General features: G+C 70.4%; 61 protein-coding genes and 1 pseudogene (1 of these 62 only partly in view). 36 read left to right on the plus strand and 26 right to left on the minus strand.

Translation table 11 applies throughout. The annotated features are described in order from the left end of the window. The 5 genes from mmsA to Q0Q23_RS09160 form a co-directional block, all read left to right on the plus strand. Window positions 1-1118: CoA-acylating methylmalonate-semialdehyde dehydrogenase (gene mmsA, locus Q0Q23_RS09140; protein ID WP_295122276.1), on the plus strand; the 1118-nt coding region annotated here is incomplete at its 5' end. 22 nt (window positions 1119-1140) lie between these two features. After that, entirely contained in the window at window positions 1141-2565 is a 1425-nt protein-coding gene (locus Q0Q23_RS09145; RefSeq protein ID WP_295122278.1) for an aspartate aminotransferase family protein, read from the plus strand. Window positions 2566-2735: 170 nt separating this feature from the next. After that, on the plus strand, window positions 2736-3827 hold the full coding sequence (locus Q0Q23_RS09150) for an NYN domain-containing protein (protein ID WP_295122280.1): 1092 nt from the start codon (window positions 2736-2738) through the stop codon (window positions 3825-3827). Continuing rightward, the gene (locus Q0Q23_RS09155) at window positions 3824-4270 is read left to right on the plus strand and encodes a hypothetical protein (RefSeq protein WP_295122282.1); all 447 of its coding nucleotides are present in this window, start codon (window positions 3824-3826) and stop codon (window positions 4268-4270) included. Before Q0Q23_RS09150 ends, Q0Q23_RS09155 begins: the two co-directional genes overlap by 4 nt. Before the next feature lie 61 nt (window positions 4271-4331). Continuing rightward, the gene (locus Q0Q23_RS09160) at window positions 4332-5267 is read left to right on the plus strand and encodes an NADP-dependent oxidoreductase (protein ID WP_295122284.1); all 936 of its coding nucleotides are present in this window, start codon (window positions 4332-4334) and stop codon (window positions 5265-5267) included. A gap of 44 nt (window positions 5268-5311) precedes the next feature. Here the strand turns inward: Q0Q23_RS09160 and Q0Q23_RS09165 are convergent, their stop codons facing one another. Continuing rightward, window positions 5312-6697 carry a glutamate decarboxylase gene (locus Q0Q23_RS09165; RefSeq protein WP_295122286.1) on the minus strand — a complete coding sequence of 462 codons (1386 nt, stop codon included), beginning with the start codon at window positions 6695-6697 and terminating at the stop codon, window positions 5312-5314. 132 nt (window positions 6698-6829) lie between these two features. Further along, complete coding sequence (locus Q0Q23_RS09170; RefSeq protein WP_295122288.1) at window positions 6830-7075, minus strand: hypothetical protein; 246 nt, start codon at window positions 7073-7075, stop codon at window positions 6830-6832. A 41-nt stretch (window positions 7076-7116) separates the two neighbouring features. Between Q0Q23_RS09170 and Q0Q23_RS09175 the strand changes: the two genes are divergently transcribed. Further along, window positions 7117-7905, plus strand: coding sequence for a nucleotidyltransferase domain-containing protein (locus Q0Q23_RS09175; protein WP_295122290.1), 789 nt, complete (start codon window positions 7117-7119; stop codon window positions 7903-7905). Window positions 7906-7931: 26 nt separating this feature from the next. On the opposite strand, the gene Q0Q23_RS09180 is transcribed toward Q0Q23_RS09175, so the two are convergent. Together Q0Q23_RS09180 and Q0Q23_RS09185 are read right to left on the minus strand one after the other, a co-directional pair. Further along, window positions 7932-8255 (minus strand): hypothetical protein, encoded by a 324-nt coding sequence (locus Q0Q23_RS09180; RefSeq protein ID WP_295122292.1) that lies wholly within the window; start codon window positions 8253-8255, stop codon window positions 7932-7934. A gap of 1 nt (window position 8256) precedes the next feature. Beyond that, a complete protein-coding gene (locus Q0Q23_RS09185; RefSeq protein ID WP_295122294.1) occupies window positions 8257-8622 on the minus strand; it encodes a hypothetical protein in 366 nt (121 codons plus the stop codon). An 80-nt stretch (window positions 8623-8702) separates the two neighbouring features. Here Q0Q23_RS09185 and Q0Q23_RS09190 point away from each other — a divergent pair, with 80 nt between their 5' ends. Genes Q0Q23_RS09190 through Q0Q23_RS09200 form a run of 3 tightly spaced genes read left to right on the plus strand, consistent with a single transcriptional unit; the run spans window position 8703 to window position 11072 of the window. After that, the gene (locus tag Q0Q23_RS09190) at window positions 8703-8948 is read left to right on the plus strand and encodes a hypothetical protein (RefSeq protein ID WP_241702309.1); all 246 of its coding nucleotides are present in this window, start codon (window positions 8703-8705) and stop codon (window positions 8946-8948) included. 30 nt (window positions 8949-8978) lie between these two features. Continuing rightward, window positions 8979-10379: an MFS transporter gene (locus tag Q0Q23_RS09195; RefSeq protein WP_295122299.1), complete on the plus strand. Its 1401-nt coding sequence runs from the start codon at window positions 8979-8981 to the stop codon at window positions 10377-10379. A gap of 9 nt (window positions 10380-10388) precedes the next feature. Beyond that, the gene (locus Q0Q23_RS09200) at window positions 10389-11072 is read left to right on the plus strand and encodes an MgtC/SapB family protein (protein ID WP_295122301.1); all 684 of its coding nucleotides are present in this window, start codon (window positions 10389-10391) and stop codon (window positions 11070-11072) included. Between the two features lie 24 nt (window positions 11073-11096). On the opposite strand, the gene Q0Q23_RS09205 is transcribed toward Q0Q23_RS09200, so the two are convergent. After that, window positions 11097-11375 (minus strand): hypothetical protein, encoded by a 279-nt coding sequence (locus Q0Q23_RS09205; protein WP_295122304.1) that lies wholly within the window; start codon window positions 11373-11375, stop codon window positions 11097-11099. A 145-nt stretch (window positions 11376-11520) separates the two neighbouring features. Between Q0Q23_RS09205 and Q0Q23_RS09210 the strand changes: the two genes are divergently transcribed. Then, window positions 11521-12012 (plus strand): MarR family transcriptional regulator, encoded by a 492-nt coding sequence (locus tag Q0Q23_RS09210; RefSeq protein ID WP_295122306.1) that lies wholly within the window; start codon window positions 11521-11523, stop codon window positions 12010-12012. Between the two features lie 60 nt (window positions 12013-12072). Here the strand turns inward: Q0Q23_RS09210 and Q0Q23_RS09215 are convergent, their stop codons facing one another. Further along, a complete protein-coding gene (locus Q0Q23_RS09215) occupies window positions 12073-13137 on the minus strand; it encodes a nitronate monooxygenase family protein (protein ID WP_295122308.1) in 1065 nt (354 codons plus the stop codon). 168 nt (window positions 13138-13305) lie between these two features. On the opposite strand from Q0Q23_RS09215, the gene Q0Q23_RS09220 reads away from it, so the two are divergent. The 5 genes from Q0Q23_RS09220 (at window position 13306) to Q0Q23_RS09240 (ending at window position 16435) form a co-directional block, all read left to right on the plus strand. Next, a complete protein-coding gene (locus tag Q0Q23_RS09220; protein ID WP_295122310.1) occupies window positions 13306-13995 on the plus strand; it encodes an alpha/beta family hydrolase in 690 nt (229 codons plus the stop codon). 152 nt (window positions 13996-14147) lie between these two features. Beyond that, a complete protein-coding gene (locus tag Q0Q23_RS09225) occupies window positions 14148-14477 on the plus strand; it encodes a PadR family transcriptional regulator (RefSeq protein ID WP_295122314.1) in 330 nt (109 codons plus the stop codon). A gap of 1 nt (window position 14478) precedes the next feature. After that, entirely contained in the window at window positions 14479-14853 is a 375-nt protein-coding gene (locus tag Q0Q23_RS09230) for a DUF1048 domain-containing protein (RefSeq protein ID WP_295122316.1), read from the plus strand. An 11-nt stretch (window positions 14854-14864) separates the two neighbouring features. Next, the gene (locus Q0Q23_RS09235; RefSeq protein ID WP_295122427.1) at window positions 14865-15659 is read left to right on the plus strand and encodes an ABC transporter ATP-binding protein; all 795 of its coding nucleotides are present in this window, start codon (window positions 14865-14867) and stop codon (window positions 15657-15659) included. Beyond that, window positions 15659-16435 carry an ABC transporter permease gene (locus tag Q0Q23_RS09240; RefSeq protein WP_295122318.1) on the plus strand — a complete coding sequence of 259 codons (777 nt, stop codon included), beginning with the start codon at window positions 15659-15661 and terminating at the stop codon, window positions 16433-16435. The genes Q0Q23_RS09235 and Q0Q23_RS09240 overlap by 1 nt, the downstream gene beginning before the upstream one ends. 77 nt (window positions 16436-16512) lie before the next feature. Here Q0Q23_RS09240 and Q0Q23_RS09245 read toward each other — a convergent pair whose 3' ends face one another. Beyond that, on the minus strand, window positions 16513-17079 hold the full coding sequence (locus Q0Q23_RS09245; RefSeq protein ID WP_295122320.1) for a GNAT family N-acetyltransferase: 567 nt from the start codon (window positions 17077-17079) through the stop codon (window positions 16513-16515). An 85-nt stretch (window positions 17080-17164) separates the two neighbouring features. Between Q0Q23_RS09245 and Q0Q23_RS09250 the strand changes: the two genes are divergently transcribed. The 3 genes from Q0Q23_RS09250 (at window position 17165) to Q0Q23_RS09260 (ending at window position 19692) form a co-directional block, all read left to right on the plus strand. Beyond that, window positions 17165-17707 carry a DapH/DapD/GlmU-related protein gene (locus Q0Q23_RS09250; RefSeq protein WP_295122323.1) on the plus strand — a complete coding sequence of 181 codons (543 nt, stop codon included), beginning with the start codon at window positions 17165-17167 and terminating at the stop codon, window positions 17705-17707. A gap of 131 nt (window positions 17708-17838) precedes the next feature. After that, window positions 17839-18438, plus strand: coding sequence for a hypothetical protein (locus Q0Q23_RS09255; RefSeq protein WP_295122325.1), 600 nt, complete (start codon window positions 17839-17841; stop codon window positions 18436-18438). A 60-nt stretch (window positions 18439-18498) separates the two neighbouring features. Then, window positions 18499-19692, plus strand: a complete 1194-nt coding sequence (locus tag Q0Q23_RS09260) for an MFS transporter (protein WP_295122327.1) — start codon at window positions 18499-18501, stop codon at window positions 19690-19692. An 11-nt stretch (window positions 19693-19703) separates the two neighbouring features. Here the strand turns inward: Q0Q23_RS09260 and Q0Q23_RS09265 are convergent, their stop codons facing one another. After that, entirely contained in the window at window positions 19704-20315 is a 612-nt protein-coding gene (locus Q0Q23_RS09265) for an LON peptidase substrate-binding domain-containing protein (protein WP_295122329.1), read from the minus strand. A gap of 35 nt (window positions 20316-20350) precedes the next feature. On the opposite strand from Q0Q23_RS09265, the gene Q0Q23_RS09270 reads away from it, so the two are divergent. After that, window positions 20351-20848 carry a DUF427 domain-containing protein gene (locus Q0Q23_RS09270; RefSeq protein ID WP_295122331.1) on the plus strand — a complete coding sequence of 166 codons (498 nt, stop codon included), beginning with the start codon at window positions 20351-20353 and terminating at the stop codon, window positions 20846-20848. A 30-nt stretch (window positions 20849-20878) separates the two neighbouring features. On the opposite strand, the gene Q0Q23_RS09275 is transcribed toward Q0Q23_RS09270, so the two are convergent. The 3 genes from Q0Q23_RS09275 to Q0Q23_RS09285 all read right to left on the minus strand — a co-directional run bounded on the left by Q0Q23_RS09275 (window position 20879) and on the right by Q0Q23_RS09285 (window position 24341). Further along, window positions 20879-21130, minus strand: a complete 252-nt coding sequence (locus tag Q0Q23_RS09275; RefSeq protein ID WP_295122333.1) for a hypothetical protein — start codon at window positions 21128-21130, stop codon at window positions 20879-20881. 1179 nt (window positions 21131-22309) lie between these two features. After that, a complete protein-coding gene (gene ychF / locus Q0Q23_RS09280; RefSeq protein ID WP_295122336.1) occupies window positions 22310-23383 on the minus strand; it encodes a redox-regulated ATPase YchF in 1074 nt (357 codons plus the stop codon). 211 nt (window positions 23384-23594) lie between these two features. Next, window positions 23595-24341, minus strand: a complete 747-nt coding sequence (locus Q0Q23_RS09285) for a class I SAM-dependent methyltransferase (protein WP_295122338.1) — start codon at window positions 24339-24341, stop codon at window positions 23595-23597. A gap of 102 nt (window positions 24342-24443) precedes the next feature. Between Q0Q23_RS09285 and Q0Q23_RS09290 the strand changes: the two genes are divergently transcribed. From Q0Q23_RS09290 to rmuC, 3 genes are all read left to right on the plus strand, one after another. Then, the gene (locus tag Q0Q23_RS09290) at window positions 24444-25025 is read left to right on the plus strand and encodes an exonuclease domain-containing protein (protein ID WP_295122340.1); all 582 of its coding nucleotides are present in this window, start codon (window positions 24444-24446) and stop codon (window positions 25023-25025) included. Between the two features lie 184 nt (window positions 25026-25209). Then, on the plus strand, window positions 25210-26691 hold the full coding sequence (locus Q0Q23_RS09295; protein WP_295122342.1) for a sugar porter family MFS transporter: 1482 nt from the start codon (window positions 25210-25212) through the stop codon (window positions 26689-26691). Between the two features lie 91 nt (window positions 26692-26782). Next, entirely contained in the window at window positions 26783-28216 is a 1434-nt protein-coding gene (gene rmuC / locus Q0Q23_RS09300) for a DNA recombination protein RmuC (protein WP_295122344.1), read from the plus strand. A gap of 24 nt (window positions 28217-28240) precedes the next feature. Here rmuC and glpX read toward each other — a convergent pair whose 3' ends face one another. Beyond that, complete coding sequence (gene glpX / locus Q0Q23_RS09305) at window positions 28241-29242, minus strand: class II fructose-bisphosphatase (RefSeq protein ID WP_295122346.1); 1002 nt, start codon at window positions 29240-29242, stop codon at window positions 28241-28243. 209 nt (window positions 29243-29451) lie between these two features. On the opposite strand from glpX, the gene fbaA reads away from it, so the two are divergent. Both fbaA and Q0Q23_RS09315 read left to right on the plus strand, forming a co-directional pair. Continuing rightward, complete coding sequence (gene fbaA / locus Q0Q23_RS09310) at window positions 29452-30480, plus strand: class II fructose-bisphosphate aldolase (RefSeq protein ID WP_295122348.1); 1029 nt, start codon at window positions 29452-29454, stop codon at window positions 30478-30480. Window positions 30481-30498: 18 nt separating this feature from the next. After that, complete coding sequence (locus tag Q0Q23_RS09315; protein ID WP_295122351.1) at window positions 30499-31164, plus strand: DUF6264 family protein; 666 nt, start codon at window positions 30499-30501, stop codon at window positions 31162-31164. A gap of 4 nt (window positions 31165-31168) precedes the next feature. Here Q0Q23_RS09315 and Q0Q23_RS09320 read toward each other — a convergent pair whose 3' ends face one another. After that, a complete protein-coding gene (locus Q0Q23_RS09320) occupies window positions 31169-32041 on the minus strand; it encodes an SDR family oxidoreductase (RefSeq protein ID WP_295122353.1) in 873 nt (290 codons plus the stop codon). Between the two features lie 94 nt (window positions 32042-32135). Here Q0Q23_RS09320 and Q0Q23_RS09325 point away from each other — a divergent pair. Next, window positions 32136-32498, plus strand: a pseudogene (locus Q0Q23_RS09325) (helix-turn-helix domain-containing protein); the annotation flags it as partial. Between the two features lie 27 nt (window positions 32499-32525). After that, window positions 32526-33329: a PP2C family serine/threonine-protein phosphatase gene (locus Q0Q23_RS09330; protein ID WP_363316250.1), complete on the plus strand. Its 804-nt coding sequence runs from the start codon at window positions 32526-32528 to the stop codon at window positions 33327-33329. A 48-nt stretch (window positions 33330-33377) separates the two neighbouring features. On the opposite strand, the gene Q0Q23_RS09335 is transcribed toward Q0Q23_RS09330, so the two are convergent. After that, a complete protein-coding gene (locus Q0Q23_RS09335; RefSeq protein WP_295122431.1) occupies window positions 33378-34424 on the minus strand; it encodes a 4-hydroxy-3-methylbut-2-enyl diphosphate reductase in 1047 nt (348 codons plus the stop codon). A gap of 118 nt (window positions 34425-34542) precedes the next feature. Here Q0Q23_RS09335 and xseA point away from each other — a divergent pair, with 118 nt between their 5' ends. Genes xseA through Q0Q23_RS09360 form a run of 5 tightly spaced genes read left to right on the plus strand, consistent with a single transcriptional unit; the run spans window position 34543 to window position 38863 of the window. Next, window positions 34543-35844, plus strand: coding sequence for an exodeoxyribonuclease VII large subunit (xseA, locus tag Q0Q23_RS09340; protein WP_295122433.1), 1302 nt, complete (start codon window positions 34543-34545; stop codon window positions 35842-35844). A 10-nt stretch (window positions 35845-35854) separates the two neighbouring features. Continuing rightward, complete coding sequence (locus tag Q0Q23_RS09345; protein WP_295122355.1) at window positions 35855-36088, plus strand: exodeoxyribonuclease VII small subunit; 234 nt, start codon at window positions 35855-35857, stop codon at window positions 36086-36088. After that, window positions 36085-36756, plus strand: coding sequence for a DUF4245 domain-containing protein (locus Q0Q23_RS09350; protein WP_295122357.1), 672 nt, complete (start codon window positions 36085-36087; stop codon window positions 36754-36756). Before Q0Q23_RS09345 ends, Q0Q23_RS09350 begins: the two co-directional genes overlap by 4 nt. Then, window positions 36757-37425 carry a carbonic anhydrase gene (locus tag Q0Q23_RS09355; protein ID WP_295122359.1) on the plus strand — a complete coding sequence of 223 codons (669 nt, stop codon included), beginning with the start codon at window positions 36757-36759 and terminating at the stop codon, window positions 37423-37425. Between the two features lie 31 nt (window positions 37426-37456). Further along, the gene (locus Q0Q23_RS09360) at window positions 37457-38863 is read left to right on the plus strand and encodes a class II fumarate hydratase (protein ID WP_295122361.1); all 1407 of its coding nucleotides are present in this window, start codon (window positions 37457-37459) and stop codon (window positions 38861-38863) included. Window positions 38864-38945: 82 nt separating this feature from the next. On the opposite strand, the gene Q0Q23_RS09365 is transcribed toward Q0Q23_RS09360, so the two are convergent. From Q0Q23_RS09365 to Q0Q23_RS09380, 4 genes are all read right to left on the minus strand, one after another. After that, complete coding sequence (locus Q0Q23_RS09365; protein WP_295122363.1) at window positions 38946-39545, minus strand: prepilin peptidase; 600 nt, start codon at window positions 39543-39545, stop codon at window positions 38946-38948. A gap of 126 nt (window positions 39546-39671) precedes the next feature. Further along, window positions 39672-41015 (minus strand): PhoH family protein, encoded by a 1344-nt coding sequence (locus Q0Q23_RS09370; RefSeq protein WP_295122365.1) that lies wholly within the window; start codon window positions 41013-41015, stop codon window positions 39672-39674. A gap of 217 nt (window positions 41016-41232) precedes the next feature. After that, window positions 41233-42351, minus strand: coding sequence for an aminotransferase class V-fold PLP-dependent enzyme (locus tag Q0Q23_RS09375; protein ID WP_295122367.1), 1119 nt, complete (start codon window positions 42349-42351; stop codon window positions 41233-41235). Window positions 42352-42457: 106 nt separating this feature from the next. Further along, complete coding sequence (locus tag Q0Q23_RS09380; protein ID WP_295122369.1) at window positions 42458-43252, minus strand: isoprenyl transferase; 795 nt, start codon at window positions 43250-43252, stop codon at window positions 42458-42460. A 72-nt stretch (window positions 43253-43324) separates the two neighbouring features. Here Q0Q23_RS09380 and Q0Q23_RS09385 point away from each other — a divergent pair, with 72 nt between their 5' ends. Then, on the plus strand, window positions 43325-44128 hold the full coding sequence (locus tag Q0Q23_RS09385; protein WP_295122371.1) for a hemolysin III family protein: 804 nt from the start codon (window positions 43325-43327) through the stop codon (window positions 44126-44128). 74 nt (window positions 44129-44202) lie between these two features. Here Q0Q23_RS09385 and Q0Q23_RS09390 read toward each other — a convergent pair whose 3' ends face one another. Further along, on the minus strand, window positions 44203-44454 hold the full coding sequence (locus Q0Q23_RS09390) for a hypothetical protein (protein WP_295122373.1): 252 nt from the start codon (window positions 44452-44454) through the stop codon (window positions 44203-44205). Between the two features lie 138 nt (window positions 44455-44592). Between Q0Q23_RS09390 and Q0Q23_RS09395 the strand changes: the two genes are divergently transcribed. Both Q0Q23_RS09395 and greA read left to right on the plus strand, forming a co-directional pair. Next, the gene (locus Q0Q23_RS09395) at window positions 44593-45039 is read left to right on the plus strand and encodes a DUF4307 domain-containing protein (protein WP_295122375.1); all 447 of its coding nucleotides are present in this window, start codon (window positions 44593-44595) and stop codon (window positions 45037-45039) included. Between the two features lie 121 nt (window positions 45040-45160). Further along, window positions 45161-45652: a transcription elongation factor GreA gene (gene greA / locus Q0Q23_RS09400; RefSeq protein WP_295122377.1), complete on the plus strand. Its 492-nt coding sequence runs from the start codon at window positions 45161-45163 to the stop codon at window positions 45650-45652. 83 nt (window positions 45653-45735) lie between these two features. Here the strand turns inward: greA and ilvA are convergent, their stop codons facing one another. The 7 genes from ilvA to Q0Q23_RS09435 form a co-directional block, all read right to left on the minus strand. Further along, window positions 45736-47001 (minus strand): threonine ammonia-lyase, encoded by a 1266-nt coding sequence (gene ilvA / locus Q0Q23_RS09405; protein ID WP_295122380.1) that lies wholly within the window; start codon window positions 46999-47001, stop codon window positions 45736-45738. A gap of 55 nt (window positions 47002-47056) precedes the next feature. Beyond that, window positions 47057-48298 (minus strand): AI-2E family transporter, encoded by a 1242-nt coding sequence (locus Q0Q23_RS09410; protein WP_295122382.1) that lies wholly within the window; start codon window positions 48296-48298, stop codon window positions 47057-47059. Between the two features lie 45 nt (window positions 48299-48343). Beyond that, a complete protein-coding gene (locus Q0Q23_RS09415) occupies window positions 48344-48931 on the minus strand; it encodes a hypothetical protein (protein WP_295122384.1) in 588 nt (195 codons plus the stop codon). 127 nt (window positions 48932-49058) lie between these two features. Then, window positions 49059-50123: an ABC transporter ATP-binding protein gene (locus Q0Q23_RS09420; protein ID WP_295122436.1), complete on the minus strand. Its 1065-nt coding sequence runs from the start codon at window positions 50121-50123 to the stop codon at window positions 49059-49061. Further along, entirely contained in the window at window positions 50123-50950 is an 828-nt protein-coding gene (locus tag Q0Q23_RS09425; RefSeq protein ID WP_295122386.1) for an ABC transporter permease, read from the minus strand. Before Q0Q23_RS09425 ends, Q0Q23_RS09420 begins: the two co-directional genes overlap by 1 nt. Continuing rightward, on the minus strand, window positions 50947-51924 hold the full coding sequence (locus Q0Q23_RS09430) for an ABC transporter permease subunit (RefSeq protein ID WP_295122388.1): 978 nt from the start codon (window positions 51922-51924) through the stop codon (window positions 50947-50949). Before Q0Q23_RS09430 ends, Q0Q23_RS09425 begins: the two co-directional genes overlap by 4 nt. Next, complete coding sequence (locus Q0Q23_RS09435; RefSeq protein WP_295122390.1) at window positions 51903-53042, minus strand: ABC transporter substrate-binding protein; 1140 nt, start codon at window positions 53040-53042, stop codon at window positions 51903-51905. Before Q0Q23_RS09435 ends, Q0Q23_RS09430 begins: the two co-directional genes overlap by 22 nt. A 144-nt stretch (window positions 53043-53186) precedes the next feature. Here Q0Q23_RS09435 and Q0Q23_RS09440 point away from each other — a divergent pair, with 144 nt between their 5' ends. Together Q0Q23_RS09440 and Q0Q23_RS09445 are read left to right on the plus strand one after the other, a co-directional pair. Continuing rightward, window positions 53187-54395: a winged helix-turn-helix domain-containing protein gene (locus Q0Q23_RS09440; protein WP_295122392.1), complete on the plus strand. Its 1209-nt coding sequence runs from the start codon at window positions 53187-53189 to the stop codon at window positions 54393-54395. A gap of 72 nt (window positions 54396-54467) precedes the next feature. Beyond that, on the plus strand, window positions 54468-54483 hold the 5' portion of the coding sequence (locus tag Q0Q23_RS09445) for a hypothetical protein (RefSeq protein WP_295122393.1). Its footprint extends 413 nt past the window's final position; 16 of the gene's 429 nt are visible here — the first part of the coding sequence; the start codon lies at window positions 54468-54470; its stop codon lies beyond the right edge, outside the window.

Genomic DNA, 54483 nt, shown 5'->3' on the forward strand with positions numbered 1-54483 from the left:
GCGAGCAGGTCTCCACCGGCATCGACGTGCACAGCGTCAAGCAGCCCGTCGGCGTGGTCGCGTGCATCACCCCGTTCAACTTCCCGGTGATGGTCCCGCTGTGGATGGTCGCGAGCGCCATCGCGTGCGGGAACACCGTCGTGCTCAAGCCGAGCGAGAAGGACCCGTCCGCGTCCGTCTACCTCGCGAAGCTCTTCGCCGAAGCGGGCTTGCCCGCCGGCGTCCTCAACGTGGTCCACGGCGACAAGGAGGCCGTCGACACCCTGCTCGACTCTCCCGACGTCTCCGCCGTCTCGTTCGTCGGATCCACGCCGATCGCGCGGTCGATCTACCAGCGCGCCAGCGCCAACGGCAAGCGTGTGCAGGCGCTCGGCGGAGCGAAGAACCACATGGTGGTGCTCGAAGACGCCGACATCGAAGCCGCGGCCGACGCCGCGGTCTCGGCGGCGTACGGCTCAGCGGGCGAGCGGTGCATGGCGGTCAGCGTGCTCGTCGCGGTCGGCACCGCAGGCGATGCGCTCGTCCCGGCCATCCAGCGGCGCCTCGGCGCGCTCGCGATCGGTCCCGGCACCGACCCGGCCAGCGAGATGGGGCCGCTCATCACGCGCGAGCACCGCGACAAGGTCGCATCGTACGTCGCGAAGGCCGAGGCAGAGGGCGCCACGGTCGTGGTCGACGGCACCGCCCAGCAGTTCGACGGCGACGGCTTCTTCGTCGGCGTCAGCCTGATCGACGACGTCACGCCCGGCACGGCCGTCTACGACGACGAGATCTTCGGTCCGGTGCTCTCGGTGGTGCGTGTCGACACCTTCGACGACGCGGTCGCCCTCATCAACGCGAATCAGTACGGCAACGGCGTCGCGCTGTTCACGCGCGACGGCGGCGCGGCACGCCAGTTCGAGTTCGAGGTCGAGGTGGGGATGGTCGGCATCAACGTCCCGATCCCCGTCCCGGTCGGCGCATACTCGTTCGGAGGATGGAAGAACTCGCTGTTCGGCGACTCCCACATCTACGGGCCCGAGTCGTTCCACTTCTACACGCGCAGCAAGGTCGTGACCACGCGCTGGCCCGACCCGGTGCACTCGAAGATCGAACTCGCCTTCCCCGGCAACTCCTGATCCACCGGAAGGGACCACTCGCATGACCGACACCATCCCCACCGCCGCCGGCTCGGCCGCCCGCACGGGGTTCACCGACCGCCGCGGCATCGAGCACGCCTTCGGCGACTCCGACGCCGAGACCCAGGTGCGCAGCGACGACCGCAGTCACGTCTTCCACTCGTGGAGCGCGCAAGCGCAGATCGACCCGCTGCCGATCGCCGCCGGCGAGGGCTCGACGTTCTGGGACTACCAGGGCAACGCGTACCTCGACTTCAGCTCGCAGCTGGTCAACCTCAATCTGGGGCATCAGCATCCCGACCTGGTCGCCGCCATCCAGCAGCAGGCCGGTCGACTCGCGACCATCCAGCCCTCGATGGCGAACGATGTGCGCGGCGAGCTCGCCCGGCGCATCGCACGCGTGGCCCCGGGCACCCTCAACCGGGTGTTCTTCACGAACGGCGGAGCGGACGCGAACGAGTACGCCGTGCGCCTGGCGCGGCGGGTCACCGGCCGTCGCAAGGTGCTCTCGATGTACCGCTCCTATCACGGCGGCACGGCCACGGCCATCTCGCTGACGGGCGACCCCCGGCGCTGGGCCAATGAGCCGAGCGATCCATCGGTCGCGCACTTCTTCGGGCCGTACCTCTACCGCTCGGCGTTCCACGCGACCACGGCCGAGGAGGAAACGCGGCGGGCGCTCGAGCACCTCGAGAACGTCATCGTGCTCGAGGGCGCGGCCACCGTCGCCGCGATCATCATCGAGACGCTCGTCGGCACCAACGGCGTGCTCGTGCCGCCGCCCGGCTACCTCGCCGGTGTGCGCGCCCTCTGCGACAAGTACGGGATCGTCTACATCGCCGACGAGGTGATGGTCGGCTTCGGACGCGTCGGCGAATGGTTCGCGGTCGACGCCTTCGACGTCGTGCCCGACCTCATCACCTTCGCCAAGGGCGTCAACTCCGGCTACGTCCCGCTCGGCGGTGTCGTGATCGCCGACGCGATCGCGTCGTTCTTCGATGACGTGTCGTTCCAGGGCGGCCTGACCTACTCCGGCCACCCTCTGGCGTGCGCCGCCGGCGTCGCGACGTTCGACGTGTTCGAGCGCGACGGCGTCCTCGAGCGCGTGCGCGACCTCGGCGAGCGCGTCGTCGAGCCCGAGATCACCGCGTGGCTGGAGCGACACCCGTCCCTGGGAGAGGTACGCGGACGCGGGCTGTTCTGGGCGCTCGAGCTCGTGCGCGACCGCGAGACCAGAGAGCCCCTGGTCCCGTTCAACGCCGCAGGTGCCGACGCCGCCCCGATGGGCGCGGTCGCGGCGGCGTGCAAGGCCGCCGGCGTCTGGCCGTTCACGCACTTCAACCGCGTCCACATCGCCCCGCCGCTCGTCATCGACGAAAGCGAACTGCGCCGCGGGCTGGCCGCGATCGACGCGGCCCTCACCGTCGCCGACGGTTACGTCGCCTGACCGCCGGCCGGTCATCGACGCGACACAGGGACGCGGCTCGACACAGGGACGCGACTCCACACAGGGACGCGACTCGACACAGGGGACGCGACTCGCCGCTCCGCCCCGCGAGCAGCGGCGAGTCGCGTCCCCTGTGCGTGCGTTCGCCCGTGCCGGGATATCGTGACTGCATGAGCGAACCCGGGGACGGCCGCGTCGCGGTCTATATCGACTTCGACAACATCGTCATCTCGCGCTACGACCAAGTGCACGGCCGCGGTCAGTTCATGCGCGACCGTCAGAAGTCGGGAACGCAGCCGAAGCCGGCGTTCGTGGCGAAACTGGCCGAGGCGCGGGTCGACCTCGGCGCCGTCATCGACTTCGCGTCCTCCTTCGGCACGCTCGTGCTCACCCGGGCGTATGCGGACTGGTCCGCGGCGGTCAATGCCGAATACCGCGGGCAGCTCGTCGGCCGGGCCGTCGATCTGGTGCAGCTGTTCCCCGCGGCGGCGTACGCCAAGAACGGCGCCGATATCCGGCTCGCGGTCGATGCCGTCGAGGATCTCTTCCGTCTCCCCGAGCTCACCCACGTGGTGATCGTCGCGGGCGACTCCGACTACATCCCGCTGGCCCAGCGCATCAAACGTCTCGGACGGTACGTGATCGGCATCGGCGTCGCCGGTTCGACGGCCCGCTCGCTCGCCGCGGCGTGCGACGAGTTCGTCAGCTACGACGACCTTCCCGGCATCGCCCGAGACGAGGCGGCCACCGACGTCGCCGAGGCGGCGGCCCCGTCCGGCCCGGAAGCAGCCCTGGCGGAGGCTGCCACGGCGTCCGCAACCGCGCCCACGTCGGCGTCCCCGGCCGGCGACGCGGGCGCTCCCGCCGAAGCCGACGAGAGCGCCCCGGACGCCGCGCAGCCCAAACGCCCCGCACGCAAACGCAAGGCGGCGGCGCCCGAACCCGAATCCGAAGACGAGCCCGCCGAGGACCCGCAGATCGTCGCCACCCGCCTGCTGGCCCGCGCGATGCAGCTGGGCCATGAGAAAGACGACTCCGAGTGGCTGCACAGCTCGTCGGTGAAAGGGCAGATGAAGCGGATGGACCCGTCGTTCAGCGAGAAGGCGCTCGGTTTCCGCTCGTTCAGCGACTTCATCAAGTCCCGCAGCTCCCTCGTCGAGCTCGATGACAGTTCGACGGCCCAGATGCTGCGGCTGGTGCCGGCCCGATCTCGTCGGGTCCGCCACAGCGGCAAGGCTTCCGACGCGGTGTCGGCGTCGTGAGTGACCCCACCGCCGCGCCGCAGCCGTCCGCCCGCCCGGCGTCCGGCCGTCGACCCGGCGTGGTCACCGCAGTCGCGGTGCTCTGCTGGGTCGTCGGAGGTCTGGAGCTGGTGCTGAGCATCCTGGTCCTGGTGCTCGCGGCGGTCCCCGGTGCGCTCCCGTCGACGCTGGCCGGGAGTCTGTTCGCCTCGTCGATCGGCTACCTCGTCGTGGCGCTCGCCTACCTGGCGGTGGGCTTCGGCGTCTTCCGCGGTGTCGATGTCGCGCGTGTGATCGTGCTGCTCGCGAGCCTGATCCACCTGGCCGTCGGGCTCTACACCGCACTCACGAGCGAACCGATCGCCGGCATCCTGTCGATGGGGCTCGCCATCGCGATCGCCCTCCCGCTGTGGATCGGTCGCGGAGCGGCCTGGTTCGAGATCCGACGTCGCCCGCGCACCTGACGCGCCGCGCCGATCGCCGGATGCTGAGGCGTCGCTCAGGATGCGCGCGTTGACTGTCGGCATGGCACGTGTGTGGATGGCAGAGCAGTGGGGCACCCCCGACACCTGGACGTTCGTGGAGCGGGAGGTCCCTCGCCCCGGACGCGGGGAGGCGACCATCCGGGTCCGCGCCGCCGGCGTCAACCCGGCCGACTACAAGCACGTCGCCGGCCCACGCCCCCGGGTCGAGCTGCCGGTGCCGATCGGCTACGAGGTCGCCGGTGAGCTCGTCGCACTCGGACCGGACACCGAGATCGCCTCGGGCGGCGGTGCGCCGGGCGATCCCGTCGTCGCCTTCCGGATCCGGGGCGGCTACGCCACCGAGGTGACCGTTCCCGCGTCGGATGTCTTCGCCAAGCCCGCGGTACTCTCCGACGAGGAAGCCGCGAACCTCCTGCTCGCCGGATCCACTGCAGCGCAGATGCTCGACGTCACCAACGTGGGGCCCGGCGACACCGTCCTCGTGCACGGAGCGTCGGGCGCGGTCGGTGTGAGCATCCTGCAGCAGGCTGCAGAGATCGGGGCGCACGTCATCGGCACGGCGAGCGAAAGCAGTTTCGCGCGCGTCCGCCGCTTCGGCGGTCATCCCGTCGCGTACGGGCCCGGGCTCGCCGACCGCGTCCGCGATGCCGCCCGGGGTCCCGTTGCTGCTGCGCTCGACACGGTGGGCACGGCGGAGGCCGTGGACGTGTCGCTCGAGCTGGTGCCCGACCGCGACCGCATCGTCACGATCGTGGCCGCCGACCGGGCGAAGGCCGGCGGCTTCCACGCGGTCGCCGGTGCGCAGCCGGAGAGCGCCGCGTTCCGCGACGCGGTTCGACCCAAGCTGCTGCAACTCGCCGCCGAGGGCCGGCTGCAGGTGCCGATCGCGCGCACCTATCCGCTCGCCGACGCCCCGGAGGCGTTGCGCTTCCTCGCCGAGGGCCATCCCGGCGGCAAGATCGCGCTGCTGCCGTAGCGCCGGAGCCCGGTGGCGCCACAGCACCGGAGCGCGGCGACCCGCTAGTGATGGAACGGCACCCGCGTCGGTCCCGGCATCGGTGCCCGGAGCTCGTCCAGTTCGTGAACCGCGGTCGTGATCGCGTCGACCAGCCCTCCCGCGAGATCGCGACTGAGCCCGTTGCGGATGACCGCGCGCTGCACCGTCACCTCGGTCAACGCCTCCGGCATCGGGTACGCCGGCACGAGCCAGCCGCGGGCGCGAAGCCGGGCGGAGAGATCGTAGAGCGTCCACGGCGCCCCGTGATCGGCGTTCAACTGCCAGGCGGTCACCGGGATGTCGGAACCGTCGGTCCAGATCTGGAAGTGCGGGAGCGTGGCAACCTGGTCGGCGAGGTAGCGCGCGACGTCGCGGGAGGCCGCCTGCACGCGGCGATACCCGTCGAAACCGAGCCGCAGGAACTGGTAGTACTGCAGCAGCACCTGTGCTCCGGGGCGGGAGAAGTTGAGCGCGAACGTCGGCATCTCGCCGCCCAGGTAGCTGACGCGGAAGACGAGGTCGTCCGGCAGAAGCTCCGCCTCACGCCAGACCACCCAGCCGATGCCCGGATAGACGAGCCCGTACTTGTGACCGGAGGTGTTGATGGAGGCCACCCGCTCCAGCCGGAAGTCCCACTCGATCTCCGGCTGCAGGAACGGCGCGACCATCGCGCCGGACGCGCCGTCCACGTGGATGGGCACGTCGATGCCCGAGTGCGCCTGGATGGCGTCGAGGGCGTCGCTGATCGCCTTCACGGGCTCGTAACGGCCGGTGTACGTCACCCCCATGATCGCGACGACGCCGATGGTGTTCTCGTCCACGTACCGTTCGAGCTCGGTGCCGTCGAGGGTCGGATGCTCCAGCGAGATCGGCACGAACCGCGGCTCCACCTCGAAGTAGTTGCAGAACTTCTCCCAGCAGACCTGAACGGCGGCGCTCATCACCAGGTTGGGCTTCTCGGTGGAGAGCCCCGCCGCCCGCCGCCGGTGCTGCCAGCGCCGCTTGAGCGCCAGTCCGCCGAGCATGCAGGCCTCCGACGACCCGATGGTGGAGGTCCCGATGGACCGCTCGGGGTGCGGCGCGTTCCAGAGCCCGGCGAGCATCCGCCAGCATCTCTCCTCGATCGCGGCCGTCTGCGGATACTCGTCTTTGTCGACGATGTTCTTGTCCACGGCCTCGGCGTACAGCCGGCCGGCCGGATCCTCCATCCAGGTGCCGACGAACGTGGCGAGGTTCAGCCGCGCATTGCCGTCGAGCATCGCCTCGTCGTGGACCACCTGGAACGCCGTCTCCGGCAGGGACTCCCCGCTCGGAAGCTCGAACCGCGGGAACTCCGTCGCCTCCCCCGGCCGCGAGAACACCGGATTGAGGCCCACGGCCTCGTCGGGAGACTCAAAGCCCTGTCGCATGAGGCGAGCTAATCATGGACGGACCAGGAACACGAGTATCGTCTGAGAACGCTCATCCCCGGCACCCGGCCGCAGCGCGCACAACTCCCCCTGACGCTCACGGCCGTGCCGCGAGCGCTCACACCCGGTCGCTCATTCGACCTGCAGCTGCGTCCGCGCGGGCGACGGGCAGACGAGGAAGACGTGGCCGTGGTCGCGCTCCGTCGTGTGCTCGTCGATCCGGCGGGTGCAGAGCGGGCACGTCGCGGCTTCCGTCCTCGGTGCCTCCGGGCCGTACGGGCCGAGGGGAGGCGGGCCGAGGACCGGGAGCAGCTTGGCGTCCAGCCATTCGGCCGCACGCTCGGCGCGAGTGCCGAGCCGGCTCTCCACCTTGTCCATGCTTCGATGGTAGGCCGGTCGCGTCCCGATAGCATCGGGGGATGCGCGCCGTCCCCGATTCCCTCGACGCCGCCGTCGTCGCGGCGATCGACGGCCGGCTCGCACGGGTGTGCGCCGAGCACGGCGTCACCATTCCGCTGGCCGTGGAGAGCGGGAGCCGGGCCTGGGGCTTCCCGTCGCCGGACAGCGACTACGACGCCCGCTTCCTCTTCCTGCGGCCGGTCGAGGACTACCTCCGGCTGACCCCGCTGCGCGACGTCGTGGAGACCCCGCTGGACGCCGTCTTCGACGTGAACGGCTGGGATGTGCGGAAGGCGCTCGCCCTCCTGGTGCGCGGCAACGCCACCGTGACCGAGTGGCTGCGCTCACCGATCGTCTACAGCGCCGATCCCGGATTCACCGGCGGCATGCTGGAACTGGCCGACCGCATCCTCGACCGGGAACGCGTGCTCGACCACTACCTGCACATCGGACGGCGGCACGCGGCCGACCCCGGCGGCAAGCTCAAGCGGTTCTTCTACGCGCTGCGACCCGCCGCCACCCTCCGCTGGCTGCGGGTGCACGCAGACCGTGCCGTCGCGCCGATGGACCTGCCGACGCTGATGGCCGAGAACGACGCGGCCGCCGATGTCGCGGACGCGGTGGACGAGCTCATCGCGCTGAAATCGGTCACCCGCGAACTCGGCGCCGCCGAGCCCCCGCTCCTGCTGCGCCGATTCGTCGAGCAGGAGTTCACGGCGGCGGAGGAACGTCCGGCCGGCGCGCGTTCGGAGCCCACCACAGGCATGCGGCAGGCCGACGCGTACTTCCGGGAGCTCGTGCTCCCCTGACGGGTCCCGATCGCGCTCGCGCGGGGTCAGCGCTCGACGACCTCGCCGCGCTCGGCCTCCTCCTCCGGCATCACCACCATGCCGCCTGTGCGCTGGCTGGTCTGCAGCAGCGCTTCCATCCAGCGCTCGTTGAGCGCGGGAGGACGGCTGCCGGTGAACACGAAGGCCAGCGGGATCTCGCGGCTGATCCACAAGCTCATGCGGCCTCCGCCCTGTTCGACCGGGATCTCCCAGTTGAGCAGGAAGCTCTCGTGACGGCGCAGCTTCGTCACCAGCGCGATCTTGACGTGTGCAAGGGTGCGGTCGTCGAACTCGTACTCGCGGCCGCCGCCGTAGACCAGCTTGCCCACCTCAGTCTCGCTGACGCTTCGTGCGGGCTTCGCGGAAGCTGCCCTCCGGCACTTCCTCACGGATCTCGGCGAGCAACTCGTCCTCCAGCATCAGGCCGCCGTTGCCGTTGGCCTTCTCGGTGAGGATCGCCAGCCACTCCCGGTTGAGTTCGGGCAGGTGCGGACGCGCGAACACGAACTGGAGGCTGATCGACGGGTCGAGCCAGATCGACCGCAGGGTCGGCTCCGCCCCTCCCGTGCGGTCCGGCCAGAGGAGCAGGAATCCCTCGCGGCGGCGCAGCTTGGTGGCGATCACCGCCTGCAGATGAGCGAGCACCCGGTCGTCGAACGTGAAGCCGTCGGCCCCGTCGTAGATCAGCGTTCCCATCGCGTCCCCTCCAGCACACACTTTCGCCGTCCGCCCGCGCGCCGTCAAGTCGTCGCGCCGCAGCGGCGTAAAGTCCGGCCATGGACGCTCTCACGCGAACCATCAAAGCGGCACTTCTGTACGAGGACGGCCGCACCCTGGACAGTGTCGTGGTCGTGCCGCTGATCGGTGGCTGTCCACCGGGCGAGATCCGGGTCGCCACCACCTTCGCCGGCGCTCTCGCCTACGACGTGTACGAGCTGGACGATGACGAGGAGTTCTCCTCGATGCCGGCCTACCCGTACCGGTCGACGATCCCGCTCACCACGGACGATCTCGACGACTGAGCCCCTCCCCCGCCCGCGTAAGGTGGTCGGGTGACCGACTCGACCGCCCCCGCCCGCGCCGGCTGGGCGGTTGCGGCACTCAGCCTCGGAACGCTGCTGAACCCGCTCAACTCGTCGATGATCGCGGTCGCCCTGGTGCCGTTGCAGCGCGACTTCCAGGTCAGTGTCACGACCGTGACCTGGGTGGTGACGTCGTTCTACCTCGCGTCGGCCGCCGGCCAGCCGCTCATGGGTCGGTTCGCCGACCGGTTCGGGCCGCGCCGCCTGTTCCTCTTCGGGATGCTCGTCGTCGCGCTCGCGTGTGCCGCCACGCCGTTCGCGAACTCGTTCGCCGCGGTGTGCGCGGGGCGGGTGGCGCTCGCCATCGGCACCGCGACGGCCTTTCCGTCGGCGATCGCGATGCTGCGCTCGATCACGGCGGGCAGCCGGGTAGGAACCCCGCGGCTGCTGGGCCGCATCCAGATCGCCAACACCTCCGGGGCGGCGATCGGTCCGGTGCTCGGCGGCGTCCTGGTGACCTTTCTCGGCTGGCAGGCGATCTTCTGGGTCAACGTGCCGCTCGCCGCCCTCGCCTTCACCGGGGTGAGCCTCTTCGCTCCAGGGGATGCCGCCCGCGAACGCACGCCGCTGCGCCGCACCGTCGCGGAGTCGGACGTGCCGGGCATCCTGCTCTTCGTCGCGACTCTCACCGCGCTCCTGGTCTTCCTGCTCGATCTGCGTCCGCAGCCGCTGTGGTGGCTGCTTCCGGTGGTGCCGGTCGCCGCCGGGTTGTTCGTCTGGCGGGAGCTGCGCACGCACCACCCGTTCCTCGACCTGCGGCTGCTCGCCGCCAATCGGCGACTGCTGATGGTCTACCTCTGCTTCGCCGTCTTCAACATCGTCTACTACAGCGCGTTCTTCGGCCTCCCGCAGTACTTGCAGGAGCACGGCGGCTACTCGGCCGGGATCGCCGGGCTGCTCATGTTCCCGCTCGCCGCCGTGACCATCGCGGTCACCCCTGTGGCGGCCCGCGCCATCGAGAGCGTCGGGCTGCGGCCGACGCTGCTCGCCGGAGCGTCCGCACTCGTCGTGGGCGCCGTGCTCCTCGGCTTCGCCGCCGTCACGACGACTCCGTGGGTCATGCTGGCGCTGACCGCGGCTCTGGGCATCCCGTACTGCGTGGTGAGCATCGCGATGAACCAGGCGCTGTACTCGGCCGCGCGCCCCCAGGACGCGGGTGTCGCCGCCGGCATCTTCCAGACCTCCCGCTACGTCGGAGCGATCGTGGCGACGACGGTCCTCGGCCTGCTCTTCAGCGCAGGGACCACCTCCGGCAGTTGGCTCGCCGCGGTCGCGGTGGCGTCCGCGCTGGCGGTCGTGCACCTGTGCCTGCTCGTCTTCGTGCGGCCGCGCGATCGAAGCGGGGGTGCCACGGAGTCCGCACCCTCCTAGACTCCGCCCATGGGCGTGTGGCTGGGAACGGGGGCGCTGGCGGAACAACTCGTTCTGCTTCTGCTGGCCTTCGTCCTCTCGGCGGTCATCGGCATCGAGCGCGAGCGCCAGTTCAAGAGCGCGGGGCTGCGCACCCACATCCTGGTCGGCCTCGGCTCAGGCCTGTTCACGCTCGTGTCGGCGTACGGGTTCGCCTCGCTCGGCCTCGGCGCCGTCGACCCGTCCCGGATCGCAGCACAGGTCGTCACCGGAATCGGGTTCGTCGGAGCCGGGGTGATCTTCGTGAACAGGGGCAATGTCGTCGGTCTGACCACCGCCGCATCGATCTGGGTCACCGCCGCTGTCGGCATGGCGTGCGGCGCCGGCCTGCCTCTGCTCGCCGTCGCCGGCACGGCGCTGCACCTGCTGGCGGTCGGGACGCTCCCCACCGCCGAACGGTTGCTGCGCCGCCGCTCGGCGAACCGGCTCGTCGTGCGCGTCACGCCCTCCGGCGACCGCCTCGGAGCCGTGCTGGACCTCATCTCCGCCGCAGGCCTCCACGCGCGCATCGAGAACCTGCAGCGCCGCGCGGACGCCGACCTCGAGCTCGCCGTCCACGTGCGCGGCAAGCGGAAGGACGCCGACCGGCTCCTCGCGGACCTCGGGGCGATCGACGGGGTGGTGAGCGTGACCTCCGGCCCGCTCCGCGCCTGAGCGGGAACGGCTCGATCCGGGCCGTCATCGCCGACGATCTCTATCCGCGTCGCCCGCGCGCTGAGCCCCATGCGACGGCCGGTGCTCCGCACGGGGATAGTCACCACTGCGCTGATGGGTGCTCCTGACGAGGGGAGGCCTCTCGTCGCGCTGGGAGCCGACGTAGGCACCCGCCGTCTCCGGGTCGGGCCCGTGCCCCTCGCTCTCGGTGTACTGCCCGTGGACGATGCGGCCTTCTGCCGTCTCGGGCTCGGCCTGGGTGTACCGCCCTTCGACGTTGTCGCGTTCTCGCGCTTCGACCATGTCGATCGCCTCCTTTAGTTGCGACATCGCAATTATCTCTCCGATCCGCCGCGTGGGGCGCAACTCACGCGACACTCGCAGGCTGCTCGCAGCCACACCTCCCACCCCGGTGCGCCCGAGCGTCGATGCACGATAGAACTAGAGGGTGAGTCACGACGACCAGCACGCCAGAGACGTCGACGCCGCGCTGCAGGCGGCCGATGTGATGATGCGGGTCGCCGCCCGCTCGGTCACTGAGGTCGAGGACATCGTCACCTCGCCGCAACTGCGCGTCCTGGTGATGATCGCCACTCACGGACCGCAGACACTCGGCGCAGTGGCGACCGAGCTGAGCGTGCACGCCTCCAACGCCACGCGGACTGCTGAGAAGCTGGTGCGCGCGGGGCTGATCCACCGCACCGAGGATCCCGCCGACCGCCGCTTCGTGCGTGTCGCGCTCACGCCCGCGGGCGTCCAGCTGGTGGAGAGGGTCATCGGCCACCGGCGCTCCGCCCTGGCGGAGGTCCTGGCCGGGATGGACCCGGACGAGCGCGAAGCCGCCGTCGCCTCGTTCCGCGCCTTCGCGCGCGCAGCCGGCGACCTCCCGGATCCGGACGGACGGTTCACCCTGCTGCTTCCGGGGACGGCCGGGGTCTAGGCGACACCGCCAGGCGCCGGTCGGGCGGGCGCGTCACCGCTTCTCGCTCGGCGCCGTGCGTCACCGCTCGTCCGGGACGCCCGCCGCGAGTTCCGCGAACACGTCCGCCGCGTCGTCGAGCCGGGAGAGCCCTGCGCTCTGCCCCATCCACAGCGACAGCAGTTCGGGTCGCCCGCCGTCCGCCTGAGCAGCACGGCGGAACACGCCCGTGAGGATGTTCTGCAGCGGGAAGCTCGCCGCGGCGCCGCTGTGTTCGATGGAGCGCACGGCGCGGTTCGGCAGGCCGCGGGCGACCCGGCCGCTCATCGCGCGGGTCAGCACGGTGTCGTTCGCGAGCGCAGTGCGGATGCGCTCGCGATGGACGGCCGGAGCGGCCGACTGCGTCGTGGCCAGGAACACCGTGCCGGCCTGCACGGCCGACGCCCCGAGGGCGAAGGCCGCCGCCACGCCCCGGCGGTCGGCGATGCCACCGGCGGCGATGACGGGAATGCCGACCGCATCCACGACCTGCGGGATGAGCGAGAGGCCGCCGACGAGACTCCGTTCCGATTCGAGCAGGAACGACGGCCGGTGGCCCGCGGCCTCGGACCCGGACGCGACGACGGCGTCCACTCCCCCGGCTTCGAGGGCGCGCGCCTCGGCGACCGTCGTCGCGGCGCCGATGACGAGAATCCCCCGATCGTGCGCCTGCGCGATCACATCGGGCGACGGCACGCCGAACACGAAGCTGAGCGCGGCGGGCCTCGCCTCCAGGGCCGCCTCCACCTGCTCGTCGAACCCGGGCAGCGGTGCGACAGGCCAGTCGGGAGGCCGCACTCCGGCCTCCGCGAACAGCTCGGCCATACCCGAGAGAGCGCGGTCGAACTCGGCTCGATCGAAGTCCGCAGGGTCGCGCTCTCCCGGCTCCCGGTGCGACAGCCACAGGTTGAGCGCGAACGGACGGTCGGTGCGCGCCCGCAGCTCGGCGACCGTGGCGTGGATGCGGTCGGCGCCGAAGCCGTACAGGCCGAAGGACCCCAGGCCTCCCGCAGCGCTCACGGCCGCCGTCAGCTCGACGGACGAGAGACCACCGAAGGGTCCCAGCACCACCGGCACGTCGATTCCCAGACGACTGGTCAGGTTCATGCGTTCGTCTCCTCGGTCCACGCGCCGACGCCGTCACATTCCTTGCACAATCGCAAACGTATGCGCAACGGTGATTCTACCGACGCGGACGATCGATGAAGCGCCGGTCAGGTCTCCACCGCGCACCCGGACTGTCCCGCGCGGTTTCCCAGGCGGTAGCGTCGAGTCGTGGATGCAGCAGCAGGTCGCCTGATCGACGTCTCGACCAGCAGCGGCCCCGGGCGGCTCACGGTCGCGGATGCCGCGTCGCCGCGGGCCGTGCTCTGGCTCGGCCACGGCGCCGGCGGAGGCATCGGCGCCGTCGATCTGGCAGCCCTCGCCTCCGCACTCCCCTCGGCCGGCATCACCGTCGCCCGCTACGAGCAGCCATGGCGAGTCGCCGGCAAGCGCGTGGCCTCGCGCCCGGCCGCACTCGACTCGGCCTGGCTCGAGACCGCTGCCGCCGTCGACCGCCTCGCGGACGGGCTCCCGGTGATCAGCGGCGGCCGAAGCGCCGGAGCGCGGGTGGCCTGCCGAACGGCCCGGACCACCGGAGCCGCCGGCGTGCTGTGCCTGGCCTTTCCGCTCCACCCGCCCGGACGACCCGACGCGTCGCGGCTCGACGAGTTGCTGACGCCGACCGTGCCGACACTGGTGCTGCAGGGCGACCGCGACACCTTCGGCCCGGCCGAGCTGCTGCGCGCCGAGGTGGACGCCGCAGCCGGCGGCCACGACGGTGTGCGCATCGTGACGGTTCCCGGCGCGGACCACGGGATGAGGACGCTGAAGTCGTCGCCACTCGGAGCACGCGACGTGCGCGAGCTGATCGCGGCCTCCGCCCTCGCCTTCATCGACGAGACGCTCGCAGCGTCGCACTGACCGCTTTTCGCGCCCTGCTCCCCCTCCCCACGTCGACCGCCTGTCGATGTCGACCACCCGGGAAAAAGATCACTATTCAGTGTTGCTATCTACTGGTACTCGGCGTTACTATCTAGTGGTAGTCAACAGCACTGAGTAGTTAGGAGGGGGTCGTGGGAAAGCAGACCACGGAGATGCTCAAGGGCACGCTCGAGGGCATCGTCCTCGCCATCCTGTCGACCCGGTCCGCGTATGGGTACGAGATCACCTCGTGGCTGCGCGACCAGGGCTTCGACGACATCGCCGAGGGCACCGTGTACGCCCTGCTCGTCCGAGTGGAGCAGCGCGGCCTCGTCGACGTGGAGAAGGTCCCGTCCGAGAAGGGACCGCCTCGCAAGGTGTACTCGCTCAACGCGGCGGGACGCGAATACCTCGAAGAATTCTGGAGGACCTGGAGCTTCCTCGCAGAACGGATCGAACAGCTCCGAGATGGAGGACACTGAAATGGCATCGAAGTGGATCGAGCTGGTCACCGGATCGCTCGAGCAGAAGAAGCAGTACCGGCAGCTCAAGGCCCGCCTGGAGGCTCTGCCCGAGCCGTACAACGGCGTCGCCAAGGCGGTCAACCGCTACCTCATGTACAACGGCGGCATCGTCGACGGCGACACGATCATGACGATGATGGGCGACTTCGTCGACCTCTTCGAGCGGGCGGCCACCGACGGCACGCCGATCCGCGAGATCGTCGGCGACGATCCGGTGGAGTTCGCCGACGAGTTCGCCGCCGCCTATGTGGGCACGCGCTGGATCGACAAGGAGCGCGCCCGCCTGACCGAGGCCGTCGAGGCGGCCGAACGAGCACAGGAGAAGGACTCATGAGCCCGACCATCATGGCCACACCGGCCATCCAGGTGCGCGGCCTCGAGAAGTCGTACAAGGACCTGCACGTCCTGCGGGGCGTCGACTTCGACGTCGAGAGGGGCACCATCTTCGGCCTCCTCGGCTCGAACGGCGCCGGCAAGACCACCGCGGTGAAGATCCTGTCGACCCTGCTGAAAGGCGACACGGGTACCGCAACCGTCAACGGATTCGACGTGGCCCGCCAGTCCGACGACGTGCGGAGGTCGATCAGCCTCACCGGGCAGTTCGCCGCCGTCGACGAGCTTCTGAGCGGGCGCGAGAACCTCATTCTCGTCGCCCGGCTGCGGCACCTGGCGAACCCCGCCGGCATCGCCGACGACCTGTTGGCCCGTTTCTCGCTCTCCGACGCGGGCGGCCGCAAGGTCAGCACCTACTCGGGAGGCATGCGGCGCCGGCTCGACATCGCGATGAGTCTCATCGGCGACCCGCCCGTGGTGTTCCTCGACGAGCCGACGACCGGGCTCGACCCGCAGGCCCGCCTGGAGGTGTGGGACACGGTCAAGCGCCTCGCCGGCCGGGGCACCACCGTCCTGCTCACCACGCAGTACCTCGACGAGGCGGAGCAGCTCGCCGACCGCATCGCGATCCTCCACGAGGGCCGCATCATCGCGAACGGCACGCTCGCCGAACTCAAACAGCTCCTCCCCCCGGCGCAGGTCGAGTACGTGGAGAAGCAGCCCAGCCTCGAGGACGTGTTCCTCGCCATCGTCGGCCCGTCGGCCTCCGCGGAGGCCACGACCGCAGAGACCCCGAAGGAGTCCTGATGTCTGCCGTCACATTCGTCTCGGACACCACCGTCCTCACCGGGCGGTCCATGAAGCACATCACGCGCAGCCTGGACACGATCATCACGGTCACCATCGTGCCGATCGCCCTCATGCTGCTGTTCGTGTTCGTCCTCGGCGGCGCCATCAACACCGGCCCCGACTCCGGCTCGTACGTGAACTACCTGCTACCGGGCATCATGCTGATCACGATCGCCTCCGGCATCTCTTACACGTCGTACCGACTGTTCATGGACCTGCAGGGCGGGATCTTCGAGCGGTTCCAGTCGATGCCGATCGCCCGGTCGAGCATCCTCTGGGCGCACGTGCTCACCTCGCTGGTCGCCAACATGATCTCCGTGGTGCTGGTCGTACTCGTGGCGCTGCTGATCGGCTTCCGCACCGGCGCCGGCGTGCTCGCCTGGCTCGGGGTCGCCGGCATCCTCGTCCTGTTCACACTGGCGCTGACCTGGGTGGCCGTCATCGCCGGCCTCTCGGCGAAGAGCGTGGACGGCGCGGGAGCGTTCGCCTACCCGCTGATCTTCCTGCCGTTCATCAGCTCGGCCTTCGTCCCCACGAGCAGCATGCCGGCGCCGGTGGCCTGGTTCGCCGAGCACCAGCCGGTCACGCCGATCGTCGAAACGATCCGGGCACTGTTCGCGCAGCAGCCGGTGAGCGGCGACATCTGGATCGCGCTCGCCTGGTGCCTCGGCATCCTCGTGGTCGCCTACGGCTTCGCGATGTCGATCTACCGGCGGCGGATCAGCCGGGGGTGAGGCGGGAGCCGGGGCTCCGGGCGATCAGACGGCCGCCGACTCTGCGGAGTCGGCGGCCGTTCCTCGTGTGCGCGGACTCATCCCAGCTCCCGCCGCATGATCCAGCGCACGCCGCCCCCGGAGTGCGCGTCCGTGGCCTGCAGTCGATGGAAGCCGTGCTTCTCGAACAGCTCGACGGCTCCGACGTAGCCGCTGATCACGTCCACTCGTTCTCCCGCCGTGTCGACCGGGTAGCCCTCCACGAGCGCCGCACCGTTTGCGCGCGCATGCTCGACCGCGCCGTCGAGGAGGTCGTGCATGAGTCCACGCTTGCGGAAGCCTCCGCGCACGACGAAGCAGACGATCGACCACGGGTCGCGGTCTTCGTCGACGTGCGGGATGGTGCGCGAGTTCATCAGCCGCCGGTACGTCGACTTGGGCGCGACCGAGCACCAGCCGGCGACCTCACCGTCGGCGTAGACGAGGACGCCCGGCCCCGGCTCGGTCTCGCACTCGTGGTGCATGTACGCGATGCGCTCGGGCGTCGGCAGCCGCGCGTCGCGGTACGACATGCAGACGCAGCCGCCGCCTCCCGGCTTGCGCGGCACCATGAACGTCGCGAAGTCGTCCCAGCGTCCGGTCGCGGGCAGCACCTCGATGGCCATGATCCGAGGGTAGCCGGGAGGTCCGACACCGCCGGCCGTGGCGTGTCCGCGACCGCGCCGCCGCCCGAGGCGGGAGGATCGTCTGGTGTCCAGCGACCTCCTGATGCGCATCCACTCCCCCGAGTTCCGGGCGATGTCGGAGCGGGTGCTCCGGGCGACCGAACTGACCTCCCGGCTGAACGTGCTGCCGTTCGACGACGAGGCGGGCAAAGCCGAGCTGTTCGAGCAGCTCCTGGGCCGGCCGCTTCCGGAGAAGGTCACCATCTACCCGCCGTTCTTCACCGACCACGGGCTCAACCTGGAGCTGAGCGAGCGCGTCTTCATCAACCAGAACTGCACATTCCTCGACTACGCGGGAATCCGGCTGGCCCCGCGCGTGATGGTCGCGCCTCGCGTGACGTTCATCACGATCGGACACCCGGTCGACGTGGAGGAGCGTCGCACCTGGCTGACCGGTGGCCCGATCGATGTCGCAGAGAACGTCTGGATCGGCGCGGGCGCGACCATCCTGCCCGGCGTCTCGATCGGACGCGACGCGGTGGTCGCGGCCGGCGCGGTGGTGGCCGACGACGTGCCGGCGGGCACACTGGTCGCGGGCCCGAAGGGCCGCGTGCTGCGCGAGTTCTGAGGCACTTCCGGCACGACGCCGGCACCCTCCCGACATTCGTGACGAATGCCGCGATTCGTGGCACGAATGTCGACATTCGTGACGAAACTGACGGGTGCCGCGGCGGAGCCACCGGCGTAGGGTGCGGCACCATGGACCACACCACCAACCCGCCGGGCAGCGCCCGGCGTCCGGAACGTTCGGAGCTGGCGGACTTCGCCCGCCGGCTCCGCGGCCAACTCGCCGGTCTCCCGGTCGGCGAGCTCCCCGGCACCCTCACCACGATCGACGCCGGGCATCTCGCCCGCAATCTCGGCACCGGCGTGAATCTCACGCTCGCGTCTGCCGTGGTCACCGGCGACGTGCTGTTCGCACCCGACCTCAACCCGGCGTTCTTCTACTCATGGGATGTGCACGAGAACCAGCAGCCCGACTGGTTCCGGATCTCCCTGCGCTTCACCCCGTCCGACCTCGGCATCGCTGAGCGCCGCGCGTACGACATCGGCTGGACGGTCGTCCCGTTCTTCCTCGACCTCGGCGCAACCGTGACGCTGGAGGCTTCTCCCAACACCGGGGCTGCCCCCGCGAGCTGGACGCTCGACCAGGCGACCGTGCGCACGATCCACATCGGCACCGGCCCGATCGATCCGGGTGACGCGGTGCACGTGGACCTGGTGAGGAGCAGCAGAGGCGGCAGCTGGATCTGGCTGCAGACGACCATCGGGTACGCGCCGCCGACGAACGAGCCGTGAGCCGCGCCCACGTCTCGCGTCGCCGACGCGCGACAGGCCGCCGCGGGTAATCTGCACCGTGTGAGCGCCCGCCCCGAACCGACCTCCCCGCCGCGCGCGTCGACCCTGGCACCCCTCTACCTGGCCGGCTTCACGACGGCGTTCGGTGCTCACGGCGTGGCGACGGCTCTCGGTGTGGAGGCCGGCGACCTCGGTCTCTCGCTGCTGGCCTTCGGGGTCGTGCTGGCGCTGTACGACCTGGCGGAGGTCGTGCTCAAGCCGGTCTTCGGCACCCTGAGCGACCGGGTCGGTGTGAAGCCGGTGATCGTCAGCGGCCTGATGGTGTTCGCGCTCGCCTCCCTTCTCGCAGCCGTCAGCCCGACGCCGGTGGTCGTCGCGATCGCGCGGCTCGCCCAGGGCGCCGGGGCGGCGGCGTTCTCGCCGTCGGCGTCGAGCGCGGTCGCGCGGCTCGCCGGCACCGAGCGCCTCGGCCGCTACTTCGGTCGCTACGGCGCGTGGAAGAGCATCGGCTACGCCGCCGGTCCCCTGCTCGGCGCGCTGCTCGTGTCCGTCGCCGGGTTGAGCGCGCTCTACCTGTTCCTGGCCGCCCTCGCGGTGGCGACGACGACCTGGGTCGCGGTCGCCGTCCCCGCCCTCCCCGTGCTGCCGCGGCCCCGGTACACACTCGCGGACCTCGTCCGCCAGACCACCGAACGCGGCTTCCTCATCCCGACGCTGGCGCTGGCCACGACGACGGCGCTTCTCGGTGTCGCGGTCGGCTACCTCCCGCTGCTGGGAACGCGTGAAGGCCTCCCACCGCTCGCCGCCGCCGGCGCGGTCGCGGTGCTCGCCGCCGTATCGGCCGTCGCGCAGCCGCTGGCCGGGCGCCTCCGCGACTCCGGCCGCCTCCCGGTACGGGTCGGTGTGTCCGCCGCGCTGCTGGTCGGAGCGGCCGCGCTGCTCCTTCTGGTCTGGCCGAGTGTGGTGACCGTGTACGCATCGGCGCTGCTCGCCGGTCTGACGGTCGGGGTGGCGACACCACTCGCCTACGCGCACCTGGCTGCTGTCACCCCTCCCGAGCGGATGGGCAGGACGATGGGCAACGCCGAGCTCGGCCGCGAACTCGGCGACGCGGGAGGCCCGCTGATCGTGGGAGCCATCGGCTCGGCCGCGGGAGTGGCGGCCGGGGTCGGAGTGCTGGCACTGCTCACCGTGGGGGCCGCTGGGGTGAGCGCGGCGGGCCTGCGGGCGTCGACGTCGACGCGGGGTCGCTGATCGAACCCTGGTCACATGCCTTCTTCGGCAGCCCAGAGCTCCTCGGCCTCGAGGGTCAGGTCGATCGTCTGGCGCAGCAGCTCACCCATCGAGGTGGACCGCAGCAGGGTGTACCTGTCGTATTCGCCCAGCGGGGCTATCGCCGCCAGTTGCCACACGGCTGCAACGGGGTCGTCGGAGAGCTCGATGTCCGCATCCGACTCCGACTCCGCGACGCGCGCGACAACGCGGCGGACAACAGCTTCGGCCTCGGCACGCAGGGGTGCTAACGCGTCGGACCACTCCAGGTCCGGCAGCATCGAGACCGCGGCCCGGGGATACGGGTCGTCGTCGGCCCAGTGCTCGACCGTGAACCTCCGGGTCCCCACGCCGATGATGAGCAGGTCGTCCGCGCCGGCGGCGGCGCTGACCAGGCGCGCCATCGTCCCGACCGAGGCGCGCTGGTCGCCGCCTCCGGCTTCGGATCCGCGTTCGATGAGGACGACACCGAACTCGAACCCCGGTTCGTCCTCGTCGAGCAAGCGCCCGACCAGCGTCAGATACCGCGGCTCGAACACCCGCAGCGGGACGGCCACGAAGGGGAAGAGCACTGATCCGAGCGGGAACATCGGTGAGGCGGCCATACTCCAGTGAATCACTGCGGGCATAGAGTGAACAGGTGCCCCGCCCCCGCCCCGAGATCCCCGGACCGGGACAGGAGTCTGTGTGGGACTACCCGAGGCCGCCCCGCGTCGAGCGCGTCACCGCGCCCGTCACCATCCGACTGGGCGGGCAGCTGATCGTCGAATCGCGAGACGTCGTCCGGGTGCTCGAGACCAGCCATCCACCGGTGTACTACATCCCGATAGCCGACTTCGCGCCCGGCTCGCTGGTCGACGCCGACGGCTCGTCGTTCTGCGAGTTCAAGGGCACCGCACGATATCTGGACGTGCTCGGCGGAGGCCAGGTGCGATCCGCCGCCGCGTGGAACTACCCGCACCCGTCGCCCGGGTACGAGGTACTCCGAGACCGCGTCGCCGTCTACGCGCAGCAGATGGACGAGTGCACCGTGGACGGCGAGGTCGTCACGCCGCAGCCGGGAGGCTTCTACGGCGGCTGGATCACGAGGAGCGTCGTCGGGCCCTTCAAGGGGTCGCCGGGGTCATTCGGCTGGTGAATGAAAACCGGTAGTAGTTCGACGCGCCGATCAGGACGACGGCGATCGGTGCTCACCGCTCGCGGGGTCCGACGGCTGATCCTCCGAGCCACGCGGTCCGCGCGAGCCACCTGCTTCGAAGGCGACCGACAACGCAACACCGATCGCGACACCGATCGCGATGCCCTCACCGATGTTGTGCAAAGAGGCGCCGAGCGCAACCCCGATCGCCAGTCCGATGACGAGGCCAAGCGAAGATGACGTCCACCGTGATCTCGTTCCTGTTCTGTGCGTTTCGGCCATCACCCCAACCTACAAGAGCACGAAGGCAATGCGGGCGAGCCCGAGGCACCTCGAGCTCGCGCGTACAGGCGAACCGGAACTCGGTGGAGTTCCGCTTCGGGCTAGTAGTCAGACGAACGTACGCTGGACGCGGCACCCTTCTGACCCTTTTGTAGGGGCGGATGAACGCAGGGTCGGCGAACGAATCGAGAGAGCCGGCAGCGGAGAGGTTCCGGTTCAGTGTTGCGCGTGATCCTGGTTCACTCCGGGGCGCCTGGAAAGAACCGGCTCGAGTTCGGGACCCAGAGCAATGCCGCACCGACCAGCAACAACCCGGAGGAAATCCAGACGGACGGTACCCGAAAGCCTGGCAAGGCAAAGAGAAGGTTCATAACGGCCACGGATGAAAGAGTCCACCGTCCCCAACGGAAGCCGCGAGCGACCGGAGAACGGAACGCAATAACAACTCCGACGATGCCTTAATGCACGCGGCAGAGCCAATCGGAAAATCCCCGATCAACTACACATTAAGCCTAAACTCCACCACGTTGCGCGGCACAGGAATGTGTCGGAGCGCGTCCTCAATCCAGGGTCCGAATGTATTCGACGCGAGGCGCAGCGGGGTCGCCGGATGCGACGCACAGCGCGGAGAAGGCGAACGTGTCGCCGTGGAAGTACTGGACATTGACGTAAACAGCCCGTGGATCGCCGTTCGTTTGATCGACCGTGTAACCGTTGGAGGAGGCCGGGCCGACGGAGTCGGCAACGATCGGCCCGGGAGGGAGGGGCGGCTGGTCGCCCCAGACATCGGCAGGAACCGCTCGATCGCAGGCGGCGTATATGGTCTTCTCGTCGAACCCGCCTCCACCAGGTGTGGGGACGGCGGTCGAACTCGATGAGGCCGCCGGGGAGGCCGGAATGGACTGTGCGGCCGCCGACGTCGATGTCGATGTCGATGCCTCCTCCGGTTCGCTCCGAGGGCCAGCGCACGCAGTCAGAACCACAACGACGCAGACGGCAAACGCGGCGCCAGCCCCAGCACGGTGTACGCGGCGCACGCTGGCGAGTGACAACACTCCTTCTTCCCCCATACTGGTCGGCGCGAGTGCAGGTTGCACGCTCAACTCGACGCTATCGCCTCCGGCGTCACGCGACGGCCGACACCACTCCCAGCGAGATCGCCCACGAGATTCCGGTCGCCTACACGTTGAAGCGGAACTCCACCACATCCCCGTCCTGCATCACATACTCCTTCCCTTCCATCCGCGCCTTGCCGCGCGCGCGGGCCTCGGCGACGCTGCCCGCGTCGACGAGGTCGTCGAAGGAGATGACTTCGGCCTTGATGAAGCCCTTTTCGAAGTCGGTGTGGATGACGCCGGCCGCCTGGGGTGCCTTCCAGCCCTTGTGGATGGTCCAGGCGCGGGACTCCTTGGGGCCGGCGGTGAGGTAGGTCTGCAGGCCGAGGGTGTCGAAGCCGATGCGGGCGAGCTGGTCGAGACCGCTCTCGGTCTGGCCGGTGGAGGCCAGCAGTTCAGCGGCGTCGGCCGCGTCGAGGTCGATCAGTTCCGATTCCAGCTTCGCGTCCAGGAAGACCGCCTGGGCGGGTGCCACCAGCGCCGCGAGTTCCGCGCGGCGGGCGTCGTCGGTGAGCACGTCCTCGTCCACGTTGAACACGTAGATGAACGGCTTCGCGGTCAGCAGCCCGAGTTCGCGGATCGGCTCCAGATCGATACGGGAGGTCGAGAGCGGCTTGCCGTCGTTCAGGTACGCGATCGCCTCGCGAGCCGTCTCCAGCACCACCGGCTCCAGCTTGCGGCCCTTGACCTCCTTCTCGTAGCGCTGTTCCGCCTTCTCGAGGGTCTGCAGGTCGGCGAGGATGAGCTCGGTGTTGATGGTCTCCATATCGCTGGCGGCGTCGACCTTGCCGGCGACGTGCACGACGTCGGGGTCGGAGAACCCGCGGACGACCTGGGCGATCGCGTCGGCCTCCCGGATGTTCGCGAGGAACTTGTTGCCGAGACCCTCGCCTTCGCTCGCGCCCTTGACGATGCCGGCGATGTCGAGGAAGGACACCGGGGCCGGGAGGATGCGCTCGCTGCCGAAGAGCTCGGCCAGCTTGTCCAGGCGCGGGTCGGGGAGGTTCACGACGCCGACGTTCGGCTCGATCGTCGCGAACGGATAGTTCGCCGCGAGGGCGTCGTTCTTGGTCAGCGCGTTGAAGAGGGTCGACTTGCCGACGTTCGGGAGTCCGACGATACCGATAGTGAGAGCCACGGTCGTCCATTCTACGGGCGGCCACGGATGGGCGGCTTCCGTCTCCCCGCGGCTCGTGGGCGCCGGCGCCGGCCGAGGGGCGAGTGAAGGGCGCCCGAGGGGCGCCCAAACGCCCCTAAAGCGCGCGCGAAGGGGCGTTGAGGCGCCCCTCGGGCGCCCCTCGGGCGCCCCTCGCGCGCCCCTCGGGCGCCCCTCGGCGGCGAAAAGCGGCTCAGCCGCCCAGCGTCGTGCGGTAGCAGCGGGTCACGTACGGGAGCTCGATCGTCTCGGCACCCGCCAGGTCGGGGTGCTCGGCATGGAGGCGGCGCAGCGAGGCGATGACGGCCGCCTGGGCGTCCGGGTCCTTGGTGATGAAGTAGCTGCGCGAGCGCGCCAGATCGAGGAGGCCGTCGAGCGTGAGCGCTTGCACCCAGCGCACGTCGAAGCGCTCCAACGGGCCGAACGGAGGTCCGACGACCGGGTCGTCCTCGTCTTCGAACACTGCTTCCGCCGAGTTCATCAGCTCACCGAGTTCGCGCACCCACTCGACGCTCTCGTCGCGGTCGTTCCAGACCAGGCCGAGCCGGCCGCCCGGCCGCAGCACACGCGCGACCTCGGGCACCGCGACCCGCGGGTCGACCCAGTGCCACGCCTGGGCGGCGACGACCAGCCCGGCGCTCGCGTCGGGCAGCGGGATGCTCTCGCCGCTCCCCGCGCGGGCATCGGCCTCCGGAACCCGCTCTGCGAGTACGGCCAGCATCTGCTCGGACGGATCGACGGCCACGACCTCCAGCCCCTGCCCGACGAGCGCACGCGTCAGCTTGCCGGTGCCGGCGCCCAGGTCGACGACCGGTCCCGCGACGCCCTCGGTGAGCCACGCGACCGCGTCGGCCGGGTAGCCCGGCCGCGACGCCTCGTAGACCTCGGCAGCCCGGTCGAACGACCGCGCGTGCGCCTCCCGTTCCCGCCTCTCCCGCATGACCCGACCCTACCCGTCCGGCCGATCGCAGCGCGCCGCCGATTTCGGCCGCGCTCGGCGGTGCGCGCCGGCGACGTCGGTGGGGCGTGCAAGCATTCAGGCGTGCCACTGGATTTCACCGCCATCGACTTCGAGACCGCGAACTCCTCAGCGGCGTCCGCGTGCTCGGTCGGACTGGTGAAGGTGCGCGACGGCCGCGTCGTAGACCGGGCGAGCTGGTTCATCCGGCCGCCGCTGGGACACGATCTGTTCCAGGAGTGGAACGTCCGCATCCACGGGATCCGGCCGGAGGACGTCGCCGGCGCACCGGGCTGGGTGGACCAGCTCGCCGACCTGGTGGAGTTCGCCGAAGACGACCACCTCGTCGCGCACAACGCCGGCTTCGACATGGGCGTGATCCGCGCGGCGTGCGCCGCCACGTTCGTCTCGTGCCCGGAGTACCGCTACCTGTGCAGCCTCCAGGTCGCCCGCCGCACCTACCACCTGGAGTCCTACCGCCTGCCCGTCGCCGCGATGGCTGCGGGGTTCGACGACTTCCACCACCATGACGCCCTGGCCGACGCCGAGGCGTGCGCGGCGATCGTGGTGCACGCCGCCCGGCGGCACGAGGCCGCGACGATCGACGACCTCGCGGCGCTGACCGGCGCACGCATAGGGCGCATCGGGTATCCCGCGGCCGCCTAGCAGCTGACTCGGCCCGGCCGAGCCGGATCGAGTGGGCCGAGCGGAACCGTGGGCCGCGCCCACGCGACCCCGTCGACTCGACGCGTCGCTGATCGGGTATTTACCCCTCAGGAATACAAGCGTTGCAACTTCGCGCATCTGGTCCTAATGTCCAGACATATCGACAAGCCGCGAAGGAGCGCTGATGACCGCAACCCCCGACCCGCAGACCACCGACACGCAGGCCACCACCAGGCAGACCACCGACCCGCAGACCGATCCACCCCCGGCCGACCTCGCTCAGGATTCGCGCGCCGACGACCCCCGCGCACGGCGCTTCCTGCGGCGGATCGCCGTGCTGGCCACATTCGGCGGCCTCCTGTTCGGTTACGACACGGGCGTCATCAGCGGGGCGCTGCCGTTCATGCAGTTCGATCAACGGCCGCTGACCCCGCTCGAGGAGGGCACCGTCGTCTCCTCGCTGCTCGTCGGCGCCGCGCTCGGCTCGTTCGCCGGCGGCCGCATCGCCGACCGCCGCGGACGGCGCCGGCTCATCGCCGGCCTCGCGGTGATCTTCTTCGCCGCCGCCCTCGCCTGCGCCTTCGCGCCCGGGATCGGCATCATGATCGCAGCCCGGTTCACCCTCGGGCTCGCCGTCGGCGGCGCCTCCGTCGTGGTGCCGATGTACCTCGCCGAGCTCTCCCCCGCGGCACGCCGAGGGCGCATCGTGACGCAGAACGAGCTGATGATCGTCTCCGGTCAGCTGGCGGCCTTCGTCGTCAACGCCGTGCTCGCCGCGGCGATCCCCGATCACGCGGCGGTGTGGAGGTGGATGCTGGTCGTCGCCTCGCTGCCGGCCGTCGTGCTGTTCTTCGGGATGCTGGTCGTGCCGGAGAGCCCGCGCTGGCTCATCCTGCACGGCCGCTTCGCCGAGGGTGTCGCCGTGCTGCGCCGCATCCGCTCCGCGGAGCAGGCCGAACGCGAGGCCGCGGAGATCCACCGGCACGACGAACGCGCCGCGCGCACTCCGCTGCTGCGCGAGCTCGCGGTGCCGTGGGTCCGCCGCGTCTTCCTGATCGGCCTCGGGATCGCGATGGTGCAGCAGCTGACCGGGGTCAACTCGATCATGTACTACGGCGTCCAGATCCTGCAGCGTTCCGGCTTCGATCAGCAGGGCGCCCTCGTCGGCCAGATCGCCAACGGCGTGATCTCGGTGCTGGCGACGTTCGTGGGAATCGCACTGCTCGGTCGGGTCGGGCGTCGCCCGCTCCTGATCGCCGGGCTCATCGGCACGACGACGTCGCTGCTGCTGGTCGGTGGAGCCTCGGCGCTGCTCGCCGGGTCTCCCGCGCTGCCCTTCGTCGTGCTGTCGCTCACGGTGACCTTCCTCGCCTTCCAGCAGGGCGCGGTCTCCCCGGTCACGTGGCTGATGCTGGCCGAGATCCTCCCGGCGCGGATCCGCGGCGCCGCCTTCGGCCTGGCCGCGCTCGTCCTCTGGCTGACGAACTTCGCGGTCGGCTTCCTCTTTCCCCAGCTGGTGGACGGCCTGGGCATCTCCCCGACGTTCTTCCTCTTCGCCGCCGTCGGGGTGTGTGCGGTGATCTTCGTCGCCCGCTTCCTGCCGGAGACGCGCGGACGCAGTCTGGAGGCGCTGGAGGCTGAGCTGAAGGCGCGGTTCACGCGCTGAGCCTGCGCATCGGCGGGCGGGGCGGGACGATTTCGCGCCCCGCCCGCCGCCCTTCGCAGCCGGTGTCGGCGGCCCCTGCCACACTGAGGCCATGGACACGCTCGCACTCCTCCTCGGCCTCCTCATCGGCCTCGTCGTCGGCGCCGCGGCCGCGGGTCTCGCCGTCACGCGGCTGCTGCGCGCACGGGATGCGGCCGCCGAACCGGCCGAGAGCCCCGTGGTGGTCGCCGCCCGGCACGAGAAGGAACTGCTCGAGGTGCGCGCGGCGGAGGCCACCGTCCAGTCGCAACTCCGCGCCGAGCTCGCAGCGGCCGACACCCGCGTCGACGCACTGCAGGAGCAGCTGCGCGGCGTGCAGGAGCAGCTGCGCGAGACGGAGCAGCGACACCGGGCCGAAGCGCTGGCCCAGACCGAACGCGAACGCGCCGAGAGCAAGGTGCTCCAGGCCCTCGCGCCCGTCCGCGAGAGCCTCACCGACATGCAGCGCAAGGTGGTCGAGCTCGAGACGCAGCGCCACCAGCAGCACGGCCAGCTCGCCCAGCAGCTCCGCTCGGCGGCCGAGTCCGAGGAGCGGCTGCGCAGCACGGCCGAGTCGCTGGCGTCCGCACTGCGCTCCAACAGCACCCGAGGTGTGTGGGGCGAGACGCAGCTCCGCAGCGTGGTGGAGGCCGCAGGGCTGATCGAGCGCGTCGACTTCGACGTGCAGTCGAGCATCCACTCGGAGTCGGGCGCCGGTCGACCGGACATGATCATCCGGCTCCCCGGGGGCAAGAGCATCGCCCTCGACGCGAAGGTCCCGTTCAACGCCTACCTGGAGGCCAGCCAGATCCCCGCGACCGCCACCGGAACAGAAGGGGCGCAGCGCGACGCCCTGCTGAAGCAGCACGTCAAGGCGGTCCGCGACCACATCACGACGCTCGGCAGCAAGGCCTACTGGACGGGCCTGGAGTCCTCCCCCGAGCTGGTGATCGCGTTCATCCCGAGCGAGTCGCTGGTCTCCTCGGCGATGGAGGCCGACCCGTCGATCATGGAATTCGCCTTCGGCAAGCGGGTCGCATTGGCGTCGCCCGTGACGCTGTGGTCGGTGTTGAAGACGGTCGCCTTCAGCTGGCAGCAAGACGTCCTGACCAAGGAGGCCAAAGAGCTCTTCGATCTCAGCCGCACCCTCTACGGGCGCCTCAGCACGACGGCCGGCCACATCGAGAAGCTCGGCCGGTCGATCGAGCGCACGGTGAAGGACTACAACGGCTTCGTCGGCTCGTTCGAGCGTCAGGTCTTCCCGGCGGCACGCAAGCTGGGCACCCTCGACGAGTCCAAGGTGATCGGCGTCCTCGAAGGCATCGAAGAGGCGCCGCGCGAACTCACGGCGTTCGAGCTCGTGAACGAGCTGGAGGCGCAGGCCGAGGTGCGCGCCCGCGCGGAGCTCTCCGCCGACGACGCACGAGACATGCACGGCATCGACAAGCTCGCGCTCGAAGAGAAGCAGCGCGCCGACGCGAGCGACGCGGAGACCGGCGCCGCCTGAAGACCGGCTGGCGGATTCGGAGGCTCAGAGTTCGTCGGGCGAGAGCCACTTCTCCGCGAGGTGATCGGCGGAGACCCGGCGGATGGTACCCGACTTGGAGCGCAGCACGATCGACTCGGTGCGGATGATCGGGCCCTTGCGCCGCACACCCTCTACGAGGCCGCCATCGGTGACGCCGGTCGCGACGAAGAACGTGTTGTCGCCCTTCACCAGGTCCTCCGCGCCGTAGATGCGGTCCATCTCGAGGCCGGCGGCGATGCCGCCCGCGCGCTCGGCATCATCCTTCGGCGCCAGACGGCCCTGCATGAACCCGCCGATCGCCTTGATCGCGCAGGCGGTGGTGATGCCCTCCGGGCTGCCGCCGATGCCGACGCACATGTCGATGCGCGACTCGTAGCGCGCCGCGTTGATGCCGCCCGCCACGTCACCGTCGAGCATGAGCCGGGTGCCGGCGCCGGCCGCGCGGATCTCCTCGATGAGTCCCTCGTGCCGCGGGCGGTCGAGCACGGCCACCCGGATCTCCCCGACCGGCTTGCCCTTGGCCTTCGCCAGCTCCCGGATGTTGTCGCCGATCGGCTGCGACAGGTCCACGACCCCGCGGCCCTCCGGCCCGGTGACGATCTTGTCCATGTAGAACACGCTGGACGCGTCCAGCATCGTTCCGCGGTCGGACACCGCGATCACCGACAGCGCGTTCTGGCGGCCCGCGGCCGTCAGCGACGTGCCGTCGATCGGGTCCACGGCGATGTCGCACGCGGGGCCGCGGCCGTTGCCGACGTGCTCGCCGTTGAAGAGCATCGGGGCGTTGTCCTTCTCGCCCTCGCCGATCACGATCAGCCCGTCGAAGTTGACCGTGCCGAGGAACTTGCGCATCGCGTCCACCGCAGCGCCGTCGGCGGCGTTCTTGTCGCCCCGCCCGATCCACGGCGTGGCGCGGATCGCGGCCGCCTCGGTCGCCCTCACCAACTCCATCGCCAGGTTCCGATCGGGATGCAGGAAGAGGGACGCGGTGTCGGTGCTGGTCATGATGGGTCCTCCCGGACGAATCGAGTGCGGCACCGGCGAGACGAACGACGGTGTCAGCCGCCGGACGACGGCGATGCCAGTGTATCCAGGGGATGGTCCCGACGCGCCGGTCGCATGGTGAACGTTCGTCCACACCTCCGGCGGCAGGCGGCACCGGCCGCCTCGGTATGATGAGTCCCGTTCGACACCCCGATCCCCAAGGAGCCGCAATGCCCATCGCCACGCCGGACCAGTACGCAGAGATGCTCGACAAGGCGAAGGCCGGCGGGTTCGCCTACCCCGCGTTCAACGTCTCGTCGTCGCAGACGATCAACGCGGTGCTCCAGGGCCTCACCGAGGCCGGCAGCGATGGCATCATCCAGGTCACGACCGGTGGCGCCGACTACTTCGCCGGCCAGACGGTCAAGGCCCGCGCGACGGGCGCGCTCGCGTTCGCCAAGTTCGCCACCGAGGTCGCCAAGAACTACCCGGTCACCGTCGCCCTGCACACCGACCACTGCCCCAAGAACGCGCTCGACGACTTCGTGCTTCCGCTCATCGCCGCCTCCGAGGAGGAGGTCCGCGCCGGCCGCAACCCGATCTTCCAGTCGCACATGTGGGACGGCTCGGCCGTGCCGCTGGCCGAGAACCTCGAGATCGCGCAGGAGATGATCAAGCGCACCAAGGCCATCAACGCCATCCTCGAGGTCGAGATCGGCGTCGTCGGCGGCGAGGAGGACGGCGTGCGCCACGAGGGCTCCAACGAGGCTCTCTACACCACCCTCGGCGACGTGGAGCAGGCCGTTGAGGCTCTCGGCCTCGGCGAGAACGGCCGCTACATGGCCGCGCTGACCTTCGGAAACGTGCACGGAGTGTACAAGCCGGGCAACGTCAAGCTGCGCCCGGAACTCCTCAAGGAGATCCAGGACGGCCTCGCCGCCAAGTACGGCACCGGCCCGAAGCCGCTCGACCTCGTCTTCCACGGCGGTTCCGGCTCGACCGACGAGGAGATCGCCGAGGCGGTCCGCAACGGCGTCGTGAAGATGAACATCGACACCGACACCCAGTACGCCTTCACCCGCTCGATCGCCGGCTACATGTTCTCCAACTACGACGGTGTGCTCAAGGTGGACGGCGAGGTCGGCAACAAGAAGCTGTACGACCCGCGCGCGTGGGGCAAGGTGGCGGAGACCGCCATGGCTGCCCGCGTCATCGAGGCGACGCAGCAGCTGGGCAGCGCCGGGCACTCCGGCAAGTAGTCCGTAAGGCAGGGGGGGATGAGCGAGCACGAACCGGAGAAGCGGCCGGACGAACGTCCGCGCCCTCAGTACGGCGAGCTCGCCCCTCCCGGCTGGGTGTGGCGTCCGCCGCAGGACGCCGACCGACTCGACACGACGCATCACAGCCCTGCGGCGTCGGAGGTCGAGCAGCCTGCCGCGCCGCCGCAGGCCGGGCCGGCACCGGACGGCCGCGGTCCGTACGGGGCCGGTCCGCAGCTGCGCTCCGACGCGCCGCGGTGGAACCTCGCCTTCACCGTCGTCATGCTGGTGATCGGCTTCTTCGGCATGTCCTATTCGATCGGCACCCTCCAGGCGCTGCCCGCGGCGATGGCGCTGCTGCACTCGTCGCAGAATCTCGGCGCCTACGTGCAGGACCCGTCCGTCGGCCCCCTGATCACGGCCGGGACGATCGCGATGGCAGGAATCTGGGCGATCTCGGCCGGCCTGTCGGTCTGGCTGCTGGTGCACAAGCGCCTGGCCTTCTACATTCCGCTGGTCGCCGGAGTCGTTGCGCTCGTCACGCTCTTCGTGATCCTCGGCGTGATCTTCTCGACCGACCCGGTGCTGCTCGATTTCTACAGCGGGATCTCGCCGACGCCGGCGCCGGGCTCGCCGCTTCCGACGACCCCGGCGCCGACGCCGACACCCGGCGTGTCCGCGTAGTCGGTCACGCGGCGGCGTCGGCCTCCCTGGCCTCGGCCAGCCCGGCGGCCAGCGGAGTGGTCGGGCGGCCGATCAGCTCGCTCAGCGTCCCGGTCACCTCGGCCAGTGCCCCGTCACGGATGTTCCCGTCGAGCGCGACCACGAACCCGGCCGTGCCCTCGTCGAGTCCGGCCTCGCGCAGCGCCGCCGCGTGCGCCTCCGGAGTGACCGACCGGTAGGAGACCGGCCGTCCGAGCAGGTCGCCGATCGTCGCGGCGAGATCGTCGAAGGTCCACGCGACGTCGCCGCCGAGCTCGTACACCGCCCCCTCGTGGCCGTCCGTGGTGAGCACGACGGCAGCGGCCTCGGCGAAGTCCTTGCGGGAGGCGCTGGCGACCCGGCCGCCCGCCGCGCTGCCGACCAGCTCGCCCGTGGCGGCGGCGATGTCGACCTGACCGGTGTAGTTCTCGGTGTACCAGTTGTTGCGCAGGACTGTGACGGGGAGACCGGATTCGGTCAGCAGCCGCTCGGTTTCGGCGTGCTCCGGCGCCAGGATCAGGTCGGTGTCGGCCGCGTGCGGGGCGCTCGTGTAGACGATGCGCCCGACGCCCGCCCGCACGGCCGCCTCGATGGCGTTGCGATGCTGCGGGATGCGCTTGCCGACCTCCGATCCCGATACGAGGAGCAGCGCGTCCCCGCCGGCGAACGCGTCGTCGAGGGTCTCCGGCTGCTCGAAGTCGATGACGGCGGTCTGCACGCCGAGCGCGGCGAGCGGGGCCAGGCGCTCGGCGCTCCGGCCGAGGCCGCGGATGTCGGCGGCGGGCACGCCGCGCTCGAGCAGGGAGTCGACGGTGAGCCGGCCCAGCTGTCCGGTTGCTCCGGTGACGACGATGGTCATGGGTGGTTCCTTTCGTTGGTGTCGTCCTCCGCAACCCGCGGGAGCCGGGGATACTTCCCTGTCGGAGGTACCCACTTTTCGGTAAGTTACTGACGTGGACACCAGATTCCCGTCGTTCGAGGCCCTCGGCTTCACCGACGGCGTGCTCCCCTCGGAGTGTCCGTCGCGCATCGTGCTCAACCACGTCACGAGCACATGGGGCGTGCTCGTGCTCGTCGCCCTCGCCCGCAGCGACCTGCGCTGGGGCGAGCTGCGGCGGACGGTCCAGGGCATCAGCGAGAAGATGCTCGCGCAGACCCTCCGCACGCTGGAGAAGGACGGCTTCGTCCTCCGCACGGCGCAGCCCACGGTGCCGCCGCGCGTCGATTACAGCCTGACCGGCCGGGGCAGGGAGGTCACGGATCGCCTGCTCCCGCTCATGCAGTGGATCGCGGGGAACGCCGACGACATCGTCTCCGGCATCCCGCCGGCGCCGCCCGCTCCGCTGGGCTTCGCGACCGGGCAGGCGTCGATCAGCGGCGACTACCGCGACGGCAACGAGGACTCGCTGTACGTGTCGGCGTGGTCGGCGTTCGTCGCCGACGGTGTCGGGGGTCACGCCGCGGGCGAAGTGGCATCGGCCACGGTGGCGATCCGGTTGGCGTCGATGCTGGATGCGACGGAGGGCCGCCTGCCCGGCGAGGAGCGCCTGCGGGAGCTCATCGCCGTCGCGAACGCCGATCTCGCGCTGCGGGTGCGGATGGACCCCGCACTCACAGGGATGGCGACGACGCTCGTCGGCCTGTTCTCCGACGGGGAGCGTGCGCTCGTCGCGCACACCGGTGACTCACGCGCCTACCGCCTGCGCGACGGCGCCCTGGCGCAGATCACCGAGGACGACTCGCTCGTGAGCGAGCTGCTGGCCACCGGCGCCATCGCCGAGGCCGACGTCGCCGACCACCCCCTGCGGAGCGTCGTGACGCACGTGCTGGCGGGTGATCCCGAAGACGCCGCCGCCTTGCACGTGGCCACCGAGCCCCTGCGCCGCGGAGACCGGTGGCTGCTGACCAGCGACGGGCTCAGCGACTACGTGCCGGCGACCGAGGTCGCCGAGACGCTCGTGGCCGCGGAGACCCCGCAGGATGCGGCGGACGCGCTCATCGCCCTCGCGTTGCGGCACCGCGCGCGCGACAACGTGTCGGTGGTCGTCGCCGACGTCGCAGAACTCGCGGAACCTCCCGCGTATCATCCGGCCTTCGGCGGTTCGGCCGCCGCCGACCCCGCGTCGTCACGCACGCTGCACGCGTGAGCACGCGCGACGGCGCGACCTCCGGTCCGGTCTGCCGTGGCTCAGGGCTCAGCGCCCGCGGCCGCCGAGCGCGCGAGCGTCCTGCTTGCCGCTGATGTCTCTGCGCAGCTCCTTCGGCAACGAGAACATCAGGTCCTCCTCGGCCGTCTTGACCTCCTGCACCTCGGAGTAGCCGGCGCCGGAGAGGTCGTCGAGGACCTCCCGGACGAGCACCTCCGGCACCGATGCACCGCTGGTCACCCCCACGGTCGCGACACCCTCGAGCCACTCCTGGCGGATCTCGCTGGCGTAGTCGACGCGGTAGGCGGCCTTCGCGCCGTATTCGAGCGCGACCTCCACCAGGCGCACCGAGTTGGACGAGTTGGCCGAGCCCACGACGATCACCAGGTCGGCGTGTTCTGCGACCTTCTTGATCGCGACCTGGCGGTTCTGGGTCGCGTAGCAGATGTCGTCGCTCGGTGGGTCCTGCAGGTTCGGGAAGCGCTCGCGGAGGCGGCGCACGGTCTCCATGGTCTCGTCGACCGACAGCGTGGTCTGCGACAGCCAGACCACTTTGTCGGGGTCTTCCACCTCGATGCGGTCGACGTCGTCGGGGCCGTTGACCAGCGTGACGTGCTCGGGAGCCTCGCCGGCCGTGCCCTCGACCTCTTCGTGGCCTTCGTGGCCGATCAAGAGGATCTGGAAGTCGTCGCGGGCGAAGCGCACGGCCTCCCGGTGCACCTTCGTGACCAGGGGGCAGGTGGCGTCGATCGCGAGGAGGCCGCGGTCGGCGGCCGCGTCGACGACCGCGGGCGACACCCCGTGGGCGGAGAACACGACGTGCGCGCCGGTCGGCACCTCGTCGACCTCGTCGACGAAGATCGCGCCCTGCTGCTCGAGTTCGGAGACCACGTGCACGTTGTGCACGATCTGCTTGCGCACGTAGACCGGGGCGCCGTAGTGCTCGAGCGCCTTCTCGACGGCCACCACGGCCCGGTCGACTCCGGCGCAGTAGCCGCGGGGGGCGGCCAGCAGCACGCGCTTGTGTCCCTGGACCGGGATATCCTGAAGCCGCCCGCGCGCACCGGCATCCCGCTTGACGGGGATCCGGGGCATGGGGAGGCTGATGGTCGCGTCGCTCACTCCTCGATCGTACGCGGAGCGCGCTGAAGAACGAATGGGAGGCCGGGTGGCACAGGTCGCAGGCAGCACGCCGACGACGAACGCGCCGACGATGACGCCCGGGCCGCCGACCCTCGACGCCCCGTGGCCCGTCGCGCTGCTCGCCGACCGCATCCGCGGCTGGATCGACCGCCTCGGCACCGCGTGGGTCGAGGGTGAGATCACCCAGTGGGGCGTGTCCGGCGGCAACGTCTACGGCAAGCTCAAAGACCTGCGCGAAGACGCCACGATCTCGTTCACGATCTGGTCGTCGGTGCGCGCGCGCATCCCCGCCGACCTCAAGCAGGGCGACCGGGTGATCGCGGCGGTCAAGCCCAACTACTGGGTCAAGGGCGGCAGCCTCACCATGCAGGTCTCCGACATGCGCCATGTCGGCCTCGGCGACCTGCTGGAGCGGCTGGAGCGCCTGCGCGCGCAGCTGGCGGCCGAAGGCCTGTTCGCGGCCGAGCGCAAGAGGCGCCTCCCCTTCCTCCCGCACACCATCGGCCTGGTGACCGGCAAGGACTCCGACGCCGAGAAGGACGTGCTGCGCAACGCCCAGCTGCGCTGGCCGCAGGTGCGGTTCCGGGTCGTGCACGCCGCCGTTCAGGGCGACAGGACGCCGGTGGAGGTCGTGACCGCCATCCGCACGCTCGACGCCGATCCCGAGGTGGAGGTCATCATCGTCGCCCGCGGCGGCGGCGACTTCCAGAATCTACTCGGCTTCAGCGACGAGCGGGTCGTGCGTGCCGCCGCCGACGCCCGCACGCCGATCGTGAGCGCCATCGGTCACGAAGCGGACCGCCCGCTGCTGGACGAGGTGGCCGACCTGCGCGCCTCCACCCCCACCGACGCCGCGAAGCGGGTCGTGCCCGACGTGGCGGAGGAGCTCGCGCGCGTCCAGCAGGCCCGTTCGCGAATCGGCTTGCGGCTCACGCACCTGATCAACCACGAGATCGACCGGATCGGCCACCTGCGCACCCGCCCGGCACTCGCGTCGTCGGGCTGGATCATCGACTCGCGTGCGCAGGAGCTCACCCGGCAGGTCGCCCGCGGCGCCGAGCTGGTCGAGCGCCGAGCCGATCGGGAGACCACCCGCATCGCCGATCTGCGCGGCCGGCTGCGGGCGCTCTCGCCGCAGGGCACGCTCGACCGCGGTTACGCGATCGTGCAGAACGCGCAGGGCCACGTCGTCGGCTCGCCGGCCGAGGCTCCGGAGGGCGCCGAGTTGCGGGTGACGGTCGCGGCGGGCGCGTTCGCCGCCACGGCCGGCGAGCGTCTCCCCTCGCCCGCGACCGGAGGCGCCGACGATCCGGCAGGCGAGCCTGCAGACGACACAGCGGGCGACCCAGCGGCCGCCCAGCGAGACAAATAGAATGGTCACCATGCCCACTCCCGAGATCAGTGCGCTCAGCTATGAAGAAGCGCGCGACGAGCTCATCCGCGTCGTCGGAGAGCTGGAGCAGGGCTCGATCACCCTGGAGGAGTCGATCGCCCTCTGGGAGCGCGGCGAGGCGCTGGCGCGCCACTGCGAGGAGTGGCTGATCGGCGCGAAGGCCCGGCTCGATGCGGCTCGCGCCGGGGCGGCCGCCGCAGCCTCAGGAGCGCCCGGCGAATGAGCCCACGCACCAAGGCGCCGGCCGTCGTGGCCGAGCTCGGCCGACCGGAGACGCCGGAGGAGACCGCCGCACGCAAGGCGCAGGACTCGGCGAACCACCGCAACCGGCAGACGGTCAACAACCTGGTCTACTCGCTCATCGCGACGGTGGCCCTGGTCGTCCTGATCGTCCTCGTCGTGCCGCGAGGCAACCCGACCTCGACGGCCCCCGCCGTCGACTACGCCGCGGTCGCGCAGCAGGCTCAGGGCAGCGAGCCCGACCGGTTGCTCGTTCCGCAGCTGCCGTCCAGCTGGAAGTCGAACAGCGCGGAACTGCGCACCAAGACGTCCGACAACGTCGACGCCTGGTACATCGGGCTCCTGACGCCCAAGGGCCAGTACATCGGCGTCGTCCAAGGATTCGGCGCCAACGACAGCTGGGTCGCCGACCAGGTGAACCGCACACACATCGCAGGCACCCGGGAGATCGACGGCGTGAAGTGGGACGTGTACGACAACCGCTCGGCAGGCTCCGACGCGGGCAATGTCGCCTATGCGCTGGCCACGACCGCGGGCAGGAGCACCGTGGTCGTCTACGGCACCGCTGCCGACGACGAGTTCACCACGGTCGCGTCCTCGCTGGCCGGCCAGCTGCACGCCCTCGGATCCCCGACCCCAGGAGGTAAGTAGATGCCCACGACCCGTCCCGGACGCGTCTGGAAAGAACTGTTGGCCGGCAACGAGCGCTTCGTGTCCGGAACGCCGCTGCACCCGCGTCAGGACGTGGAGCGGCGCGCGACCCTCGCCGAGGGCCAGCACCCGGTCGCCGCGATCTTCGGCTGCGCCGACTCCCGGCTCGCGGCCGAGATCATCTTCGACCTCGGCCTCGGCGACGCGTTCGTGGTGCGCAACGCCGGCCAGGTGGCGTCCGACTCGGCGATCGCCTCCCTCGAATACGCCGTCGCCGTGCTGAACGTGCCGCTCATCCTCGTGCTCGGCCACGACGCGTGCGGCGCCGTCGCCTCCGCCATCGCCTCCCAGGGCGCCGACGCCGACCCGCTGCCGCCGCACATCGCGCAGCTCATCTCGCCGATCCTGCCGGCGGTGCACCGGGTCGCCGGCACCCCGGCCGACCAGCACGTCGACCCGGCAACGGTCGATGCGTCGGAGGTCGGCAAGGAGCACCTGCGTGACACCGTCGCCGAACTGCTCGCACGCTCGGAGATCCTCAGCGACGCCGTCGCCGCCAACCTCCTCGCCATCGTCGGGGCGAACTACCGGCTCCAAGAAGGCCGGGTCGTTCCCGACGCCGTCGTCGGTATGGCCGAACCGGTCGCCGACCCATCGCTCGGGCGCTGACGCGCTCGGGCTCAGAAAGGAAGAACACACCGTGGTGGACACCCAGTCGGGTACCGATTACCGCATCGAGCACGACACGATGGGCGAGGTGCGGGTTCCCGCAGCCGCCCTCTACGGTGCGCAGACGCAGCGCGCCGTCGAGAACTTCCCGATCTCGGGTTCGGTTCTCGAGCCGGCCCAGATCGCCGCGCTCGCCCGCATCAAGAAGTCGGCCGCGCTCGCCAACGCTCGTCTGGGCGTCCTCGACGCCGACGTCGCCGAGGCCATCGCAGCGGCCGCCGACGAGGTCGTCAGCGGCGCCCACAACGGGGACTTCCCGATCGACGTGTACCAGACCGGCTCCGGCACGTCGTCCAACATGAACATGAACGAGGTGCTGGCGACGCTCGCCACCCGGCGTCTGGGGCGGCCGGTGCACCCGAACGACCAGGTCAACGCCTCGCAGTCGTCGAACGACGTCTTCCCCACGTCGGTGCACATCGCCGTCACCGGCGCGCTGATCGACGACCTCATCCCCGCCCTCGACCACCTCGCTGTGGCGCTCGAGGAGAAGGCCGAGCTCTGGGCGACGGCCGTCAAGTCGGGCCGCACCCACCTCATGGACGCCACACCGGTGACCCTCGGCCAGGAGTTCGGCGGCTACGCCGCGCAGATCCGCTACGGCATCGAGCGCGTGCAGGCGGCGCTGACGCGCGTGGCGGAGGTCCCGCTCGGCGGCACCGCTGTCGGCACCGGCATCAACACCCCGATCGGCTTCCCGCAGCTGGTGATCGAGCTGCTCACCGCCGAGACCGAGTTGCCGATCACCGAGGCGCGCAATCACTTCGAGGCCCAGGCCAACCGTGACGCGCTGGTGGAGGCCTCCGGTGCCCTGCGCACCATCGCCGTCAGCCTCACCAAGATCTGCAACGACCTCCGCTGGATGGGCTCCGGCCCGAACACCGGCCTCGGCGAGCTGCACATCCCCGATCTGCAGCCGGGCTCCTCCATCATGCCGGGCAAGGTCAACCCGGTCATCCCGGAGGCCGTGCTGATGGTCGCCGCCCGTGTCGTCGGCAACGACGCGACCATCGCCTGGAGCGGTGCCTCCGGTCTCTTCGAGCTCAACGTCGCGATCCCGGTCATGGGCACCGCGCTGCTCGAGTCGATCCGCCTTCTCTCCCAGGCCAGCCGGGTGCTCGCCGACAAGACGGTCACCGGTCTCGAGGCCAACCTCGACCGCGCTCGCGCGTTCGCGGAGTCGAGCCCGTCGATCGTGACGCCGCTCAACCGCGTCATCGGCTATGAGGCGGCCGCCAAGGTCGCCAAGCACGCGGTCGCCCAGGGTATGACCGTGCGGGAGGCCGTGATCGACCTCGGCTTCGTCGAGCGCGGCGAGGTCACCGAGGAGCAGTTGGATTCGGCGCTCGACGTGCTGAGCATGACCCACCCGGGCTGAGCCCGCACCGCGCTCCGCACTCCATCGAGGCGCCCCTTCTTCGCTCGGCCTGCGCCGTGCGGAAGGGGCGCTTCGTCGTCGCTCACCACGAGAGTGCGACCGTCCAGAACGTCGCAAGCAGCACCGGCCCGAACGGCAGCTCGGTAGGAGCGGCGACCGGTCTCCGGGCACCGGAGGCCAGCATCACCCCGGCCGCAAGTCCGCCGAGCACGAGCGAAGCCACCGCCCAGGCGACGACGGCTCCCCCGGCGGCGGCCACCGCGGCGCCCGCGCCCGGCATCCCGAGCCCTCCTCCCGGCGGCGCGCGCTCCGCCACGACTGCGGCCAGAGCCGCCCCGAGCAGCATCGCGAGCTTCACGTCGCCCATGCCGAGCCCGCCACCGGATGCCAGCACGAGGAACGCCACCAGCACGCCGAGCGCGCACACCACCGCTGCGACCGGCACCTCCAGGCCGCGGCCTCCGCCCAGCGCGCTCCAGACCACCCCCACGGCCACGAAGGCGAGACCGGGCAGCACCAGCGCATCCGGGAGCCGCCGTTCGCGCAGGTCGTACTGCACCAGCGCTGTCGTCACCGTGGCGACGTACAGCGCCCCGACTGCGGCCGGTCCGGCGTCGCGTGCCCCCAGCAGTGCGACGCCCAGACCGGCCGCAAGGGCGATCCGGATCGTTGTTTCCCCCATGGCCCCACGCTAGGCGCGGGTCTCTGGCGAGATCACGATTCCACAGCGAATACCTGAATCCTAGAATCGCCCAGAATGTGGCGGGTTCTTTCACCCGACCCTTCATCACGGCCGGGCGGCGGCAGCTCAGGCGAGTTCGTTGGCCTCCAGCATCTCCGTCACCAGCGCCGCGATCGCGGAGCGCTCCGACCGCGTCAACGTGATGTGCGCGAACAACGGGTGTCCCTTCAGCGTCTCGATCACCGAGGCGACGCCGTCATGCCGGCCGACCCGCAGGTTGTCCCGCTGCGCGACGTCGTGGGTCAGGACGACACGCGAGTTCTGCCCGACGCGGCTCAGCACCGTCAGCAGCACGTTGCGCTCCAGCGACTGCGCCTCGTCGACGATCACGAACGCGTCGTGCAGCGAACGGCCGCGGATGTGCGTCAGCGGCAGCACCTCGAGGATGCCGCGATCTTGAACCTCGTCCAGCACGTTCTGCGACACGAGAGCACCGAGCGTGTCGAACACGGCCTGTCCCCAGGGGTTCATCTTCTCGCCCTGGTCGCCCGGGAGGTAGCCCAGCTCCTGGCCGCCGACGGCGTAGAGGGGGCGGAAGACCATGATCTTCTTGTGCTGCTGCCGCTCGAGCACGGCCTCCAGACCGGCGCACAGGGCGAGCGCCGACTTGCCGGTGCCGGCCCGACCGCCGAGCGAGAGGATGCCGACCTCCGGATCGAGCAGGAGGTCGATCGCCAGGCGCTGCTCGGCGCTGCGGCCGTGCAGACCGAACACGTCCCGGTCGCCGCGCACGAGCTTCAGCTCGCCGTCGGCGACGACGCGCCCGAGTGCCGAACCGCGGTCGGAGTGCACGATGAGCCCGGTGTTCACCGGGAGGCCGTCGACCTGCCCGGTGCGCATCCACTCGTTCTCGTAAAGCGAGCTCATCTGGTCGCTGCCGAGGGAGATCTCCGCGAGTCCCGTCCATCCGCTGTCCACGACCTGCTCGTGCCGGTATTCCTCGGCGGCGAGGCCGATCGACGAGGCCTTGACACGCATCGGGAGGTCCTTGGAGACCACCGTGACGGCCAGACCGTCGTTCGCGAGGTTCATCGCGACGGCCAGGATGCGGGAGTCGTTGTCGCCGAGCTGCATCCCGCTCGGGAGCACCGACATGTTGGAGTGGTTGAGCTCCACGCGCAGCGAGCCGCCGTCACCGACCGGGATCGGGAAGTCGAGCCGCTCGTGCTGGACGCGCAGGTCGTCCAGGTTGCGCAGCGCCTGCCGCGCGAAGTACCCGATCTCCGGGTCGTTCCGCTTGCCCTCCAGCTCGCTCACGACGACGACAGGGATGACGACAGCGTGCTCGGCGAACCGGAAGATCGCCTTGGGGTCGGACAGCAGCACCGATGTGTCGAGCACGTACGTGCGCTCGCTCTGACGGATACCGCTCGATGCCGACTCGAACTGCCGGGTTCCTGATTCAGCCACGACCACTCCCACCCCGCCGCTCCGCTTCCGCGAGAGCCGGCGGATACTTTGGCGAGCCGGCCAGTGGGTTCCGAAACGAACTTATGTGGCCGTCTCGATCGGGCGCCGTGCCCGATGAGTCGAACGTACGCCGCACGTCCGACAGCGCGGGTCCCGTCGACCGCGTGTCGTGTTTCGGTCAGGTGAACATTCGCCCCCAGTTGTGGGAGGCGCGCGATCAGGTCGCGGAGGCGTAGGAGGTCAGCGCGGCGCGCAGCATGTCGATCGTCTCCTCCGTCGTCCCTGCGTGCACGCTGATGCGAGCACTTCTCTCGCGGACCTTGGCGGTGACGCCGTGATTGAACAGGGAGGCCGCGAGCACGGTCAGCTGCTCGGGCAACGGCTCCAGCACCACGATGCCCGCGCGCTCGGCGGCGTTGCGCGACGATGCGACCGGGACGGCGAACTCGTCCGCCAGGTCGATCACCTGCTCGACCAGCTCGGAGATCGCGGCCGAGATCGCCGGGACGCCCACGGCGGCGACCTCTTCGAGCGCCGCCGCGAAGCGGGCCTCCGCCACCGGGTCGGGGTTCGAGACCGTGAAGGCCGATGCGTCGCGCGCCGGCTCGACGACCTCGTCCCACCGCTCGCCTGCACCGGTCCCGACCCACCCGCTGAAGACCGGGGTCAGGTGCTCGACCGCGCGCTCGCTGAGCGCGAGGAAGCCGGTGCCCCAGCCGGCGCGGGTCCACTTCTGGCCGCCGGAGACGACCACGTCGGCCACCTCGAACGGCGCATCGACCACGCCGAAGCCCTGGATCGCGTCGACGATGAGCAGCCGGTCCCCGATCACCTGGCGGATGCCGTCGATGTCGGCGAGGTAGCCGGTTCGCGAGTCGACGAGACTCACCATCACGGCGCTGGTGGCGTCGGTGATCTGCTGCTTGATCTGCGCGGGCGTGACCCGGCCGTGGTCGGTCTCGAGCCACACGGGCGTCACCACGTGCATGGCCTGAGCGGCACGGGCTGCGGCATAGGTCACGCTGGGGAACTCGGCGGGCGACAGCAGCACCTCGCCGCCGGTCAGGCCGAAGGCGGCGTGCATGAGGCCGGTCGACGCGTTGGGCTGGAACGCGATCCTCCCGACGGGGAAACCGGTCAGAGCGGAGACCGCCTCCCGCACGCGACCGGACTCGGCGTGCATCCGGTCGACGGTGCCGAACCGCGCCTTCGCGAGCATCTCGTACTGACCGAGCACCTCCGCGTGCACCGCCCGAGACAGCGGGCCGACGCGGCCGTAGTCGAGATAGCCGGGCTCCTCGCCGAATCCGGCGGCGAACTCCTCGATCGTCGTCATCCTGACCTCCGCCACCATCCTGCCCGCCGCACGGCGGCCACGGCGAATCGACGCCCGGGCGGAGCGGCTTCACGCCGAGGTTCACCCGGGGCGGCCGGGCGGATGGTCAGGAGCCGTAGCGGCGCTGGCGCCGCGAATAGTCGCGCATCGCGCGCAGGAAGTCGACCTCGCGCAGATCGGGACCCAGGGCCTCCACGAAGTAGAACTCGCTGTGCGCGCTCTGCCACAGCATGAAGTCGCTCAGCCGCTGCTCGCCCGACGTGCGGATGACGAGGTCCGGGTCGGGCTGACCGCCGGTGTAGAGGTGCGCGCCGATGAGATCCGGGGTGAGGAGGTCGGCCAGCGTCTCGAGGCTGCCGCCCTCGGCGTGGTGGGCCGCGACGATGCTGCGCATCGCATCGGTGATCTCTTTGCGGCCTCCGTAGCCGACGGCCAGGTTGACGTGCATGCCTGTTCTGCCGGCCGTGCGCTTCTCGGCTTCGGCGAGCGCCTCCACGAGCCGCGGCGGGAGGCCGGCGGGCGAACCGACGTGCTTGATGCGCCAGTCGCGGTAGCGGGAGAGGTCGTCCGCCAGCTGGGCGATGATCTCGATCAGGTCGGTGAGCTCGGAGCTGTCGCGGTTGGTCAGGTTGTCCGACGAGAGCAGGTACAGCGTCACGACCTCCATGCCGAGGTCGTCGCACCATTCCAGGAACTCGCGCATCTTCGCCGCGCCGGCGCGGTGACCGTGGGCGACCGTGGTGAGCCCCGCCTGCCGCGCCCACCGTCGGTTGCCGTCGATGATCATCGCGACGTGCCGCGGCAGCGATTCCCGGTCGAGCCCGGCGAGGTAGCGCCGCAGCCGCTTCTGATACAGCCCGTAGAGCAGGCCATTGGCCGTCTCGGAACTCCGTCTGCTCACGCAGCTACGTTAGCGCGGCCCACGGGGCACGTCTCCCAGCATCCGGCCACCCGTCTCCCCTACTCTTGCTCCATGACGCCGCGTAACACCCCCGAGCCCGAGGATGTCGCCGAGCTGCTCGCCGAGCCGGCCGCCGGCCTCCCGCCTGCCGACGCCGCGGTCAAGGAGGACGACTCCCGGGGTCCGCAGCTGCCCAACATCCCCCTGCTCGACGCCTCCCCGGCGAATCCCGCCGACATCAAGCCGACCTGGCGCGGCTGGATCCACGCCGGCACGTTCCCGGTCACCATCGCGGCGGGTATCGTCCTCATCTGCCTGGCCCAGGGCGCCCCGGCGAAGTGGGCGTCGGCGGTCTTCATGCTGACCTCGATGCTGCTGTTCGGCAACTCGGCGCTCTACCACCGGTTCAACTGGAGGCCGCGGACGAAGGTCGTGCTCAAGCGCATCGACCACGCCAACATCTTCCTGCTGATCGCCGGCACCTACACGCCGCTCGCGGTGCTGGCGCTGCCCCCGCAGAAGGGCATCGTGCTGCTCAGCGTCGTCTGGTGCGGCGCCCTGCTCGGCATCGGCTTCCGGGTGTTCTGGATCACCGCCCCGCGGTGGCTCTACGTGCCGATCTACCTGCTGCTCGGCTGGGCGGCGATGATGTACATCGTCGATCTGGTGAACGCGAACGTGGCGATGATGGTGCTGGTGTGCGTCGGCGGCGTCTTCTACACGATCGGCGCGGTGATCTACGGCATCAAGCGCCCGAACCCGTTCCCCGGGGTGTTCGGTTTCCACGAGATCTTCCACACGCTGACCGTGCTCGCGTTCCTCTGCCATTGGACGGCGACCCTGCTGATCGCCCTCCATCCCGCCTACAACGGCTGACGCGGGCGGCCGAGGCGGCACGAACTGCGGGTGGATCGCTCGAGACGGCGCAGAATCTGCCGCCTCGAGGGCGACTACTTCTCGTCGTCGGTGCGCTCGGCGGCCTGCTCGGCGTCCAGCTTCTCCGCGATCTCGGCGCGGTAGCGCACGCGCCGGATGCGCCGGACCATGTCGATCACCAGCAGCACAGCGGCCACCGCGATCAGGAACGTCACCGTGAAGCCCACGACGCCCGGCGTCACCTGGTCCTCGTTCGGGCCGGAGCTCGGTGTCGGGGTCGGCGTGGCGGCCAGCCAGACGCCGGCCTTCAGCAACAGCTGAGGCATGGGGGATGCTCGCTTTCAGGTCGGGAGCCGAGCAGGGCGCGAAGCGTGATTCACAGCTTCGTCTCCTAGTCTTGTTCCAGCCTACCGTCGCCCTGACGGCGGGCCTGAACGCGCACCGAGAGGCAGACGGCGACAGCGATGGCACGCACGACACACCAGCCGTCAGCACCGGCTCCGTCCGTCGCCCCCGAGTCGCCCACCCTCCAGTCCCGCTACGGCCGCACCCCCGGCCGACGCCGCCGCGATCGCTGGCTGCTCGCCGCGGGCGGCCTCGCCGTCCTCGCCGTCGTCACCGCCTGGGCGTTCTGGGCCGGCTGGGACAACAACCAGGCCGATCTCGAGACGACCGACACGGCGTACTCGATCCCCGACGCCCACCACGTCGAGATCACCTTCACCATCAACACGAAGCCGGGAACCGGCGTGACCTGCGCACTGCAGGCGCTCAACGAGGACTACGCGATCGTGGGCTGGCGGATCGTCAGCTATCCCGCCAGTGACGCCCGCGTGACGACGCACACCGAGACCATCCGGACCATCGCGCAGAGCAACACCGGTTTGATTAACACCTGCTGGCTGACCTAACATTCTCTGGATACGCCCCGGCCGAGGCCGGGGCGTCTACTTTACCCACCGGCACTGCACCACCGGCTTCGGCCGGGAATCAGCCGAAGCGGTTCGCACCGCAGGCGCGAAGGAGTTCACCATGTCCCAGGAGTCTCAGGTCACGTTTCTGACCCAGGACGCGTACGACCGTCTCTCGGCCGAACTCGAGGAGCTCAGCGTCAACGGCCGTAATGAGATCGCGAAGCGCATCGAGGCGGCCCGCGAAGAGGGCGACCTCAAGGAGAACGGCGGCTATCACGCCGCCAAGGACGAGCAGGGCAAGATCGAGGCCCGCATCGTGCAGCTGACGAACCTGCTGCGCAGCGCGACCGTCGGCGAGGCACCGCAGAGCCACGGTGTCGTGGAACCCGGCACCGTCATCACCGCGATCATCGCCGGTGACGAGAGCGTGTTCCTGATCGGCAACCGCGAGATCGCGGCCGGGACGGACCTGCCGGTCTACAGCGAGCAGAGCCCGCTCGGCGCCGCCATCCTCGGCCTGAAGGTCGGCGACACGACCGAGTACACGGCTCCCAACGGCCGCCAGATCGCGGTCGAGATCGTCAAGGTCGAGACGTACACCGGCCAGTAACGGCGCCACCGACCCCCGCATACCGGAGACCGCTCGTCCGAACATCGGATCCGAGCGGTTTTCTGTATTCGGAGCGGGCCGGGCTATTCCTCTTCGAGCACCGGGTCGTAGCCGGCCTGGCGCAGCACCTGGATGACCTGCTGGCGATGCTCGGTGCCGCGCGTCTCGACCGAGACGACGAGCTCGACCTGGCTGAGCTGCAGCCCGTTGCCGTGCCGCGTGTGCAGCACCTCCACCACGTTGGCGTTGACCCCCGCGAGGATCTCGGCGATGCGGGCGAGCTGACCCGGGCGATCGGGCAGCATGATCGAGAGCCGCAGGTAGCGGTCGGAGGCCGCGAGCCCGTGGGCGATCACACGCTGCATCAGGAGCGGGTCGATGTTGCCGCCCGACAGGATGGCCACGACCGAGCCGGGCCCCTCGTGCTGCACGTGCCCCGCGAGGATGGCGGCGACGCCGGCGGCTCCGGCCGGCTCGACCACGAGTTTGGCGCGCTCCAGCAGCACCAGCAGGGCGCGGGCCATGTCGTCCTCGGTGACGGTCACCACCGCATCCACGGCGTCGCGGATGATCTCGAAGTTGAGGATGCCCGGCTTGCTCACGGCGATGCCGTCGGCGATCGTGGCGACCAGCCCGATCTCGGTCGGTTCGCCGGCCTCCAGAGAAGCCGGATACGGTGCGGCATTGGCCGCCTGCACGCCGATCACCCGGATCGTGCGTCCCTCGCGGGCGGCGCGCTGCTTGACCGCGCTCGCCACACCGGAGATGAGACCGCCGCCGCCGATCGGGACGACGATGGTCGAGACGTCGGGCACCTCGTCGAGGATCTCGAGGCCGAGAGTGCCTTGACCGGCGATCACGTCGGCGTGGTCGAACGGCGGGATGAGCACCGCGCCGGTCTCGGCCGCGAAGTCAGCAGCCGCGCGCAGCGTCTCGTCGACGATGCTGCCGCTCAGCACCACATCGGCGCCGTACGCCCGCGTCGCCTGGAACTTGGGGATCGCGACGCCGACCGGCATGAAGATCGTGGCGTGGATGCCGAGCTCGCGGGCGGCGAAGGCGACGCCCTGCGCATGGTTGCCTGCCGACGCGGCGACGACGCCCCGCTCGCGCTCCTCGGCCGTCAGCTTCGAGAGCCGGTGGTATGCCCCGCGGATCTTGTACGAGCCGGTGCGCTGGAGGTTCTCGCACTTGAGGATCACGGGGGCGCCGATGACGTCGGTGAGGTACCGCGATGTCTCGATCGGCGTCGGCTGCGCGACCCGGCTCACGATCGCGCGCGCGGCTTCGATCTCGTCGAGGCTGGGGCCGGCGAACGGTGTGCGCGTCGATTCGGTCGCGGTGTCCACTCGCACAGCCTACTCGCGGTCATATACCGCCGGATGTATGCGAACCGGGCGCGGGCTACGGGCGACGCAGGGGACGCGGGACGGTCTCCCAGATCGCTCCGGCCGGAGGCTCCACGACCTCCGGAGGCGCTGTGCGCCACGCGCCCGACGAGACGTAGTGGACCATCACGTTGAGCACCGCGACGAAGGGCACGGCGAAGAGGGCGCCCGGGATGCCGGCGAGCAGCGATCCGGCGGCGACGGCGAGCACCACCGCGAGGGGGTGAACCTTGACGGCGGTGCCCATGATCAGCGGCTGCAGCACGTGTCCCTCGATCTGCTGCACCAGCAGGACGATCCCGAGCATGATGAGCGCGAAGACCCAGCCCTTGAACACGAGAGCGATGAACACGGCGAGCGCCCCCGTGATCACGGCGCCGACGATCGGGATGAACGACCCGAGGAACACCAGCACCGCGATCGGGATGACCAGCGGCAGCCCGAGGAAGAACGCGCCGAGTCCGATGCCGAGGGCGTCGATCGAGGCGACGAGGACCTGCACCTTGGCGAAGTTGCGGAGCGTCGTCCACCCCTCCCGGCCCGCTCCGTCCACCGCGCCGCGCGCGTTCTTCGGGAAGATCCGCACGATCCACCCCCAGATGCTGCGCCCGTCGATCAGGATGAACAGCACGCTGAACAGCGTCAGCAGGGCGCCGGTGAGCACGTGTCCGAGCGTCGAGCCGATGGAGAGCGCGCCCGAGATGAAGACCTGGCTGTCTTGCTGGATGGACGTCCAGATCGACTGGAACGCGCTGTCGATCTGATCGGGGGTGAGTCCGAGCGGTCCGGTGGTCAGCCAGGCGCGGAACTGGTCGAACGCCGCCACGGACTGTGTCTGCAGGGCCTGGCTCTGCCGGGTGACCTGCCAGATGGCGAGGTAGAACAGGCCGCCGACCACGACGATCAACGTGAGCAGCGCCGTGACGATCGCGAGCCAGGACGGCCAGCGGTGGCGGCGCAGGAAGTCCTTGAACGGCACGAGCAGCGCCGCGACGAGCACCGCGATCAGGACGGGCACGACGATGAGGCGCAGCTGCACGATCAGGAAGATCGCGACCGCGATGACCGCTCCGATGACCAGCAGGCGCCACGACCACGCCCCGGCCAGGCGCACACCGCGGGGCAGCGACTCGTCGACCGGAGTGAGCGGCGCCTCCAGGTCGCGTCGGCGTCTCAGGAAGCGTGCCCGGATCGACGGTCCCCGATCGTCCTGCGGTGCCGACGGGTTCGTGCCCGCCGGGGCGTCGCTGTCTGCCATGCCCGCCAGTCTAGGGGCGTGACGTCGACGTTCCTGTGGATCCGTTCAGGGTTCGAAGACGAGGGGTGGATGCTCGATCCAGGTGTTGAACCACGACCACGACGGGCCGGACGACGTCTGCTGGATCGAGGCGTAGACGACCTGGCCCGGCGGGACGTTGTGCAGGCCCACCTGGACCGAGACGTTGCCGTTCACGGTCTTCACCCCGGCTCCGGTGACAGTCCCGGGGCCGGCGTAGCCGCCGACGGTCAGCGAGACCGGCCCGCTGGTGGAGACGAGGAAGGAGACGACGTAGTCCGCCGCCGCCGTCGCCCCGTACGCACCCGGGTCGAAGTGGACGGACACGCCCGGGCCTCCCGAGGGGACCTGCCGGAACGTGAACGACGCGTACGGCGTTCCCGACGTGTCGGTCTGCATGATGTCGGATGCGATGAGGGTCAGATTCGTGCGGCCCTTGCCCACGGTGTGGGTCGGGCTGATGATCTCGATGGGGAAGATGAAAGGCGGCCAGCGCAGGATGTCGCCCGGACGGATCCGAGTGACCACGTCACTCGGCGAGAAGGTCTTCACGAAGGATGTGGGGTCGATGGCGTCTGAGACTTCGGCGTCCGCCCCCGGGACGATGCCAGACATGAGAATTACTCTACTAGCGCGCCCGCGCCCGCGCGACCGTGCCTCCACGGATCTCGAAGGGCGCCTTAACGCCCCTAAAACGGCGTCTTCAGGGCTTTAAGGCGCCCTTCGAGAGCGTCGCCCCGACTCAGGCGGCGGGCGCGACGGTGACAGGTGTGCCGGAGAGCGCGAGGTGCACGCGCTCGCCCGGCGTGGGCTGTTCCCGCGCGCCGTGCTGGACGGCCAGCTCCGACCCGTCGGCCAGCCGCACGCGGGTGCGCCGCAGCGCGCCGAGGAAACTGCTGGTCAGCACCTCGGCCGGCAGTCCCTCCGTCGTCAGCAGCAGATCCTCGGGGCGCAGATAGGCGATCACCGGGCCGTCTGCAGCGGGAGCGGCAAGCGGCACGGCCTGGCCGAGCACCTGCAGCACGCCGCCGGACACCGCCCCGGGCACCCGGTTGGTCAGGCCCACGAACTCGGCCACGAAAGCCGTCGCCGGGCGATGGTAGAGCTCTTCCGGCGTTCCGATCTGCTCGATGGCGCCCGCGCGCATGACAGCGACGCGGTCCGCGACGGCGAGCGCCTCCTCCTGGTCGTGCGTGACGAAGAAGGTCGTGATCCCGAGCTCGGTCTGGATGCGGCGGATCTCCTCGCGCAACTGCACGCGCACCTTGGCGTCGAGGGCCGACAGCGGCTCATCGAGCAGGAGCACGCGCGGCTCGGTGACCAGCGCCCGGGCGAGCGCCACCCGCTGCTGCTGGCCGCCGGACAGCTGGTGGGCGTACCGCCCGGCGTGGTGGTCGAGACCGACGAGTTCGAGCGCCTCGGCCGCGCGGCGGCGGCGCTTCTCGGCCGCCACCCTGCGCATCCGCAGCCCGAACTCGACGTTCTGGCCTGAGGTGAGGTGCGGGAAGAGCGAGTACGACTGGAACACCATCCCGAGATCGCGCCGGCTCGTCGGCTCGTCGGTGACGTCGCGCCCGTCGATGAGGATGCGTCCGGAATCGACGCGCTCGAGCCCGGCCAGCGCGCGCAGCGCTGTGGTCTTTCCGCAGCCCGACGGGCCGAGCAGCGCGATGAACTCCCCCGGCGCGGCCTGCAGCGAGAATCCGGCGAGACCGGCGCCCCCGCCGAAGTCGCGCACCAGCCCGTCGAGCTCGACGGTGGAGCCGACGCGCGCGGCGGCGACGGAGGATTCTGCGAGGACGGTCATCATGAGCCTTTCAGAGCGTGGCCGCGCGTGCGCCGGCGGGAACCGACGACACGATCGACGACGACGAGGAGGACGAACGCGAACACCAGCGCCAGCAGGGCGAAGATGACCGCGACGAAGGGGTCTGACTGCGAGACCAGCAGCAGAGAGGTCTGCAGGTTCACGCGGCTGAGCAGGGAGGCTATGGTGAACTCGCCCAGCACGACCGCGACGGACAGTGCGGACGCGGCAAGGATCCCGCGGCGCAGGTTCGGCACGAGCACCCGCCAGAAGACGGTCCCCCAGCCGGCGCCGAGGGAGCGCGCCGCCTCGCTGAGCGTGATCATGTCGACCGCGGCGACGTTGCTCTGGATGGCGCGGTACGCGTACGGCAGGACGGTGATCCCGTACGCGAACGCGAGCGTCCAGGCGCCAGAGCCGAAGATCTCGGTGACCACGGCGTACGTCGGCGCGAGCCCGACGACCATCACGATCGCCGGGATCATGATGGGCAGGAGACAGACGGCCTCCAGCAGCCGGCGCAGCCGGGCGAACCGCAGCTCGATCAGCACGATCGTCGGCAGCAGCACCAGCAGCACGATCGCGACAGTGACGACCGCCAGCACGAGCGAGTTGCCGAGACCCTGGTACACGCGGTCGTAGCGCGTCGTACCGCCGCCGAAGACCGCGATCCAGCGGTCGAAGCTGTAGACGCCGGGCTTGGCCGTGCGAAGGGTGAACTCCAGCATCGACAACAGCGGGATGAGGAAGAACGCGCCGAGCACGACCCAGATCACCGTGCGGACGACGGGGCCGGGCCCGAGCCGCAACGGGTTCTGCCCGCTCATCGTTGCCACCTCGCCGTGCGGCGGACGAGAGCGGAGTACGCCAGCATGACGACGACCATGACCACGAGCATCCCGAGCGCCATCGAGCCTGCCAGGTTGGCGCGTCCGAGGACGGTCTCGGAGATGAGCGCCTGGCGGATCTGCAGCGAGACGATGTTGTTCGCCTGCCCGACCAGCGCGGCCGCGGTCGCGTAGGACGAGAAGGCATTGGCGAACAGCAGCAGCAGGCTGCCGAGGAACGACGGCAGCAGGATGGGGCCGCCGACACGGGTCCAGTAGGTCCAGCGAGTGCCGCCCAGCGTGGCGGTCGCCTCGAGCCACTGGGGGCGCAGTCCCTCCAGGGCAGGCAGGAACGTGATGACCATCAGCGGGATCTGGAAATAGAGGTACGGGAGGATCAGCCCGGGCACGGTGTAGAGCCAGACGCCGTTCTCGTAGATGTTGATGTGGAAGACGTTGCGCAGCAGAACCGTCACCAGCCCCTGGGCGCCGATCGTCGCGATGAAGGCGAACGCGAGCATGACACCGCCGAACTGTGCGAGGACACTGCTGGCCGAGTCGACGACGGAGCGGGCGGCGCCGCCCGGGCGCGAGTGCAGCATCGCGAAGCAGAGCGCGGCCCCCGCGATGGCTCCGACGATCGCGGTGACGGCGGAGAGCCAGAACGCGCCGAAGAACGAGCCGGCGATCGCCGGTTCGGCCAGTCCGGTGATGTTGGACCAGGTGAAGCGCCCGGCGCCGTCGACGAAGCCGCTCCCCACCGCCACGAGGGTGGGCACGGCGAGGAAGACCACGACGTAGAACGCGAACGGCGTGAGGCCGAGGACCGCGGCGGCGCCACGGCGGCGGCGCCGCTTCGGCCCGGCCGGGCGCGACGACGGCTGCCGCCGGGAGTCACGCGAGGTGATCCCGGCGGCAGCATCGGCCGCTGGAGCGGCGAGGGTCTCGGTCATCAGCCGACCGCGTTGGCCCACTTGGCGTTGAGGAGCGTGCCCGCCGCGGTGGCCTGCTTGTCCGTCATCACGGCCACCTTGTCGAGCTTGCCCGGGAAGTCCTTGGTGTCGAGCGTGCCCGCCTTCTCCATGGCGTCGACGCGGGCCGGGTAGGCGCCGCCCTTCAGCCACGCGTTCTGAGCGGCGTCGCTGTAGAGGTACTCCTCCCACAGCCGTGCGGCGGCGGGGTGCGGGGCGTCCTTGTTGATCGCCTGGTTGTAGTAGCCGACATACGCGGTGCCCGGGAGCACGACATACTTCCAGTTCACGCCGCCCGACTTGATGGTGTCGGAGGTCGCGTAGCCCTTCTGGTTGAACGACCAGTCGAGGAGCACCGGGGTCTCGCCCGACGCGATGGTGTTCGGCTTGCCGTCGGCGGCGTTCCAGTTGCCGGCCGCCTTGAGCTTGGTGAACCAGTCGATGCCCGGGGTGAGGTCGTCGAGAGTGCCGCCGTTCTGCAGATCGGCGTACGCGACGGCGCCCGCCGCTGCGGCGGCCTGGGTCGGGTTGCCGTTGAGCGCGACGGCGCCCTTGAACTCCGGCTTCAGGAGGTCGGAGAACGACTTCGGAGCCGTCTTGATCTTGTTCGCGTCGTAGCCGACCGACATGACCCCGTAGTAGCCGACCTTCCAGAGGCCGTCCTTCTCCTTCTGGGCGGCGGGGATGTCGGCGAAGCCGGTGGGCTTGTAGGGAGCGAAGTACTGCGTGTTGGCCAGCGCGACGGAGGAGCCGATGTCGAAGGTGTCCGGAGCGGTGTCCTGGCCCTTCAGCTTCTTGGCGGCGTCGATCTCCTCCTGGCTGGACGCGGAGTCCTGGCTCGGGTTGATGGTGATGCCGTACTTCTTGGTGAAGCCGTCGAAGATCTCCTGGTAGTTGGCCCAGTCGCCCGGCGTCGCGATGATGTTGAGGCTGCCCTCCTTCTTCGCGGCGGCGACGAGGGCGTCCATCCCGCCCGCCGAGGCCACGTCGGTGGCGGTGGCGACCTTGCCGGTGTCTGCTGTGCTGCTCGCGTTCGCGCCGCCGGAGCAGGCGGCGAGCGAGAGGGCGACGACGGTCGCAGCGGCGGCGAGGCCGGCGACGCGAGCGCGCTTGTTGATCACGGAATATCCTCCAGTGCACGGGTTGATCGCCGGGCGTTCGACCCGGCTCGTCGCAACGCTAGGCAGGCCGGGGTACGCGCGGGCCAGCGGAGGGTGACCAGTCGGTGAACGGCCGATGTCGGACCGCCCCGATAGGGTCGACGCGTGGTCGAACAGCTCTCCCCCGCTCTCGCGCGCCGCATCGCGCTCGCCGCCCAGGGCTTCGGCCGGCCGCGCCCGGCGGTGGTGGGCACCCGCCAGCTGAACGCACTCGTCGATCGCATCAACCTGCTCCAGATCGACTCGGTCAACGTGTTCGAGCGCAGCCACTACCTTCCGGCGTTCGCGCGGCTCGGCGTCTACGACCGTACGCTGCTCGACAGACTGACGTTCGACGCCCGCGGGCCGCACACCGAGTACTGGGCGCACGAGGCGGCATTCGTGCGCAAAGACGACTGGCCGCTGTTCCGGTGGCGCATGCGGTTGTATCGCGAGCGCTACGGCACCGGTAACGCGTGGTTCGCCGCCAACGAGAGCACCCTGCAGTGGCTGCGCGCCGAGCTGGCCGAGAAGGGGCCCCTGGCGGCGAGCGAGATCGAACACGATGCCAACCGGCGCTCCGGGCCGTGGTGGGGGTGGTCGGAGGTCAAGCGGGCGCTGGAGCGGATGTTCCTGTTCGGCGAGGTCGCGATCGCGGGCCGCACCCGCTTCCAGAGGCGCTACGGGCTGGTCGACGACGTGCTGCCGGCGCACGTGCTCGACCGCACCGTCGACGATGAAGACGCCATCCGCGAGCTGGTGCGGCGTTCGGCGGTCGCGCACGGCATCGGCACCGCGCGCGACCTGGCCGACTACTACCGGCTGAAAGGCCCCGCGGTGCAGGTCGCCCTTCAGCAGCTCGAAGACGCGGGCGAACTCATCCCCGTGCAGGTGCGCGGATGGGAGGCGCCGGGAGGCCGCCCGCTGAAGACGTGGATGCACCGGGACGCCCGCAAGCCGCGGTCGATCGAGGCCGCCGCGCTGCTGTCGCCGTTCGACCCGGTCGTCTGGTTCCGCGATCGCGCCCTGCGCATGTTCGGGTTCCATTACCGCATCGAGATCTACACCCCGGCGCCGCAGCGGGTGTACGGCTACTATTCCCTCCCGATCCTCCTCGACGACGACCTCGTCGGCCGCATCGACCTCAAAAGCGACCGTCAGGCCGGCGTCCTGCGCGTGCAGTCGGCGTGGACCGAGTCGGGCCACGGCGGCCCCATCGCCGAGCGGCTCGTGCCGCTCCTGGCGCAGACGGCGGCCTGGCAGGGCCTGGGCGAGGTGCGTGTCGCCGACGGCGCGCGCGGCGACCTCGCCCCGGTGCTCGCCGCCACGCTCTGATCCACCCGTGGTCGGGCGAGCCGGCGCTACGAACCCTCGCGGAGCCGCGGCGCGCGGGGGTAAGGTGCGGGCATGAGTTCACCGCTGG

Origin of the sequence: uncultured Leifsonia sp. (genome assembly GCF_945957465.1) — a bacterium.
In the GTDB taxonomy this organism is placed as follows: Bacteria; Actinomycetota; Actinomycetes; order Actinomycetales; family Microbacteriaceae; genus Leifsonia.

Excerpts from the sequence above, each read along its gene's own strand:
- Q0Q23_RS09165 (WP_295122286.1), bottom strand. The coding sequence starts at position 6,697 with ATGCGACAGGGCTTTGAGTCTCCCGACGAGGCCGTGGGCCTCAATCCG.
- Q0Q23_RS09420 (WP_295122436.1), bottom strand. The coding sequence starts at position 50,123 with ATGACCGTCCTCGCAGAATCCTCCGTCGCCGCCGCGCGCGTCGGCTCC.
- Q0Q23_RS09425 (WP_295122386.1), bottom strand. The coding sequence starts at position 50,950 with ATGAGCGGGCAGAACCCGTTGCGGCTCGGGCCCGGCCCCGTCGTCCGC.
- Q0Q23_RS09230 (WP_295122316.1), top strand. The coding sequence starts at position 14,479 with ATGGCATCGAAGTGGATCGAGCTGGTCACCGGATCGCTCGAGCAGAAG.
- Q0Q23_RS09285 (WP_295122338.1), bottom strand. The coding sequence starts at position 24,341 with ATGCGGGAGAGGCGGGAACGGGAGGCGCACGCGCGGTCGTTCGACCGG.
- Q0Q23_RS09295 (WP_295122342.1), top strand. The coding sequence starts at position 25,210 with ATGACCGCAACCCCCGACCCGCAGACCACCGACACGCAGGCCACCACC.
- Q0Q23_RS09335 (WP_295122431.1), bottom strand. The coding sequence starts at position 34,424 with ATGCCCCGGATCCCCGTCAAGCGGGATGCCGGTGCGCGCGGGCGGCTT.
- Q0Q23_RS09200 (WP_295122301.1), top strand. The coding sequence starts at position 10,389 with ATGGGCGTGTGGCTGGGAACGGGGGCGCTGGCGGAACAACTCGTTCTG.
- Q0Q23_RS09395 (WP_295122375.1), top strand. The coding sequence starts at position 44,593 with ATGGCACGCACGACACACCAGCCGTCAGCACCGGCTCCGTCCGTCGCC.
- Q0Q23_RS09170 (WP_295122288.1), bottom strand. The coding sequence starts at position 7,075 with ATGGACAAGGTGGAGAGCCGGCTCGGCACTCGCGCCGAGCGTGCGGCC.
- Q0Q23_RS09390 (WP_295122373.1), bottom strand. The coding sequence starts at position 44,454 with ATGCCTCAGCTGTTGCTGAAGGCCGGCGTCTGGCTGGCCGCCACGCCG.
- Q0Q23_RS09350 (WP_295122357.1), top strand. The coding sequence starts at position 36,085 with ATGAGCCCACGCACCAAGGCGCCGGCCGTCGTGGCCGAGCTCGGCCGA.
- Q0Q23_RS09160 (WP_295122284.1), top strand. The coding sequence starts at position 4,332 with ATGGCACGTGTGTGGATGGCAGAGCAGTGGGGCACCCCCGACACCTGG.
- Q0Q23_RS09355 (WP_295122359.1), top strand. The coding sequence starts at position 36,757 with ATGCCCACGACCCGTCCCGGACGCGTCTGGAAAGAACTGTTGGCCGGC.
- Q0Q23_RS09345 (WP_295122355.1), top strand. The coding sequence starts at position 35,855 with ATGCCCACTCCCGAGATCAGTGCGCTCAGCTATGAAGAAGCGCGCGAC.
- Q0Q23_RS09215 (WP_295122308.1), bottom strand. The coding sequence starts at position 13,137 with ATGAACCTGACCAGTCGTCTGGGAATCGACGTGCCGGTGGTGCTGGGA.
- Q0Q23_RS09150 (WP_295122280.1), top strand. The coding sequence starts at position 2,736 with ATGAGCGAACCCGGGGACGGCCGCGTCGCGGTCTATATCGACTTCGAC.
- Q0Q23_RS09175 (WP_295122290.1), top strand. The coding sequence starts at position 7,117 with ATGCGCGCCGTCCCCGATTCCCTCGACGCCGCCGTCGTCGCGGCGATC.
- fbaA (WP_295122348.1), top strand. The coding sequence starts at position 29,452 with ATGCCCATCGCCACGCCGGACCAGTACGCAGAGATGCTCGACAAGGCG.
- greA (WP_295122377.1), top strand. The coding sequence starts at position 45,161 with ATGTCCCAGGAGTCTCAGGTCACGTTTCTGACCCAGGACGCGTACGAC.
- Q0Q23_RS09365 (WP_295122363.1), bottom strand. The coding sequence starts at position 39,545 with ATGGGGGAAACAACGATCCGGATCGCCCTTGCGGCCGGTCTGGGCGTC.
- Q0Q23_RS09375 (WP_295122367.1), bottom strand. The coding sequence starts at position 42,351 with ATGACGACGATCGAGGAGTTCGCCGCCGGATTCGGCGAGGAGCCCGGC.
- Q0Q23_RS09385 (WP_295122371.1), top strand. The coding sequence starts at position 43,325 with ATGACGCCGCGTAACACCCCCGAGCCCGAGGATGTCGCCGAGCTGCTC.
- glpX (WP_295122346.1), bottom strand. The coding sequence starts at position 29,242 with ATGACCAGCACCGACACCGCGTCCCTCTTCCTGCATCCCGATCGGAAC.
- Q0Q23_RS09410 (WP_295122382.1), bottom strand. The coding sequence starts at position 48,298 with ATGGCAGACAGCGACGCCCCGGCGGGCACGAACCCGTCGGCACCGCAG.
- Q0Q23_RS09240 (WP_295122318.1), top strand. The coding sequence starts at position 15,659 with ATGTCTGCCGTCACATTCGTCTCGGACACCACCGTCCTCACCGGGCGG.
- Q0Q23_RS09185 (WP_295122294.1), bottom strand. The coding sequence starts at position 8,622 with ATGGGAACGCTGATCTACGACGGGGCCGACGGCTTCACGTTCGACGAC.
- Q0Q23_RS09255 (WP_295122325.1), top strand. The coding sequence starts at position 17,839 with ATGGACCACACCACCAACCCGCCGGGCAGCGCCCGGCGTCCGGAACGT.
- Q0Q23_RS09190 (WP_241702309.1), top strand. The coding sequence starts at position 8,703 with ATGGACGCTCTCACGCGAACCATCAAAGCGGCACTTCTGTACGAGGAC.
- Q0Q23_RS09205 (WP_295122304.1), bottom strand. The coding sequence starts at position 11,375 with ATGGTCGAAGCGCGAGAACGCGACAACGTCGAAGGGCGGTACACCCAG.
- Q0Q23_RS09145 (WP_295122278.1), top strand. The coding sequence starts at position 1,141 with ATGACCGACACCATCCCCACCGCCGCCGGCTCGGCCGCCCGCACGGGG.
- Q0Q23_RS09235 (WP_295122427.1), top strand. The coding sequence starts at position 14,865 with ATGGCCACACCGGCCATCCAGGTGCGCGGCCTCGAGAAGTCGTACAAG.
- Q0Q23_RS09320 (WP_295122353.1), bottom strand. The coding sequence starts at position 32,041 with ATGACCATCGTCGTCACCGGAGCAACCGGACAGCTGGGCCGGCTCACC.
- rmuC (WP_295122344.1), top strand. The coding sequence starts at position 26,783 with ATGGACACGCTCGCACTCCTCCTCGGCCTCCTCATCGGCCTCGTCGTC.
- Q0Q23_RS09265 (WP_295122329.1), bottom strand. The coding sequence starts at position 20,315 with ATGGCCGCCTCACCGATGTTCCCGCTCGGATCAGTGCTCTTCCCCTTC.
- xseA (WP_295122433.1), top strand. The coding sequence starts at position 34,543 with ATGACGCCCGGGCCGCCGACCCTCGACGCCCCGTGGCCCGTCGCGCTG.
- Q0Q23_RS09315 (WP_295122351.1), top strand. The coding sequence starts at position 30,499 with ATGAGCGAGCACGAACCGGAGAAGCGGCCGGACGAACGTCCGCGCCCT.
- Q0Q23_RS09275 (WP_295122333.1), bottom strand. The coding sequence starts at position 21,130 with ATGGCCGAAACGCACAGAACAGGAACGAGATCACGGTGGACGTCATCT.
- Q0Q23_RS09245 (WP_295122320.1), bottom strand. The coding sequence starts at position 17,079 with ATGGCCATCGAGGTGCTGCCCGCGACCGGACGCTGGGACGACTTCGCG.
- Q0Q23_RS09415 (WP_295122384.1), bottom strand. The coding sequence starts at position 48,931 with ATGTCTGGCATCGTCCCGGGGGCGGACGCCGAAGTCTCAGACGCCATC.